This window comes from Pseudomonas sp. NPDC089569 (assembly GCF_050280625.1).
Lineage (GTDB): Bacteria > Pseudomonadota > Gammaproteobacteria > Pseudomonadales > Pseudomonadaceae > Aquipseudomonas.
In genome coordinates, this window is sequence record NZ_JBNNVQ010000023.1 from 1 (window position 1) to 57,671 (window position 57,671).

General features: G+C 60.5%; 50 protein-coding genes and 1 pseudogene (1 of these 51 running past the window's edge). 24 read left to right on the top strand and 27 right to left on the bottom strand.

The window, feature by feature from the left end; all coding sequences use genetic code 11:
* The 11 genes and pseudogenes from ACQKP2_RS12490 to ACQKP2_RS12540 all read right to left on the bottom strand — a co-directional run.
* Positions 1-374 (bottom strand): annotated as a pseudogene (locus tag ACQKP2_RS12490) (hypothetical protein); the annotation flags it as partial.
* Positions 355-1,395: a nucleoid-associated protein gene (locus ACQKP2_RS12495; protein WP_427576762.1), complete on the bottom strand. Its 1,041-nt coding sequence runs from the start codon at positions 1,393-1,395 to the stop codon at positions 355-357. The pseudogene ACQKP2_RS12490 and the gene ACQKP2_RS12495, both read right to left, overlap by 20 nt.
* Before the next feature lie 294 nt (positions 1,396-1,689).
* Positions 1,690-2,322: a LysE family translocator gene (locus tag ACQKP2_RS12500; protein WP_427576764.1), complete on the bottom strand. Its 633-nt coding sequence runs from the start codon at positions 2,320-2,322 to the stop codon at positions 1,690-1,692.
* 197 nt (positions 2,323-2,519) lie between these two features.
* Positions 2,520-3,806 (bottom strand): OprD family porin, encoded by a 1,287-nt coding sequence (locus ACQKP2_RS12505; RefSeq protein WP_427576766.1) that lies wholly within the window; start codon positions 3,804-3,806, stop codon positions 2,520-2,522.
* 192 nt (positions 3,807-3,998) lie between these two features.
* Positions 3,999-5,483 (bottom strand): amidohydrolase family protein, encoded by a 1,485-nt coding sequence (locus ACQKP2_RS12510; protein ID WP_427576768.1) that lies wholly within the window; start codon positions 5,481-5,483, stop codon positions 3,999-4,001.
* Between the two features lie 28 nt (positions 5,484-5,511).
* On the bottom strand, positions 5,512-6,705 hold the full coding sequence (locus ACQKP2_RS12515; RefSeq protein ID WP_427576770.1) for an amidohydrolase family protein: 1,194 nt from the start codon (positions 6,703-6,705) through the stop codon (positions 5,512-5,514).
* 67 nt (positions 6,706-6,772) lie between these two features.
* Positions 6,773-7,540, bottom strand: coding sequence for an ABC transporter ATP-binding protein (locus tag ACQKP2_RS12520; protein ID WP_427576772.1), 768 nt, complete (start codon positions 7,538-7,540; stop codon positions 6,773-6,775).
* 24 nt (positions 7,541-7,564) lie between these two features.
* Entirely contained in the window at positions 7,565-8,278 is a 714-nt protein-coding gene (locus ACQKP2_RS12525; RefSeq protein WP_427576774.1) for an ABC transporter permease, read from the bottom strand.
* Entirely contained in the window at positions 8,275-8,964 is a 690-nt protein-coding gene (locus ACQKP2_RS12530; RefSeq protein WP_427576776.1) for an ABC transporter permease, read from the bottom strand. The genes ACQKP2_RS12525 and ACQKP2_RS12530 overlap by 4 nt, the downstream gene beginning before the upstream one ends.
* Before the next feature lie 212 nt (positions 8,965-9,176).
* The gene (locus ACQKP2_RS12535; protein ID WP_427576777.1) at positions 9,177-9,947 is read right to left on the bottom strand and encodes an ABC transporter substrate-binding protein; all 771 of its coding nucleotides are present in this window, start codon (positions 9,945-9,947) and stop codon (positions 9,177-9,179) included.
* A 223-nt stretch (positions 9,948-10,170) separates the two neighbouring features.
* Positions 10,171-11,472 (bottom strand): cyanate transporter, encoded by a 1,302-nt coding sequence (locus ACQKP2_RS12540; protein WP_427576778.1) that lies wholly within the window; start codon positions 11,470-11,472, stop codon positions 10,171-10,173.
* 90 nt (positions 11,473-11,562) lie between these two features.
* On the opposite strand from ACQKP2_RS12540, the gene ACQKP2_RS12545 reads away from it, so the two are divergent.
* The 4 genes from ACQKP2_RS12545 (at position 11,563) to ACQKP2_RS12560 (ending at position 16,050) form a co-directional block, all read left to right on the top strand.
* Positions 11,563-12,435 (top strand): LysR family transcriptional regulator, encoded by an 873-nt coding sequence (locus ACQKP2_RS12545; RefSeq protein ID WP_427576780.1) that lies wholly within the window; start codon positions 11,563-11,565, stop codon positions 12,433-12,435.
* A gap of 275 nt (positions 12,436-12,710) precedes the next feature.
* Positions 12,711-13,475 carry an SDR family NAD(P)-dependent oxidoreductase gene (locus tag ACQKP2_RS12550; protein ID WP_427576782.1) on the top strand — a complete coding sequence of 255 codons (765 nt, stop codon included), beginning with the start codon at positions 12,711-12,713 and terminating at the stop codon, positions 13,473-13,475.
* Positions 13,476-13,579: 104 nt separating this feature from the next.
* Positions 13,580-14,986: a purine-cytosine permease family protein gene (locus tag ACQKP2_RS12555; RefSeq protein ID WP_427576783.1), complete on the top strand. Its 1,407-nt coding sequence runs from the start codon at positions 13,580-13,582 to the stop codon at positions 14,984-14,986.
* 266 nt (positions 14,987-15,252) lie between these two features.
* Complete coding sequence (locus tag ACQKP2_RS12560) at positions 15,253-16,050, top strand: LuxR C-terminal-related transcriptional regulator (protein WP_427576785.1); 798 nt, start codon at positions 15,253-15,255, stop codon at positions 16,048-16,050.
* Between the two features lie 46 nt (positions 16,051-16,096).
* Here the strand turns inward: ACQKP2_RS12560 and ACQKP2_RS12565 are convergent, their stop codons facing one another.
* The gene (locus ACQKP2_RS12565; protein ID WP_427576787.1) at positions 16,097-17,002 is read right to left on the bottom strand and encodes a LysR family transcriptional regulator; all 906 of its coding nucleotides are present in this window, start codon (positions 17,000-17,002) and stop codon (positions 16,097-16,099) included.
* Positions 17,003-17,143: 141 nt separating this feature from the next.
* On the opposite strand from ACQKP2_RS12565, the gene ACQKP2_RS12570 reads away from it, so the two are divergent.
* Together ACQKP2_RS12570 and ACQKP2_RS12575 are read left to right on the top strand one after the other, a co-directional pair.
* A complete protein-coding gene (locus tag ACQKP2_RS12570) occupies positions 17,144-17,812 on the top strand; it encodes a type 1 glutamine amidotransferase domain-containing protein (protein ID WP_427576789.1) in 669 nt (222 codons plus the stop codon).
* A gap of 149 nt (positions 17,813-17,961) precedes the next feature.
* Positions 17,962-18,261: a DUF1330 domain-containing protein gene (locus ACQKP2_RS12575; RefSeq protein ID WP_427576791.1), complete on the top strand. Its 300-nt coding sequence runs from the start codon at positions 17,962-17,964 to the stop codon at positions 18,259-18,261.
* Between the two features lie 380 nt (positions 18,262-18,641).
* On the opposite strand, the gene ACQKP2_RS12580 is transcribed toward ACQKP2_RS12575, so the two are convergent.
* Genes ACQKP2_RS12580 through ACQKP2_RS12595 form a run of 4 tightly spaced genes read right to left on the bottom strand, consistent with a single transcriptional unit; the run spans position 18,642 to position 22,637 of the window.
* The gene (locus ACQKP2_RS12580) at positions 18,642-19,730 is read right to left on the bottom strand and encodes an ABC transporter ATP-binding protein (RefSeq protein ID WP_427576793.1); all 1,089 of its coding nucleotides are present in this window, start codon (positions 19,728-19,730) and stop codon (positions 18,642-18,644) included.
* 41 nt (positions 19,731-19,771) lie between these two features.
* Complete coding sequence (locus tag ACQKP2_RS12585; RefSeq protein WP_427576794.1) at positions 19,772-20,569, bottom strand: ABC transporter permease; 798 nt, start codon at positions 20,567-20,569, stop codon at positions 19,772-19,774.
* Positions 20,566-21,486: an ABC transporter permease gene (locus ACQKP2_RS12590; protein ID WP_427576796.1), complete on the bottom strand. Its 921-nt coding sequence runs from the start codon at positions 21,484-21,486 to the stop codon at positions 20,566-20,568. The genes ACQKP2_RS12585 and ACQKP2_RS12590 overlap by 4 nt, the downstream gene beginning before the upstream one ends.
* Positions 21,487-21,509: 23 nt before the next feature.
* On the bottom strand, positions 21,510-22,637 hold the full coding sequence (locus ACQKP2_RS12595; RefSeq protein WP_427576798.1) for an extracellular solute-binding protein: 1,128 nt from the start codon (positions 22,635-22,637) through the stop codon (positions 21,510-21,512).
* A gap of 522 nt (positions 22,638-23,159) precedes the next feature.
* Between ACQKP2_RS12595 and ACQKP2_RS12600 the strand changes: the two genes are divergently transcribed.
* The 3 genes from ACQKP2_RS12600 to ACQKP2_RS12610 all read left to right on the top strand — a co-directional run bounded on the left by ACQKP2_RS12600 (position 23,160) and on the right by ACQKP2_RS12610 (position 26,687).
* Positions 23,160-23,942, top strand: a complete 783-nt coding sequence (locus ACQKP2_RS12600) for a creatininase (protein ID WP_427576800.1) — start codon at positions 23,160-23,162, stop codon at positions 23,940-23,942.
* A 78-nt stretch (positions 23,943-24,020) separates the two neighbouring features.
* Positions 24,021-25,415, top strand: coding sequence for a GABA permease (gene gabP, locus ACQKP2_RS12605; RefSeq protein ID WP_427576802.1), 1,395 nt, complete (start codon positions 24,021-24,023; stop codon positions 25,413-25,415).
* 255 nt (positions 25,416-25,670) lie between these two features.
* Entirely contained in the window at positions 25,671-26,687 is a 1,017-nt protein-coding gene (locus tag ACQKP2_RS12610) for a GlxA family transcriptional regulator (RefSeq protein WP_427576855.1), read from the top strand.
* A gap of 293 nt (positions 26,688-26,980) precedes the next feature.
* Here the strand turns inward: ACQKP2_RS12610 and ACQKP2_RS12615 are convergent, their stop codons facing one another.
* The 3 genes from ACQKP2_RS12615 to ACQKP2_RS12625 all read right to left on the bottom strand — a co-directional run bounded on the left by ACQKP2_RS12615 (position 26,981) and on the right by ACQKP2_RS12625 (position 30,983).
* Positions 26,981-28,321 (bottom strand): MFS transporter, encoded by a 1,341-nt coding sequence (locus ACQKP2_RS12615; RefSeq protein WP_427576803.1) that lies wholly within the window; start codon positions 28,319-28,321, stop codon positions 26,981-26,983.
* Positions 28,322-28,555: 234 nt separating this feature from the next.
* Positions 28,556-29,767, bottom strand: coding sequence for a M24 family metallopeptidase (locus ACQKP2_RS12620; RefSeq protein WP_427576805.1), 1,212 nt, complete (start codon positions 29,765-29,767; stop codon positions 28,556-28,558).
* Positions 29,768-30,002: 235 nt separating this feature from the next.
* The gene (locus ACQKP2_RS12625) at positions 30,003-30,983 is read right to left on the bottom strand and encodes a GlxA family transcriptional regulator (protein WP_427576807.1); all 981 of its coding nucleotides are present in this window, start codon (positions 30,981-30,983) and stop codon (positions 30,003-30,005) included.
* A gap of 430 nt (positions 30,984-31,413) precedes the next feature.
* On the opposite strand from ACQKP2_RS12625, the gene ACQKP2_RS12630 reads away from it, so the two are divergent.
* The gene (locus tag ACQKP2_RS12630; RefSeq protein ID WP_427576809.1) at positions 31,414-32,010 is read left to right on the top strand and encodes an eCIS core domain-containing protein; all 597 of its coding nucleotides are present in this window, start codon (positions 31,414-31,416) and stop codon (positions 32,008-32,010) included.
* 52 nt (positions 32,011-32,062) lie between these two features.
* Here the strand turns inward: ACQKP2_RS12630 and ACQKP2_RS12635 are convergent, their stop codons facing one another.
* From ACQKP2_RS12635 to ACQKP2_RS12655, 5 genes are all read right to left on the bottom strand, one after another.
* On the bottom strand, positions 32,063-33,094 hold the full coding sequence (locus tag ACQKP2_RS12635; protein ID WP_427576811.1) for a DUF1254 domain-containing protein: 1,032 nt from the start codon (positions 33,092-33,094) through the stop codon (positions 32,063-32,065).
* A 217-nt stretch (positions 33,095-33,311) separates the two neighbouring features.
* Positions 33,312-34,352 carry an AraC family transcriptional regulator ligand-binding domain-containing protein gene (locus tag ACQKP2_RS12640; protein WP_427576813.1) on the bottom strand — a complete coding sequence of 347 codons (1,041 nt, stop codon included), beginning with the start codon at positions 34,350-34,352 and terminating at the stop codon, positions 33,312-33,314.
* 145 nt (positions 34,353-34,497) lie between these two features.
* Complete coding sequence (locus tag ACQKP2_RS12645; protein WP_427576815.1) at positions 34,498-35,928, bottom strand: DUF1254 domain-containing protein; 1,431 nt, start codon at positions 35,926-35,928, stop codon at positions 34,498-34,500.
* A 67-nt stretch (positions 35,929-35,995) separates the two neighbouring features.
* Complete coding sequence (locus ACQKP2_RS12650) at positions 35,996-37,351, bottom strand: DUF1329 domain-containing protein (protein ID WP_427576817.1); 1,356 nt, start codon at positions 37,349-37,351, stop codon at positions 35,996-35,998.
* On the bottom strand, positions 37,351-39,171 hold the full coding sequence (locus ACQKP2_RS12655) for a DUF1302 domain-containing protein (protein WP_427576819.1): 1,821 nt from the start codon (positions 39,169-39,171) through the stop codon (positions 37,351-37,353). Before ACQKP2_RS12655 ends, ACQKP2_RS12650 begins: the two co-directional genes overlap by 1 nt.
* Positions 39,172-39,433: 262 nt before the next feature.
* Between ACQKP2_RS12655 and ACQKP2_RS12660 the strand changes: the two genes are divergently transcribed.
* Entirely contained in the window at positions 39,434-40,372 is a 939-nt protein-coding gene (locus ACQKP2_RS12660) for a helix-turn-helix domain-containing protein (RefSeq protein WP_427576821.1), read from the top strand.
* 44 nt (positions 40,373-40,416) lie between these two features.
* Here the strand turns inward: ACQKP2_RS12660 and ACQKP2_RS12665 are convergent, their stop codons facing one another.
* Together ACQKP2_RS12665 and ACQKP2_RS12670 are read right to left on the bottom strand one after the other, a co-directional pair.
* Positions 40,417-41,115 carry a potassium channel family protein gene (locus ACQKP2_RS12665; RefSeq protein WP_427576857.1) on the bottom strand — a complete coding sequence of 233 codons (699 nt, stop codon included), beginning with the start codon at positions 41,113-41,115 and terminating at the stop codon, positions 40,417-40,419.
* A gap of 170 nt (positions 41,116-41,285) precedes the next feature.
* Complete coding sequence (locus ACQKP2_RS12670) at positions 41,286-41,942, bottom strand: TetR/AcrR family transcriptional regulator (RefSeq protein WP_427576823.1); 657 nt, start codon at positions 41,940-41,942, stop codon at positions 41,286-41,288.
* Between the two features lie 171 nt (positions 41,943-42,113).
* On the opposite strand from ACQKP2_RS12670, the gene ACQKP2_RS12675 reads away from it, so the two are divergent.
* The 13 genes from ACQKP2_RS12675 (at position 42,114) to ACQKP2_RS12735 (ending at position 54,341) form a co-directional block, all read left to right on the top strand.
* Positions 42,114-42,539 (top strand): hypothetical protein, encoded by a 426-nt coding sequence (locus tag ACQKP2_RS12675; RefSeq protein ID WP_427576825.1) that lies wholly within the window; start codon positions 42,114-42,116, stop codon positions 42,537-42,539.
* Positions 42,540-42,629: 90 nt separating this feature from the next.
* The gene (locus tag ACQKP2_RS12680) at positions 42,630-43,250 is read left to right on the top strand and encodes a LysE family translocator (protein ID WP_427576827.1); all 621 of its coding nucleotides are present in this window, start codon (positions 42,630-42,632) and stop codon (positions 43,248-43,250) included.
* A 49-nt stretch (positions 43,251-43,299) separates the two neighbouring features.
* The gene (locus ACQKP2_RS12685) at positions 43,300-44,295 is read left to right on the top strand and encodes a GlxA family transcriptional regulator (protein WP_427576828.1); all 996 of its coding nucleotides are present in this window, start codon (positions 43,300-43,302) and stop codon (positions 44,293-44,295) included.
* Between the two features lie 519 nt (positions 44,296-44,814).
* Positions 44,815-45,957, top strand: a complete 1,143-nt coding sequence (locus ACQKP2_RS12690; protein WP_427576829.1) for an aromatic ring-hydroxylating oxygenase subunit alpha — start codon at positions 44,815-44,817, stop codon at positions 45,955-45,957.
* Positions 45,954-46,703: an SDR family NAD(P)-dependent oxidoreductase gene (locus tag ACQKP2_RS12695; protein ID WP_427576831.1), complete on the top strand. Its 750-nt coding sequence runs from the start codon at positions 45,954-45,956 to the stop codon at positions 46,701-46,703. The genes ACQKP2_RS12690 and ACQKP2_RS12695 overlap by 4 nt, the downstream gene beginning before the upstream one ends.
* Positions 46,704-46,712: 9 nt before the next feature.
* Positions 46,713-47,642 carry a 3-keto-5-aminohexanoate cleavage protein gene (locus ACQKP2_RS12700; RefSeq protein WP_427576833.1) on the top strand — a complete coding sequence of 310 codons (930 nt, stop codon included), beginning with the start codon at positions 46,713-46,715 and terminating at the stop codon, positions 47,640-47,642.
* A gap of 16 nt (positions 47,643-47,658) precedes the next feature.
* Positions 47,659-49,080 (top strand): aminobutyraldehyde dehydrogenase, encoded by a 1,422-nt coding sequence (locus ACQKP2_RS12705; protein ID WP_427576835.1) that lies wholly within the window; start codon positions 47,659-47,661, stop codon positions 49,078-49,080.
* A 5-nt stretch (positions 49,081-49,085) separates the two neighbouring features.
* Positions 49,086-49,835: an SDR family NAD(P)-dependent oxidoreductase gene (locus ACQKP2_RS12710; RefSeq protein WP_427576837.1), complete on the top strand. Its 750-nt coding sequence runs from the start codon at positions 49,086-49,088 to the stop codon at positions 49,833-49,835.
* Entirely contained in the window at positions 49,835-50,770 is a 936-nt protein-coding gene (locus ACQKP2_RS12715) for a 3-hydroxyacyl-CoA dehydrogenase NAD-binding domain-containing protein (protein ID WP_427576838.1), read from the top strand. Before ACQKP2_RS12710 ends, ACQKP2_RS12715 begins: the two co-directional genes overlap by 1 nt.
* 105 nt (positions 50,771-50,875) lie before the next feature.
* The gene (locus ACQKP2_RS12720; protein WP_427576839.1) at positions 50,876-51,829 is read left to right on the top strand and encodes a PDR/VanB family oxidoreductase; all 954 of its coding nucleotides are present in this window, start codon (positions 50,876-50,878) and stop codon (positions 51,827-51,829) included.
* Between the two features lie 47 nt (positions 51,830-51,876).
* Positions 51,877-52,350: a thioesterase family protein gene (locus tag ACQKP2_RS12725; protein ID WP_427576840.1), complete on the top strand. Its 474-nt coding sequence runs from the start codon at positions 51,877-51,879 to the stop codon at positions 52,348-52,350.
* Positions 52,351-52,421: 71 nt separating this feature from the next.
* Positions 52,422-53,369, top strand: a complete 948-nt coding sequence (gene choX, locus ACQKP2_RS12730) for a choline ABC transporter substrate-binding protein (protein ID WP_427576841.1) — start codon at positions 52,422-52,424, stop codon at positions 53,367-53,369.
* 810 nt (positions 53,370-54,179) lie between these two features.
* Positions 54,180-54,341: a DUF2986 domain-containing protein gene (locus ACQKP2_RS12735; RefSeq protein ID WP_427576842.1), complete on the top strand. Its 162-nt coding sequence runs from the start codon at positions 54,180-54,182 to the stop codon at positions 54,339-54,341.
* Between the two features lie 26 nt (positions 54,342-54,367).
* On the opposite strand, the gene ACQKP2_RS12740 is transcribed toward ACQKP2_RS12735, so the two are convergent.
* A protein-coding gene (locus tag ACQKP2_RS12740) for a trypsin-like serine protease (protein WP_427576844.1) crosses the window boundary here: on the bottom strand, positions 54,368-57,671 show its 3' portion. It continues 56 nt past the right edge of the window; only the last 3,304 of its 3,360 coding nucleotides appear in the window; its start codon lies beyond the right edge, outside the window — the gene reads right to left on this strand; it ends in the stop codon at positions 54,368-54,370.

Sequence of the window (57,671 nt, forward strand, 5' to 3'; positions counted from 1 at the left end):
CTTAAGGACTCTACAAGAAATACTGTATCCAAATAGGCTTGAATCGGTGGAGGTCGATCGACGTCTGTTGGGCTAAAAAGGTAATTTAGTTCCGCGATGTAGAACTCTTTTGGGCACTTCTTTTTTCTAGACGCACCGGCAAGGAGATCAGTCAGTGATTGTGCAAAATACTCATTACTCGCAGAGAGAGCCCTGAAAATTATCATGCCAGTTTCTGGGTTTGACGAAATCAGTAGTCCAGCTTGCTCTAGGTCTCCAGTGACTTTAGAGAAACTAGGGTCTATTGCTGTGCCACTTACTCGCCCGCGCGATACTTCTCTGCCGTTGAGAGCTCTAAATGATTCTACTGATATTTCAAGCTTGCTCTTCGGCATATTCTAATTCCCCAAGAGCTTTCTTCATATCCCTGACAAGCTCTGCTGGAGGGCGTTGAATTATAATGGAGTCGGTGTCCGAATCGTAGTAAACGGTTTCGGTACGTAGGTCGTTCACATCAAAACTCACGCTAATGGAGCCAAAGCGGCGACTTACGCGCATGAGCTTTTTATAAGTTGCAGGATTTGGAGAAAAAATCTCACTGACTTCGTAGTTGTTTTCTCTGACATACTGTACAAAGCTTTCAGGGTCTTGTTCGTTTATGTGCGCAGAGAGAGCCGTCAGATTTACCGGAGCTTCTTCTTGCTTTCGCTCATTGCAGAAATTGTAAAGCCTGTCTCGAGTTAACTGACAGCGATCTGCATCCCATCCTTGAGTAGCACAGTAATCCTCCATAGCTTTTACGGCAACTTCAGTATTGTGCTTTGCGTCAGTATATTCTGTACAAGATATGGCGGCCCTGAAATATTGAGTGATCTCAGACTCGCCGGCTCTACGTTTTATAAAAGACAAGTAAGGCTGCTGGTTATTCTGCCATTTTTCGATATCAACGCGTGCAGCTTCATGTAGGTGGCTAATATCGAATGAGAGAGAGTTATTGAGGTCGAGGGTTTCCTCATCAATGCCCACCCCCTCCTTTAGCTTAAGCATCGCAATTAAAAGCCAGTCTCTTCCTTGGTTAGTGTATCGGACAAACAGAGGCCAACTCGTAGTGGCCATGAACTGGTCTTTCATCCTGTCGGCAATGAGATCACAGGATGTATTGCTAAATTCGATGATGTCAGACTGTTCGTTGGAATAGTCCTGCATAATGTTTGGGAATGGGTGAGCAGCTCCCTGCCCAAAAGTACCATAGCCATTACTCAACTTTGTATAAAGAGCTAGGACGTCTGTACACAACGTAGTGAGTCGATCATCCAGGGGCAAAACAACAGGTCGGCGGCGCATAGCAATAGAATCCGCACCGTTTGTTTCTTTAGCCTTCAAAACCCCGTGAATTATTGACTCTCTGATTTCCATCGCTAGAAAAACTCCCTGCTGAATTTATTGGTTCTGTGGCGTCTGGCGAACTATGACCGCCTTGATCTGGAGACCAAGCCTACGATCAAGGTCTCCTACAGGCAAGCAAAACGCCACCACACACGTGACCGTTCGGAAGTCTCTTCCGCTCCTCGTTCGTATAGGTATCAACGTTTTGTCTGGTTTCGACTCAATCGTCCCTTATTTTGTAGACAGATGGACTGACCCCTTTTGGCCGATTCCAGCCCTTCCTGACAAGCAGAAATCGGCCAGAAGCGCACACACAACGTCGACTTACTTCCCGGAAAACAGCGCCAAACGAACAGCCAGCCCCATGAAAACCGCACCCAATAGCTGATTCAGTCGCTTGGCAATACTGGCATTGCCGGCCAGCTTGTTCCCGACCTTGCTCGCCAAGAGAATCACAGCCCCATTCACGACCAATCCGATGGCATTCAAAATGGTCGCAAATGTCAGCATTTGCACCACCAGGGAGCCTTTGGTGGGGTCCACGAATTGGGGAAACAGAGCCAGTACAAATAGCGCCATTTTCGGATTCAACAGATTGGTCACCAGACCTTGTCGAAAAATGCGCAATAGCGGCGTGGTGGGCAAGGCTTCATCCGGTGCCAAGGGTGACAAACTACTGGTGATCGCCTTCCACGCAAGAAATGCCAGGTACGCGGCACCGGCGAATCTGACGAGGTCGTAAGCAGCGGGCACAGCGGTCACCAACTGCGACAGTCCCAGTGCTGCGGCCAATGCGTGGCAATAAGTGCCTGCCTGAATGCCGGCAAGCGATACAAAGCCCGAAGCTCGACCTTGGCTAAGGCTGCGCGAAGCGATCAACAGCATGTCTGGGCCAGGCGTCAGTGTGAGCGCAATGCAAGCGCCTGCAAAAAGTAATGCTACAGAAACGTCGATCATGGATGCCTCAGGCTCAGATTGTTGAAGTCGCCTTGCAGGCGAACGAAGGCATTTTACAAAAGGTGACGGCAGCCATGAACTACCGGGCAACTCAGGGCCTGGAAAATCCACTCAATCAAGAAGGCGCCCAATGGGGATGGGCGCCTTCTCTGTTCTTTCCGGGATTTAAAGACGCCCCTGAAAAGGGCTTTGGTGATTTACAGAATGTTCAGCGGATAGTTGAAGATGAGCCGTATGTCGTCATTGCCAGGGCCGATATCGTTGTTGTTGGCGGCCTGGATGTAAGCATCGTTGGCGCGAAAGTAAGCGACACGCAGGCGCATGGAAAGATCTTTGGCCGCGCCATCCTGTACGACATACCTGAATTCGACGTTGAGCTCGCGCTCGCGGCCTTCGGGGCCTTCTGTCGTGCGGATATTGTCGCCGTACACATAACGGGTCATGAAACTCAGCCCTGGAACGCCGTATTCCGCCATGTTCAAGTCGTAGCGCCCCTGCCAGGAACGCTCTTGTGCACCGTCGAAGTCGGACATCTGGATGGAGTTGGCCACATAAACGGCATCACCGCCGTCTACCCCATAGGCATAGGGGGTGTCGCCGGAAGAGCGTTGATACGCAACAGTGAACTTGTGCGCCCCCAGCCTGTAGGCCGTTGCAAGACTCCACAGGTTGTTGTCCACCTTGCCGGATAGTTCTTGTCCCTGGCTATGGGTGTTGTAGGCATTGAGGTCGAAGTTCAACGCCTGCCCCTCTGCGAGAGGCAGGTTGTAATTGATGTTGAGGTACTTCTTCTTGAAATTGTTTTCAACATTGGAAGCGGCGACACCAGCCACAAGATCCGGGCTGAACTGATAGGACGCACTAGCGAAATCGGCAGCGTCCAGACCCGCACTGTCATTGAACTGCCCTGTCTGGGTACGCAGCGCGGTGAAGTGGCCGGCGTTTAATTCCAGCCCCTTGATTTCTTTACTGGTCACCAGGGTGCCGGTCGAGACTTCGGGAATCAGGCGGCTATCGCTCATGCTGAACACCGGGTTGACCACCACTTGATTGCCGTATTTGGCGACGGTGTCAGAAACGCGAAATTTGACTGCGCCCCCCGCGGCCGACTGGGTTTTAGCTTCGGAGCCATCATTGTTGACCTGAAACATGGCATTGCCTGCACGGCCCTTGCCGCCGTCGAGCTTGACGGTACCTATGGCATAAGTATCGACACCCACTCCGATGGTGCCTTGAGTGAAACCGGAGGTGTAATTGATTCGCTCGGCCAGGCCGGTGTCCTGACGATAACCGCTTCTGCCACCGTTGGTGGGGTTGCTGTAACCGTGCTTGAAGTCGCGGTTCATGTATTGCAGGCGAGTCAGGATCGAGAGAGTGCTGTCGTCAACGAAACCCTTGCTGTCGTCCTGGGACGCGGCCATCGCCAGTGGCGAGAGGCTGGCGGCAACCGACAGGGCAAGAATGTTCCACTTCATCATATGCATGGTGCTTTGCTCTTTTTTTATTATTGAACGTACGGTCACGCCCATCTTTCTGATCGGGGTGACTGTTTATTTTTGGGGTTTCCGTGGGAGCGAGCCTGCTCGCGAAAGCCGTTTTCCAGGCACACAGGCACGGCCGCTTCGCGAGCCGGCTCGCTCATACAGGGTTTGTACGGGAGTGGTTGAAGCCGCTTTTCAACCAGTCGAGTGATAGCGCGCGAACCGCCAGAGGCTTTGCGACTCTTTTGTCAGATGGCGCAAGCCGCTGCGGTCGAGCATGCGTTCCGACTCCGCTTGCACCTCGGCCAACACTGCCGCCTCGTCGACGGCGCGCACGACGTAGTCCTCCATCAAAATCTTGCCGTCGACGATGGTGGTGCACACGTCCGCGCCGTTGGCGAAGCAGGTGACACGGTGGACCGGCATGTTCATCGGCATCAGGTGCGGCTTGAACAGGTCGATCAGGATGATGTCGGCTTTCTTGCCGACTTCCAGCGAGCCAATCTCGTGCTCCATCGAGAGTGCCCTGGCGGCATCGATCGTGACCATTTCCAGGACTTTGCCCTGGGGCAGGATGTCCGGGTCGCGGAAATGGCGGCGGTGGTAGTGCATGCACTGGAACATATGGCGGAACATGTCGTAACCGCGGTCCGGGGCGGCACCGTCAGAGCCCAGGGCGACCGTGACATTGGCCTCGATCAGCTCCGGCACCGGGCAGCGCCCCAGGATCGACATGATGGCGCTCGGGTTGTGCACGATGCTGGTCTGGGTCTCGCGGCACAGGGCGATATCTTCCTCGGTCAGGTCGATGCAGTGCGACATGAAAGCGTTCGGGCCGAGCAGGCCCAGCTCACGATGGGCCAGCGCCAGCGTGCCGGCGCGATGGCCATCCTGGGTGAACGTCAGGCCATAGCGATGGGCCAGCGCCCGGTAATCCCGAGCTTGTTGGCGGAACAAAGGTGCCAGCGCCAGATGCTCGAGCTCGTACTGTGGCGCGTACACCGGCAAGGTGATGGCAATGCGTACCCGGCCGTCGCCCATACCGTCGCAGGTCCGGGCGACTTCTTCGCAGACCTCGAACATGGTCTGGAAACTGACCACGCGCCGGGTGGGCGGTTTTGTCGACCAATCCAGATAGGTGCGCGGCGCTGGCGGACGCGACGGTCCGACGGCGACCACCGAACGGGTACCGATTTCGGCGACTGCGCGGGCGTGGCGTTGCGCATAAATCGGATCGTCGACCCGCATGATCGAGTCGCCTCCGCCCAACATCGACACGCCGGTGGTAGTGCCGCATTTGAGTCGTTCCAGGGCCGACAACCGGGCCTCGACTTCCCAGAACTCCACGCCGGAGGCCGAGGTGTAGATGGTCTGGCAAGCCTCCATCCAGGCATCGCCCTCCCCGCCGCCGATGGTTTTGAGCATGGCGTGGCCGGCGTGGGCGTGGCTGTCGATCAAGCCCGGCAACACGGCCTTGTTGCGGGCATCGATGATCTTTGGCGCGGTATAGCGAGCGCGCAGTTCATCCGTGCTGCCCACTGCCACAATGCGGTCGCCGAGCACGGCCACCGCGCCGTCCTCAATGACGCGCCGTTGATCGTCCACTGTAATGACCACGCCGTGCTCGATCAGCAGGTCGACTTTGTTGAAGGGCGCATTGGCGTCGTAGTGATGTGTCATACAAGGAATCCGGTGAAAGTGTTTGGAATCACAAACGGCTGTGCAACAGGCTGCCATTTTTCGCCACGACGTTGCCGCGGCTGATCACCGTGCGGGCCAGCGGTCGAGACACAACGGCCTCGCTCAGGGTCTCTGTCGGCAGCAACAACAGGTTGGCGGTTTGCCCGGTTGCCAATCCGTGATCACTGCGCCCAAGCGCCCGCGCCCCATTGCCGGAAGCGGCGTCAAATGCTGCGCAGATGTCCACGTCCGTCCTCATGCCGCAGCGCAACGCCAGCAGCATCGCGCGTTCGAGCATGTCGCCATTGCCCATGGGGGTCCATGCGTCGCGAATGCCATCCGAACCCAGGCACACGTTGACGCCCGTCGAGCGCAGTTCGTTGAAGGGCGGGATGGCAATATCCGATGGCGCCGTGGTCATGAGCGAAACCCGATTGGCCGCCAGACGTTCAGCCAATGGCTGTACCTGAGACCAGTCTTTCATGCCCAGGCAAAAGGCATGGCTGATCATGACTCGCCCCTGAAGCTGATAACGCTCGGTGAAATCAACGATGCGAGCGATCTGCCAAAGCCCCAGCTCGCCACCGTCATGCAGGTGGATATCGATGCCGCGATCAAACTTGCTCGCCAGCTCGAACAGGATCGTCAGGTGCGCGATGGGATCGTTGTCGATGCCGCAGGGGTCCAGCCCCCCGACGACCTCGACCCCAAGCGCCAAGGCTTCGCGCATCAACGCTTCAACCCCGGGGCGGTTGACCAGGCCCACCTGCGGGAAGGTGACGAACTCGATATCCACCAGATCGGCATAGCGTTCGCGCAGCGCAAGCATGGCTTGCACATGCTCAATCCCCAACTCGGGATCGGCATCCACATGACAGCGCACCGTCAGCGAGCCGCGAGCGATGCATTGCTCAAGCAGGGCACCCGCTCGTTCGGCAATGGGTGATTGCAGCTCGCGCAGGATCTGCCGCTCGTTGGCGATGCGTGCCTTGAGCGTCGGGCCTGCGCTGTGCGGGCGCCAGGGTTGGCCCCACAGGGTCTTGTCCAGATGGATGTGGCTTTCCACCAGCGACGGAACGAGTAATTGACCCTGCCCGTCAAGGTCAGCGCCGGCAACCGGATGGCCGCTGGCTGGCCGACGATCGCCGATGCGACCGTCAACAATCAGCAGGTCTTCATTTTCACCGCCGTAAGGGCGGACATTACGCAACCAGAACGTCATTGGAACCTCATCACTGTTGGAATGCGCCCCGCTGCCAGATGGACAACAGGGCCCTTTACCCAAAGGGCTACTTCAAGTTGCCGGCCAGGAACTGCTTGAGGCGTTCGCTGCGGGTGTGCTTGAACAGTTGCTCCGGGTTGCCTTCTTCCTCGATCTTGCCCTGGTGCAGGAAAATCACGTGGTTGGAGACCTCGCGGGCAAAGGCCATTTCGTGCGTCACCACCACCATGGTTCGCCCCTCTTCCGCCAGGGCCTGCATCACCTTCAGCACCTCGCCCACCAGCTCCGGATCGAGGGCCGAGGTCGGCTCGTCGAACAACATCACTTCCGGTTCCATCGCCAGGGCCCGGGCAATCGCCACGCGCTGCTGCTGGCCGCCGGACAGGTGCGACGGGTACTTGGCCTCCATGCTCGCCGGCAGGCCGACCTTGGCCAGGTACTTGCGCGCCCGGGCCACGGCCTCATCGCGGCTCAGGCCCAGCGCATGCATCGGCGCCTCGATCACGTTTTCCAGCACCGACATATGCGCCCACAGGTTGAAGTGCTGGAACACCATCGACAGCTTGGTGCGCATGCTTTGCAACTGCTTCTGGTTGGCCACGCGCAACCCGCCGTGCTTGTCCTTCTCGGTGCGGATTTCCTCGGCGTTCACCGTGATGCGCCCGGCGCACGGCTGTTCGAGGAAGTTGATGCAACGCAGGAAGGTGCTCTTGCCCGAGCCAGAGGAGCCGATGATGCTGATCACATCGCCAGCCTTGGCCTTGATCGACACGCCCTTGAGCACTTCGTGATTGCCATATTTCTTGTACAGATCGTCTACGGTCAGTTTGTACATGGTGTTGCCCTGTGTATGCGGCCTTCAGGCGGCCTGGGGTTTCAGGAAGGCCAGCCAGCGGGATTCACCGCGACGAAATAGCCAGACAAGCGACAGCGCAATCACCGCGTACAACAGTGCGGCGATGAAGAAGGCTTCGAATGAAGCATAGGTGGCCGAGTTGACGTCACGGGCGACCTTCAGGATGTCGGGCACCGTGGCGGTGAACGCCACCGAGGTCGAATGCAACATCATGATCACCTCGTTGCTGTAGTACGGCAGTGCGCGACGCAAGGCCGAAGGCAAGATGATGCGGCGGTACAGATTGAACCGGGACATGCCGAAGGCGCGGGCCGCCTCGACCTCGCCATAGGGCACCGACCTGATCGCACCGGCAAAGACTTCCGTGGTGTAGGCGCAGGTATTGAGCGCGAACGCCAGCACCGTGCAGTTGAAGCCTTCACGAAAGAACATGTCGAGGAACTCGTGCTCGCGCACCACGCTCAAGCTGTAGATGCCGGTGTAGATGATCAACAGTTGGATATAGAGCGGCGTGCCGCGAAACACATAGGTGTAGAACCAGACCGGAAGCCGCACGAACCTGTTTTTCGACACCCGTGCCACGGCCAGCGGCACCGACAGCACGAAACCGATGGCAATCGACAGCACCAGCAGCCACAGGGTGATTGCCAGGCCGGAAAAGTTGACGCCGTCCGACCACAGGTACGCTTGCCAGTATTCCTGGATAATCGCGATCACAGTTCTGCCTCCCGAATGCCGACGGAGTAATGATGTTTAAGCCAGGTCAGGACGCCATTTGAGAGAGTGGTAATGGCGAGGTAAATCAGCGCGCCGATCACCGTGAAGTAAAACAGCTGCATGGAACTCTTGCCGGCGTCCTGGGTGGCCCGGACGATATCGGACAGGCCGATGATCGACACCAGTGCAGTCGCCTTGATCATCACCTGCCAGTTATTGGCGATACCGGGCAAGGCAAAACGCATCATTTGCGGGAACAGGATGCGAGAGAACCCCTGCCATGGGCTCAGGCCATAGGCCATGGCCGCCTCCAGCTGGCCACGCGGGACCGCCTGGAAAGCACCGCGGAAGGTCTCGGTAAAATAGGCACCGTAGATGAACGCGAGGGTCGCGACACCGGCGAGAAAGGGATCAATGTCGATCTGATCCATTCCCAGCCCTTCGGTAATCTGGTTCAGGACTATTTGAATGCTGTAGAACAACAGCAGCATGGTCACCAGATCAGGAACACTGCGTATCATCGTGGTGTAAAGGGTGGCGATATTGCGCAACCAACGATTACCCGACAACTTGGAACTGGCGCCAGCCAAACCAATGATGACTGAGCCCAGCAGCGATAATGTCGCCAGCTTCAGTGTCATCCAGGTGCCGCTCGCAATCAGCGGCCCATACTCTACCAAGGACATTACATTCTCCTTGAACCCGACACTGCGACCGTTGCCGCCTGACGTGTCCAATCGTGCTTTTCTTGTTTTTGAATGCGGCAAAGTCTGGATTCGTAAATCAGTCGAGTAGATTCAGGGCGAACGACTCCACCGCGAACAGACTTTGCATTGCCTGTCTAACTGTTGTTTTTCCTGCTTTCCAACTTTGCAACTACACGGAAAGTTGCAACCCGTCAGTTGTACACATCAAAGGAAAAGTACTTGTCGGATATCGCCTTGTAAGTGCCATCACTGATAATCGCGGCAAGCGCCCCGTTGATCTTTTCGCGAAGTTCAGTGTCTTCCTTGCGCAAACCGATCCCCGCGCCTTCACCCAGGGTTTTCGGGTCTTTGAGCAACGGGCCGGCAAAGGCAAAATCACGACCGGCCTCGGTTTTCAAAAAGCCCAGATCGGCCTGGACCGAGGATTGCAGCGCAGCATCGAGGCGGCCGGCGATCAGGTCTTGATACACCAGGTCCTGGTTCTGGTAGGTCGTCACGGTGACACCCTTCGGCGCCCAGTAAGCCCTGGCGTAGGTTTCCTGGGTGGAGCCCTGCTCGATCCCGACACGCTTGCCTTGCAGGGATTCGGGGGTTGGCAGCAGAGGCGAGCCTTTTTTCGCAATCAGACGGGGCAGGACATTGCTGATCTTGTCGGAGAAAGCGATCTGCGCCAGACGCTTCTCGGTCATGCTCATGGAAGAAAGAATGCCGTCGAACTTCTTGGCCTTGAGTGCCGGGATGATGCCGTCGAAAGAGTTTTCAACCCATACACATTTGACCTTCAGCTGTTCGCAGATGGCGTTGCCAAGATCGATATCGAAACCCACGAGCTGGCCATCGGGTGCCTTCGACTCGAACGGGGCGTAAGTGGGGTCGACGCCGAAACGAATGACTTGCAAGTCTTTTGCGTACACGCCGCTCGCGGCCAGGGCCAGAACAACCGAAACTGCAAACTTCTTCATTTTATTCTCCGTATGCATATTGGTGCTGAGGTTTAAGGTGCTGAGGTTTAAGGTGCTGAGGTTTAAGGTGCTGCGGTTTAACAATGGCCGGCCCTTTCAATAAAAAGGCCCGCCGGGCATTGCACCTTGATGTCGCGACAACAGGATGCAAAAAACTCCAATCGCAAACTGCCTTGTATTCAATGTCCTCAATAACCGGTCATGCCGTGCCGGCAGGCTGGGGTCACAGCCCTTGCATGCTGCGTCGGTAGCTCGCCGGAGCGAATTTGACTGTCAGCACCGCCATCGCGCCGAGCACCCCGACATGCAACCACCAGCCGGTGATGAAGCTTGCGCCGCAGTCGCGCAGCCAGCCGATCAGCCAGGGCGCGCTGGACGCGAGCAAAAACCCGACCCCCTGGACAAACGCCGCCAAGGTGCCGGCCGCTTGCGCCCCGGACAAATGGTCGAGGCTGAGGATCAGGCTCAACGAGAAGAACCCGCCGAGGCCGAAACCGGCCATTGCGACCCACAACCAGGGCGCGGCGTTGGGGGCCAGCGCGAAGCCGGTGAAACCCGCGGCCTGTAGCGAAATCGTCAGCCATAACGCCGCGCGGCGATCAATGCTGCGACGGGCGAGCATCGGCAATGCGAACGCCGCCGTCGCCTGGAACATCGCCAGCCAGGCAAGCAAGTTGCCCGACGCTTGCAGGCTCATGTTCTGCTGCTGGTAGAAGGACGGCAGCCATGCCACCAGACTCGAGTAGCCGCTGTTGGTGAGCCCGAAATAGGCGGCCAACTGCCAGGCACGCCGATTCCTGAAGAAACTGCGGGTCGACACCGGCGCAGGTCCGTCAGCGGCTAGCGGCGCAGTGCGTGGCGCGCACACCCACCACAGCAAGAACACGACAAATGCTGGCAACGCCCAGATGGACAGCCCCAACCTCCAGCCGCCATAGGCATTCAGCCAGGTACTGGCCAATGAGCCCAACGCCCCGCCGCCCACCAATGCAGCCGAGTAAAGTCCCATCGCCATGGCGATGCGATCGGCGAACCAACGCTTGGCGACACCCGGCATCAAGGCCTGGATCATCGCCACGCCGGCACCGGCCAGACCGGCGCTGGCAATCAACTGCGCGCCGTCCTGGACCACGGCGCGATACCCGCATCCGAGCATCAACAGCAACAATGCGCCCGCCAGCGCCCGACGCTCGCCGAGGCGACGAGCGACACCAATGCCCATGAAGGCAATCAGGCCCATCAGCACAAAAGGCAAAGTGGTCAACATCGCGGCGGCGCGAAAATCGAGGCCGATGTCGACGCGCATCAAATCAAGTACCGGCCCTACCGACGTCAGGAATGGCCGCAGATTCAAGCCCAGCAGCACCAGCAGTACCAGGGCCGCCAACGACACCTTGTCCGCGCACGACACGTTCGGCGCGATGCCCTGCTCCGTCGCCACCGCTGCGGGTGCCGGCTCGGCAGCATTTGGCTGCAATAGCGTCGCGTCACTGGTCATCACGTTGTCCTTGGCCATTGGGGTCATCGGGCCGCTTCAGCGGCTGTTCGATGAGAGTAAAAGCAGGTGCTATTATTCGGAAATGAAATGTTCGAATGCCTATTAGTGGGAAATCAAATGACTGCGACACTGATCGATCCGCTGCTGCTCAAGAGCTTCGTCGCAGTGGTAGAAAGCGGCAGCTTCACCCGCGCCGGGGAGCGCGTGCACCTGAGCCAATCAACCATCAGTCAACAGTTGAAGCGCCTCGAAGAGCAGCTTGGCTGCGAGCTGCTCAACCGCAGCGGGCGCTACGTCGTCGCCACCGAGGACGGCGAACGTTTGCTCGGCTATGCGCGCCGGCTCCTGGGGCTGATGGAAGAGATGGTGGAAGAGTTGCGCAAGGGCCACGCACAGGGCGAGGTGCACATCGGTGTTCCGGAAGACTTCGCCTCGGACTTGCTGACACCGACGCTGGGCGCCTTCGCGCGGGCGCATCCGTCGATACGGCTGGAGATCAGCAGCGGGCTGAGCAACACGCTATGGAAACAATTTTGCGCAGGCGACTATGACCTGGTGCTGATCAAACAACGTCCGGGCCAGGCTGTGGGCCACGCCGCCTGGCCCGAACCGTTGGCCTGGTTCGACAGCCTCAGCGAACCCACGTATGAACGCGACCCGCTGCCGCTGGTGGTGTTTCCAGTCGGCGGCCTGTATCGCGATGAAATGATCCACGCCCTGGAGAGCGCCGGCCGACGCTGGAGCATCGGCTACAGCAGCGCAAGCCTGGCCGGCATCCGTTCGGCCGTGGCTAACGGTCTGGGCGTCAGCGTGCTGCCCTCACGACTGGCACTGCCTGGCCACCGACGGTTGGGCGCAGCCGAGTCCTTCGCCGAACTGGCGCCTCTGGAAATTGCACTCCACCTGCGCCCCGATGCCCCTCGCCGCGTGATCGACCTGGCCGAACAACTGGCAACCCTCTGCACCGAGGTGACCGGCCACGCCGGCTGACCTGGCTGGAAAGGCCTGCGTGGAATCATTGTTGAAATCGCAAGAGCGAGCCTGCTCGATTGCAGCAAGAGCCGGTGAAGCCGATCGGCGGCCTGCACCGCAACGCCTTTGCCGGCTATCCGTCCACAGCCCCTTCCCCACGCCCGATCTATCGATTTATTTCCTTATAAATCAATCATATAGCCACGCATATATCTCCCGACATATGGACGCCGCTGGTGACTGCCCTTAGGTTCTGGTCCATCGGTTTCCATCAAAACAATCAGGAGAAAATCATGGGACGACTCACCGGTAAAGTGGCGCTGATCACCGGCGGCGCGGGTGGCTGTGGCCTCGCGGCGTCCGAACTGTTCGCCCGTGAAGGCGCCAGGGTCGCCATCTTCGACCTGCCGCACAGCGACGGCGTGGCGGTGGCCGAGCGCATCAACGCCAGCGGCGGCAGTGCCTGCTTCATTGCCACCGACGTCTCCAGCGCCGCCCAGGTGCAGGCCGCCGTGGCGCAGGTCGAGCAGCGCTTTGGCGCGATCACGGTGTTGATGAACCACGCCGGCACCATCCACGTCGGTCCGTTCCTGGAAACCAGTGAGGGCGACTGGGACCGGCTGATGGCGATCAACGTCAAAAGCATGTTCCTGGTAACCCGCGCGGTGCTGCCGGGAATGATCGCTGCCGGCGGCGGCAGCGTGATCTGCACCTCGTCGATCTCCGGCGTAGTCGGCACGCCGATGGAGGTGCTGTATTGCACCACCAAGGGCGCCTGTCACATGTTCGCCCGCGCCATCTCGGTGGAGTTTCGCGATCGCAACATCCGCAGCAACGCCATCTGCCCCGGCTTCATCGGCACCGCCCACGGCCGTCGCGAGCTGGACCTGCTGCGCGAGCACGGCACCGAGATTTCCGACGCCATGTTGCAAGGGATGCAGGGCCGCCTGTGCGACCCGGCGGAAGTGGCGGCGGCGGCGCTGTTCCTGGCCAGTGACGACTCAAGCTTCGTCAACGGGACGCACCTGTTTGTCGATAACGCCTACACCGCGGCCTAACCACCTCGAGCCCGCACCAACAGACCAAAACAACAGCGGCTCTCGAACACCTGACACTGCCAATGACAAAAACCTACAACACCCTTGGCGAGACGGAGTAATACATGGAAATCGAAAACAGAAGCGTCGAGTTCATTCCAGAGAATGAACGTTATGGTTCGGCTAAACGGCTTTTCACCATCTGGTGCAGCGCCAACATGCAAGTCACCACCATGGTGATCGGCGCGTTGGGCGTGGTGGCGGGGCTGAATCTTGGCTGGACCTTCATCGGGCTGATCCTGGGCAACCTGATCGGCTCCATCTTCATGGCGGCGCACTCCGCGCAAGGCCCGCATCTGGGCATTCCGCAAATGATCCAGAGCCGAGCGCAGTTCGGCGTGATCGGTGCCGGCCTGCCGCTGTCCATCGTGGTGCTGGCCTACATCCTGTTCACGGCGGCCAATGGCGTAGTGATGCGAGACTCGATCAAGGCGGTGGTGCCGGTTTCGGACAACAACGCAATCATCCTGTTCGGCGTACTCACACTGATCGTCGGTTTCGTGGGATATGAGCTGATCCACAGGATAGGTGTCTGGATGAGCGCCCTCTCGGGTGCCATTTTCGCCCTGGCTGCCTATATCGTCCTGCAGCACGGCTTGCCGGACGGCGTGTGGCAGCTATCGGAAGGCACGTTCAAGTTCGCCACCTTTTGCCTGGTGGTGACGCAGGCCGCTTCCTGGACACTGGGAGCCGGTCCCTACGTGGCTGACTACTCGCGCTACCTGCCGACCAGCACATCCACCCGCTCGACATTCTGGTACAGCTACCTGGGCATCGTGGTGGGCTCCTCCGTCGTCATGCTGCTGGGCGCCATCATGGCCACCGCGGCGATGGACGTCATTACCGATCCCGGTAGCGCCATTGCCAAGCTGTTCCCCGGATACGGGCAGTTGGCGTACTACGTGATCATCATCGGCGTGCTGGAGTGGAACGTGATGAACCTGTACAGCTCGTACATGTCCACCACGACGATCTTCACCGGCTTCAATGGCACCGTGCGGATTGGCAAGCTGACCAAGTTCATCATCATGGCCATCGTTGCGGTCATCGTGACCTGGATCGCCATTGCCGCCCAATACAACTTCAGTGCCTACTTCAGCGATATCCTGATCGGCCAGGTGTATGTATTGGTGCCATGGAGCGCGATCAACCTGGCCGACTATTACCTGATCCGCAAGGGCCGCTACAGCGTGGCGGCGATGTATGACGTCAATGGCATCTACGGCAAAGTGAACTGGACGACCCTTTCCATCTACGCCGTTGCCGTGGTGGTGCAGATTCCGTTCATGGAATTGTCCTTCTACAAAGGGCCGATCGATCAGATCGTCGGCACGGACATCTCGTGGTTGCCCGCGCTGGTCATTCCTGCCGCCCTGTATTACCTCGTCAATCGCAACAAGCGACTGCATTTGACGCCGTTTGAAGAGTCCCACTCGCCTGCCGCTCCCATCGCCAATCTGAAAGGCGCATAAGCAAGGCCAATCCATCAGGGCGTCTGGCAGGCAAAGCGGCCGGCACTGCACTGCTTCAGGCGTCCTGACGAAACCCGCTCCATCAGGAGCACTGATTGTCGGCAAAATCTCCCGCGGCCTGGTCTGTCGCTTCTGGTATTCTCCGTGGCCGCACCCAGGGCCCGCGAGCAGGCTGCACAACAGATCTCGCACAACCCGACCGCGTACCGCCAGTGAGCAGGCCTGAAAGCTCTTCTGTCCTGGCCCCCTTGTAAAGGAGCGCCGAGATGAATAGCCAAGACGCCCAAGCCGTAGCGCAACTGATTGCAGCCGTCGGCAGTGCCAATCTGGGGCGCTGTCTCTGCGCGCTGCTCGATGGCGTGGTCGCCTACGACATGAGCTGCCTCTACCTGTTTCGTTTCGACCGCCCCGCCGAACTGCTGCACAACGGATACAACGGTCAGGTCGCTGCCCGCACCCTGGACGCCTACAGCCGTGGCGGCTACCTGCTCGACCCCTACTACGTCGCCAGCATGAACCGCCATCCCGGCGGTCTGTGGCGGATGAGCGAGCTTGCGCCGGACAGCTTCTTTTCCTCCGGCTTCGCCATTTCCCCCGACCTGCACCCCTGCGTGTCGTCCACACACGGTACGCAGATCGACGAGATCGGCTACATCGTCCATCTGCAGGCACGCACCGCCCTGGTGTTCAGCCTGATGAAGGCGCAGTACCACGGCCCTTTCGACAGTGCCGAAGTCGCCCATCTGCAGCTTTTGACTCCGCTGATCAGCGCAGCACTGGAACTGCATGGCCGCCAGCTGCCACGAGAGGCGGAGTCAGCCGATGGGGACAGCCAGCTCGAAAGCGCCTTCGTCGGTGCCCTCGGCCAGCTCACCGAGGCCCAGCGCTACATCGCCAAGCTTCTGCTGCAAGGCCACAGCAACGTCTCCATCGCCCGTCAGTTAGGCATTTCCGAAGGCACGGTGAAGGTGCACAAGCACAACCTCTACCAGCGCCTGGAGATTTCCAGCCATGCGGAGCTGTTCCGCCTGTTCATCGGCTATATCGCCCAAGCGGCGCGCTAGGCGACACTGCTGATCGTGCTCCATTACCTGATAAAAAAAGCGCCTGTCATTGCCCCGCCACTTGCGCCGCAACCTCCCCCAGCATCTGCCGGAACCACTGGTGTGCCGGATCATTGCGATAACGCACGTGCCAGGCGAATTCCACCGGAAAGGTGCCCAGGTCCACGGGCGCCGGCAGCACTTTGAGCCGAGGGTCCCTGGCGATCCGGTTACAGATGAGCCGGGGCAGCGTGGCGCAGTAGTCGGTGACCGCGATGATTTCCGGCACGGCAAGAAAATGGGTGACCGAGATCGCCAGCTCGCGGCGCAGTCCCTGTCGTTCCAGCGCTTGAAACAGCCCGGCCCGGAGCCGGCCCGGTGGCTGGACGTTGACGTGCCGCAGCCCCTCGTACTGCTGCCGCGAAATGCTGTCTGCAATCAGCGGATGGTCGACTCGCACGACGCACGCCAAGCCATCGTCCATCAAATGCTGAATGATCAGGTTGTCGGGCGGATCGACGATGCGGCCCAGCACCATGTCGGTCGTTCCGGAAACCACGCCCGTTTCCGCCAGGTCGTTGCCGAATGGCGACAGGGACATTTTTACCCCCGGCGCCAGTTGCCGCAGCCGGGCGATAACGCTCGGCATGAGGACAATCTCGACATAGCTGTTGGCTGCGATGTTGAACTGGCGGGTGGCGATGGCGGGATCGAAGTGCTGACGCCCGACCAGGACTTCGTCGAGCCTGGCCAGGGTCTGGACAATGACGGGCGCGATTTCTTCGGCAAACGGGGTCGGCTTGATGCCGTAGCGCTCGCGGATGAAGAGCGGGTCGCGCAATGTTTCGCGCAGCCGGTTCAGTGAGTTCGACAGCGCAGGCTGTGTGATGCCCAGGCGCAGGGCGGCACGCGTGACGCTGCGTTCCTCCATCAGCGCGATGAAAACCGGCAGGAGATTGAGGTCGTAGCGCATGGGTGCCCGCCGCTGAGGTTGGATGATGTGCCAGTAATAATCACCTATGAATATCTAAAATAGAACAAGTAAATTTCTTGAATATCTCGACTTGAAAGATAGTGAGGGCAACCCGAAACGCTATGTCCAAGAGGTGTTGCCATGACCATCAAACACGTACTGTTCATTTTGACCAACGCCGCCGAAATCGGCCCCAATCACCGTCGCACCGGGTATTTCTTTCCGGAAGTCGCCCACCCTTACGAAGTGTTCGCCGAAGCCGGCGTGGCGGTCGAATACGCCTCGGTGCTGGGCGGCACACCGCCGGAAGACGGCTACGACGAAAGCGATCCTGCACAACACGCCTTCCGTCACAGCGCCGCGTTCCGCCGCATGGCCAACAGCCGCAAGCTGTCGCAGGTGGATGTGCTCGACTACGACGCGATCTTCTTTCCCGGCGGCCTCGGCCCGATGGTGGATGTCGCCCGCGACCCTGACGTCAAGCGCGCCGTCGAGCGCGCCTGGAACGGCGGCAAGATCGTGGCGGCGGTCTGCCATGGTCCGGCGGCTTTCCTGGGGGCCAAGCTTGAAGACGGCACTCCATTGGTCCGGGGACGCAAGTTGACGTCATTCTCCAACGATGAGGAATCCGGCTACGCGCAGGCCGATGTGCCGTTCAACCTGGAGGATGCGCTGCGCGCCGAAGGTGCCGAGTATTCATCGGCCGATGTCTGGCAGGAAAAGGTCGTGGTCGACGGTCGCCTGCTGACCGGCCAGAACCCGGCGTCCGGTGGCCCGCTGGCCAAAGCGATGGTCGAAGCGCTGCGCTGAACCACTCCATGCGCCTGCCCATAGGACAGGCGCCCCCCCCAGTTTGTAGGAGCCAGGCTTGCCGGCGAAGGCGCATTCAATACCACTGCATGACGCACGACCGCCTTCACTCGCAAGCAAACTCCTACAGTGATTCCGAGGATTCCATCATGTCCGCCTACGTCATCTTCATCCGCGAAAAAACCACCGATGCCGCACACCTGCAGCATTATGCCCAAACAGCCCCTGCCGCCCGTGTCGGCCACGACATCACCCGACTCGCTTTCTATGGCCAGCTCGACGCACTGGAAGGCCCCTCGGCCGAAGGCGTTGCGATCCTGCGCTTTACCGACATGAATGCCGCCCATGCGTGGTACAACAGCGCGGCTTATCAGGAGGCACGCGAGCATCGTTTCAAGGGGGCGGAGTATCGGGTATTGCTGGTTGAAGGAAGCGATTCCGCTCTGTAGGAGCCAGGCTTGCCGGCGAAGGCGTTTTCATTTACGCCGCACGACGTCAGGCCGCCTTCGCCGGCAAGCCTGGCTCCTACAGGCGAAAGCATTTTCATGGACATCGCACGACGTCAGGCCGCTTTCGCTGGCAAGCCAGCTCCCACAGGCTCGCGACATACCCTATTTTGTGGCACCCCCAAACCCGTAGGAGCCAGGCTTGCCGGCGAAGGCGTTTTCATGGACGCCGCACGACATCAGGGCGCCATCGCCGGCAAGCCTGGCTCCTACAGGCGAGGGCATTTTCATGGACGCCGCACGACGTCAGGCCGCCTTCGCCGGTAAGCCTGGCTCCTACAAGCGAAAGCATTTTCATGGACGCCGCAGGACGCCAGGCCCTATCAATCCCCGCGCAAAATCAGTGCATGCGCACCGTCCCACTCTGCGGATATTTTCTGCCCGCGGTGCACGCCCAGCAGGTTGTAATCGGCATGCGGCTTCTGCACCTGCAACTCCAGCCCGGCGTCGGTTTCGAGGTAGATGTTGACCATCGAACCAATGAATTCTTCACCCACGACGGTGCAGCTCAACCGATTGCGTCGGGTGGGTGCTGCGCTCAGGTGGATATGTTCGGCGCTGACGCAAACGGCAACGCGTTCAGCGGGCTTGACGGTTTTCCCCTTCGACAACCGGGCGACGAATCCGCCATGCGGCGAATCGAGGCGAACCAGCCCACCCGCTTCGAAACCAACGACAGTGCAGTCAAGAATGTTTTTACCACCCACGAACTCGGCGACGAATCGGTTGTGCGGCTCAAGGAAAACCTCCTGCGGCGAGCCAATCTGCTCGACCCGGCCGCGGCTCATGATCACCACACGGTCAGCCATCGCAAAGGCTTCCGATTGACTGTGGGTGACGTAGACAAAGGTGATGCCCAGGTCCTTTTGCAGCCCGGTCAGCACGCCTTGCATGCGCACGCTCAGGTGAGCGTCGAGCGCGCTCAACGGCTCGTCCAGCAACAGGATCGGCGGCTCGGTGACCAACGAGCGGGCCAGTGCCACGCGCTGACGCTGGCCGCCGGAGAGCAGGCTGATATCCCGTGTGGCGAACTCCGCCAGGCCCAGCCGTTCAAGCCAAACAAGCGCCTTCTGGCGACGCAGGGACTTGCTCATCCCTTTCATGCGCAGACCGAACTCGACGTTCTCCACGACATTGAGAAACGGAAACAGCGCCAGGTTCTGCCAGACCATCGGCGTCTCGCGTTCCCAGGAATAGAGATCATTGATGCGCTCACCGTTCAGCCGAATCTCGCCTTCACTGGGTTTATCCAGCCCGGCGAGCATACGCAGGGTCGTCGTCTTGCCGCATCCGCTCGACCCCATGATGGCGATGAACTCGCCCTTGTGGATTTCCAGGTTCATGCGCTCGACGGCCTGGTAGCTGCCGAAATGCTTGACCACGTTATCGAAGACCACCAGCGGTTGAGTCATGGCTGAATCCTTGGCGTACGGAAAATGATCGGGGTGAGGCATCAGGCACTGGCGGGTCTACGCCGCCTCATCAACAGCAACTGCGCGAGGATCACCAGGGTCATGGTCATGATGAACACGATCGTGCCGATGGCGTTGATGGTGGGGCTCACCTGCCCTTGCAAGGTGTTGAGGATGCGCACGGGGACCGTTTCATTGAGTCCCGACACGAACCAGGCCACCGCGAACTCATCGAAGGAAACGGCCATGGTCATGAACAGCGCAGCGAAAATGCTCGGTGCGGCGAATGGCAAAATCACATGGCGCATGGCCTTCCACTGGCTGGCCCCCAGGTTCCAGGCCGCGGCCTCGATGTTGGGGTCCATCTGCGCCAGGCGCATTCTGATGACCGCCATGGCAAAGGGTGCACAGATCACGATATGGCTGATCATCACCGCATGGATTTCGCCGGAAAGTCCCACCCGCGACAGGAACGCCAGCATCGCCAGCCCCAGGATCACCACCGGAATGGTCGGCGGCAGGAACGCCAGAGCCATGTAGATCGACTTGCCGAAGAACCGGTAACGCCTATCGGTATAAGCCGCGGTAAACCCCAGCAGAGTCGATACCAGCGACACCACCACACCCACCGTGAAACTGTTTCTGAACGTCTGCCAGACCGCCGGGTCGCCGGCGATGGTCTGGTACCACACCAGGCTGAAGCCGCCCAGCGGCAATGAAGGGAAGCGGTCGATGTTGAACGAAAACACGAAGCTGCCGGCAATCGGCATGAAGATGAAGAGGAACACCAGCACGACAAAGCTGCGCAGCAGGAAGTTGACCAATCGATGCTCGTTCATGTGCGTCTCCGGTAAGCGAAACGAACCGCGCCAAACGCCGAGATGAGCAACGTCACGATCATCACCGTTGCGATCACCGCCGCGCGTGGCCATTGCTGGCCCGACTTGGTGGTATCGGTGATCAGCGTGCTCAAGGTCGGCGGCTGCCCACCGCCCAGGTAGAGCGGGCTGACAAAGTCACCAAAGGTCAGGATGAAGCAGAACAGTGCGGCGACGACGATGCCGATCCGTGCCGAGGGCACGACCACCAGGCACAGGGTGCGCAATCGTCCGCAGCCCAGATTGTGCGCAGCCTCGATCAACGAGCGGTCGATGTACATCAGGCTGAACAGTTGCAGCAACACCACCAGCGGCAGGCACAGCGTGAAGTAGCCGACATAGGTGCCGAACGTTGTGTTGAGCATGGCAAACGGCTCAAGCCCCAGCCGCCCCAGCGCGGCATTGAAGATGCCGTTGTCGCTGAGGAACACCTGCCACGAATAGGTGCGCACCAGGTAACTGGTGAAGAACGGTGTGACCAGCAGCAACACCAATAGCTGCTTTGCCGACTCGCGGAACTTGAAGGCGATCGCATAGGCGCAGGGAAAGGCCACCAGACTGACCAGCAGCGTAGCGCCCGCCGCCATGGCCAAGGTATGGACGTAGGCATCCCAAAAGAAACCGCGGCTGAACATGTAGCTCCAGTTCTGCCACTCGAACGCCGGCACCATCCGGAAATTGCGCACCTGCCAAAAGCTGATGGCCACCAGAAACACCAATGGCAACACGAAGAACATCAATTGCCAGATCAGGATCGGCATCGAGAAAAACAGGCCAAACCCGGGCAGGCGCCACGCCTTTTTTCTGCTGCGCTGCGTTTCGGCAGCTGCGTCATCGGCGAGCGCCGACGCAGCCGTTTTCAACTTGTCCGAGAACATGACGACCACCTCCACGCGTCGGGTCAGGCACCCTTGTATTGCGACCAGAAGTCGTTCCACTCATCCAGGCCCTGCCGGACCGGAAGTTCGCGGTACTTGATGCGGCCGTCGCGGATGTCGTCCATGACGTTACGCTGCCCGAGCACCATGCCCTGGCGCCGTGCTTCGGCGGGGTCGGTCCGGTTCAGCAGTTCCCAGCCCTTCTGGCTCGGGATGAGCGCTGGATAGGCGGCCATCTTCGCCGACTTGACCTGGCCTTCCGGTGAGGTGATGTACTGGATGAACTTCTTCGCCAGGTCCGGGCTGTGCGCATGCCTGGCGATGCAGTAGGACTCAGTCCATTGCAGGCCACCCTCTTTCGGCAGCACGGTCCTGACCGGCGCTCCGGCGCGTTGCAGGACACCGGTGATCCAGTCGCCGATACCGCACATGGCATGGATCTGGCCGTTCTTGAGCGAAGAAAAGGTGCCGCCATAATCGAAGAACCCACCGATTTGCGGACGCAGGCTCATCATCTTCTGTTGCACCGCTTGCCAGTGCGCGGCGTCGATGTCGTAGGGGCGTGCATTGCCGTTCATCAGGCTGATCTGCCCGAGATTGGGCAGGTGCCAGTCGAAGTGCCCGACCTTGCCCTTGAGGCTTTCGTCCCAGAACACGTCATAACTGTGCACTTTGGATTCGGCAACGAGCTGGGTGTTGTAGGCGATGCCGAGGAAGCCGAAACGGATCAGCACCGAGTAGAGCTTGTCGCCTTGCCAGTGGCCGGGAAAATGCTGGAACTCGGGGTAGAAGTCATCGAAGGGATAGTCCGCGGGGTCGAGCTGTTCGATGTATTCGGCGGCGTTGAGTTGCTGGACGTATTCGGCGTCGGACAGAATCAGGTCGAAGGTGCCGGGCGGCGATTGCGAGAGCAGCCCCAGCATATTGTCCCCGCCGGTGTAGTACTTGGCCCGGACCTTGACCCCATGCATGCGCTCGAAATCGGCGACGATGTCCGGCTCTGCGTGGCCGGCCCATGCGAGGATCACCAGTTCTTTTTCCGCTGCCGCAAAGCTTCGCAACGGCAGCAATCCGCCAAGTGCTGCCGTGCCTGCCAGGATGCTGCCGGTCTTGAGGAATGTACGGCGTGAGAGGTCGATACGATTTTTCATTATTGTCTCGCCTGGGTGATGGAAAGGGCTTTTGTCGCGCTTGTTTCCAACCTGCTGCCGCTATCAGCCACATTCATTCATGGCTGCGTGACTGCATTGCAGCAGATAGCCATCAGCGTTTTTTGTGCGCTCCCGACCCGGACTTTGTCAGATTCGACTCGGCGCGCCTTTCCACCAAGGCTCCCCTCAAAAGCGTAATGCGGTCGTCAACGAAAACGCGTGCTTACCGATTCAACCCTGTGCTCTTGAGTTCATTGTGGGCAAGTCGGGTCGCCGCATCGCTCGCTCCTACAGAATCCGGCAGGCTCGATCCGATAACCGGACAGAAACGTCAAACCAGAGGACATTTTGTCAATTACGGGTCGGATTTGGACAACTCGCCCCCCCTCTCCCTCTGATCGAATGGCTCCATGCGCCACCTGTAGCTCCCGCCACGGGAACGGCCAGCCAGACAACAGGCAAACGCCCCCAACCACCGGTTAACCATCAACAAGCGGTCCATCTTTTTCAGAGGGTGTGTCAATGAACAACAGTGTCGTTATTGGAGAACTCACCTGGCCGGAGTATGCAGAGAAGGTCGCCACCGGCTGCCCTATATTTCTGCCCGTCGGTGCTCTGGAGCAGCACGGGCATCACATGTGCATGGAGGTCGACGTTCTGCTGCCGACCGCCGTGTGCAAGGCCGTGGCGCGCAATGTCAGCGGCCTGGTCCTGCCTGCCCTCGCCTATGGCTACAAGTCCCAGCAGAAATCGGGAGGCGGCAACCACTTTCCCGGAACGACCAGCCTCGACGGCGCCACGCTGACCCACACCGTGCAGGACATCATCCGCGAACTTGCCCGCCATGGCGCGCGCAAACTGGTGTTGATGAACGGGCACTATGAAAACTCGATGTTCATCGTCGAGGGCATCGACCTGGCCCTGCGGGAACTTCGCTACGGCGGCATCCATGACTTCAAGGTCGTGGTGCTGTCCTACTGGGACTTCGTCAACGATCCGGCCGTGATCCAAAAGCTGTACCCCGACGGATTCCTCGGCTGGGACATCGAACATGGCGGCATTTTCGAGACCTCGCTGATGCTGGCCCTGCACCCCGACAAGGTCGATCTGCAACGTGCCGTCGACCACCCGCCCGCCACATTCCCGCCCTATGACGTGTTCCCCATCATTGCCGAGCGCACACCGGCCTGCGGGACGCTGTCGTCACCCAAGGGTTCGAGCCGCGAGAAAGGCGAGCTGATTCTCGAAGTGTGTGTCTCGGGCATCAGTGCCGCCGTGCGAGAGGCATTCGATCTCAATACATAAAGCGCACAGGGACGTGCCGGAACAAGCGCTCCACGGTTAATGCTTCACCCTCCCATTAGAATAAAAAGGGTAAGTCTCATGTCCAGCAGCTCAAACCTGGCCCCAGGCCTCAAGCAGCGTCACGTCACCATGTTGTCCATTGCCGGTGCCATTGGCGCCGGCCTGTTCATCGGTTCAGGGCACGCCATCGCCGCCGCGGGGCCTGCCGCCATCCTGGCGTACATTTTTTCCGGCACCCTGGTGGTGCTGGTCATGCGCATGCTGGGAGAAATGGCCGTCGCATCGCCCGATACAGGATCATTTTCGACCTACGCCGAGCGGGCGCTGGGGCGCAGCGCCGGCTTCACCATCGGCTGGCTGTACTGGTGGTTCTGGGTGCTGGTGATTCCCATCGAAGCCATCGCCGCAGCCGCCATCCTGCACGCCTGGTTTCCCGCCATTCAAACCTGGGAGTTCGCGATAGCCGTCACCGGCCTGCTGACCTTGACCAACCTGTTCAGTGTGGCTCGTTACGGGGAGTTCGAATTCTGGTTCGCCATGCTCAAGGTCATCGCCGTTCTGGGCTTTATCGCCCTGGGCGCCCTTGCCCTGGCGGGCGCATTGCCGAATACGACGGTCAGCGGTGTCGTTCAATTGAGCCATGCGTTCGGCGGTTTCATGCCCAACGGCATGACCGCGGTCGTCGGGGCGATGCTCACCACGGTGTTCAGCTTCATGGGCACGGAGATCGTCACCATTGCCGCCGCCGAATCCCGCGACCCTTCCCGGCAGATCACTCGCGCGACCAACTCCGTGGTCTGGCGTATGGGGATTTTCTACATCGTATCGGTGTTCCTGATCATCTCCATCGTGCCCTGGAACGATCCCATGCTCATGGAAGTCGGCTCGTATCAGCGCGCCCTTGAGCTGATGAACATTCCCCATGCGAAGCTGATCGTGGATATCGTCGTGCTGATTGCCGTCGCCAGTTGCCTCAACTCGGCCATTTATACGGCGTCACGCATGGTCTACTCGCTGAGCAAGCGCGGCGATGGCCCGCAGGTGCTGCAGAAGACTTCGTCTTCAGGAGTGCCCTACATTGCAGTGCTGGCCAGCACGGCGGTCGGCTTCCTGACCACGGCACTCAATTACTTTGCACCCGACGATGTGTTCGCCTTCCTGCTGGCGACCTCCGGTGCCGTTGCACTGCTGGTCTATCTGGTAATTGCCGTTTCCCAGTTGAAACTGCGCAAAAAGATGATCGCGTCGGGGCAGCCGATCGTTTTCAAAATGTGGTTCTACCCCTGGCTCAGCTACCTGGTGATTGTCTGCATCCTGGGCATTCTGACGGTCATGCTGATTTTGCCGCAGCATCGCATGGAAGTTGTCGCCACGGGCGCGCTCGCACTGTCCATCGTCTGCATGGGTGGGATTTTCAACTCGAGGAAGAAGAACGTGCCAGGCATTGAAACGGTTCAGACGGAACACGCCTAACACCATCGAACCGCCCAACTGTTCACCTCTTTCCGGCCGCTCGCCACCACGGAGCTGGCCGGCTTTTTTTTGGGTTGATTGTCCAGCACGCATGATCGGGTTCGCACCCCTTCGTATTCATCACCTGGTGGCCTGCGGGTCAGGCACTCGGTGTAACATCCGCAAATCCAACCATCACGAAAAACACGATGACGTAGCCCCCTGTCGGCAGCTTGCCGCAGAGCACGTCACGGTTGCAGTCGAGGAGCAGTAATGATGGCGAAACTCCAGATGGCGAAGCCCGCTGCAGGGCGTTCGGCAAATGAACAAGCGCCGGTGAAAACCGTAGGCTTTCTGGTCATTCCCAACTTCACCACCATCGGTTTCGCCTCGGCCGTGGAAACATTGCGCATGGCCAACCTGGCGGCGCGTCGCTCGATGTTCCGCACGGTCATCATCGCCGCCAGCCTGGACCCGGTGACGGCCAGCAATGGCATGCGCATCCTGCCCGACCACACCATCGCCGATGCCCCCAGGCTCGACATGCTGTTCGTGGTCGGGTCAAACCCGATCGTCTCAAATCCCGACAGCCGACCGCTGCTCAATTGGCTGCGCAAGCTGGCGCATGACCAGGTGCCGCTGGGCGGGATTTGCACCGGCAGCCACTTGCTGGCCCGCGCCGATCTGCTCAAGGGCTATCGCTGCACGATTCACTGGGAAGACATCGAAGCGCTGAAGGAGCGCTTTCCGGGGATCATTATTTCCAACCAGTTGTTCGAGCTGGATCGCGATCGCTACACCTGCTCCGGTGGCGTGGCCTCCATGGACATGACCCTGCAATTGATCGCGCGCGAACCGGGCGGTCGGGACATCGCAGCCCACGCCGCCGAGTTGCTGTTGTGTGATCGCGTTCGCGGGGCGCAGGAACGGCAGCGCGTGCCATTGCGGCAAAAGCTCGGCACTTCGCAGCCCAAGCTCAGCCAGATGGTGGCGATCATGGAAGCCAATCTTGAAGAGCCGGTGGCCCTCGAGGAGCTGGCGCGGTTGAACGAGGTGTCGGTGCGGCAACTGGAGCGCCTGTTCCACAAGCACCTGCAACGCACGCCGAGTCAGTACTACCTGGAGTTGCGCCTTTCCCGTGCGCGGCAATTGCTGCTGCGCAGTGAATCGCAGGTCCGCGATATCGCCCTTGCCTGCGGTTTCGTTTCCCCGGCGCACTTCTCCAAATGCTACAGCCGCTACTTCGGCGTATCGCCCATCGGCGAGCGCAAACAGGTGGCGGCGGTGCATTGATTTGGCGTCGCTGCCACATTCGATCCACTGACGCCCCCCCCGTAGGAGCCAGGCTTGCCGGCGAAGGCGTTTTCATTGATGCCGCACAACGTCAGACCGCTTTCGCCGGCAAGCCTGGCTCCTACAGGCGAAGGCGTTTTCATGGCCGCCGCATGACGTCAGGTCGCCTTCGCCGGCAAGCCTGGCTCCTACAGGCGAAGGCGTTTTCAGGGCCGCCGCACGACGTCAGGTCGCCTTCGCCGGCAAGCCTGGCTCCTACAGAGGGTACGTCCGTCAGATCGGCGCTGTGCAACTCAGTCCTGCAACGCCCCATGCGCCGTTTCCCGGCTCGCCAGCATGGCGATCAATGCCGCCGCCGCTGCCGCCAACAGGTACCAGGCCGGGGCCATTTTGTTGTCGGTCTGTTGTATCAGCCAGGTGGCGATAAACGGCGCGGTGCCGCCGAACACCGCATTGGCGATGTTGAAGCTGAAGGCAAACCCGCTGAAGCGCACGCGGGTGGGGAAAATCTCGGCGAGGAAACACGGCAAGGTGCCGTCGTTCATCGCCAGGATCGCGCCGAAGGCAATCTGGATCAGCAGAATGACCATCAGCGGCTGCCCCTCCAGCATCCCGAACAGCGGGAATGTCAGCACCAGGAACAATACCGATGCGGCCAACAGCATGGTCTTGCGTCCGAACCGGTCCGACAGCTTGCCCATCAGGAAAATCAGCCCGATATAGGTGGCCAGCGACACGGTCGAGGCCAGGAACGAGTCGCTCTCGCTCATGCCCATTTCGGTGGACAGGTAGGTCGGCATGTAGCTGAGCAACAGGTAGAACGCCACGGCATTCAGGCAGGTCGCGCCGATCCCGATGATCACGCTGCGACGGTGCACGGTCAGCAGTTCACGCACCGGCGCGTGGGTCGCGCATTCCTTGGCTTCAAGGCGCTTTTCCATCTCCAGGAACTTGGGCGTGTCTTGCAGACTCATGCGGATATAGCGCCCCACCAGCCCGAACGGCGCCGCCAGCAAAAACGGCAGGCGCCAGCCCCACTCGTGCAGGTCCTCGACACTCAACCAGGCGTGCAGGCCGGCGACAAACACGGCGCCAAACAGCAAACCGGTCGCCGTGCTCGCCGGCACGATGCTGGTGTACAAACCGCGCTTGCCCTCGGGCGCATATTCGGCGAGAAAAGCCGAGGCCCCGGCGTACTCACCCGAAGCGGAAAAGCCCTGGAACAGGCGAATCAGTAACAACAAGGCCGGCGCCCACAAACCGATATGGTTGTAGGTGGGCAGGATGCCAATGCAAAAGGTCGAGATCGACATGATCAGAATCGACCAGGACAGCGCGCTGCGCCGCCCGTATTTATCACCGAAATGCCCCCACACCAGTCCCCCCAGCGGGCGGACGATAAAGGACAACGCGAACACGGCGAATGTCGCCAGCAGCGCGGTGGTCTTGTCGGTTTGCGGGAAAAACGTCAGGGCGATGACGGTGGCCAGATAGCCGTAGGCCGCATAGTCGAACCATTCGACGAAATTGCCCATGAAGCTGGCGCTGGCGGCGCGGCGCAGTGCCTTGCGCTCGGCCGTCTGTTCAAGCTGCTGCTCCAGGGTTAATGAAAGGCTTGTGCTTTGGGTGCTCATTGGCCACCTCCGGCATTGGAGGTGCGGTGATCGAAATGAACGGTCGGGACGTGGAACATGACAAAACCCTCTGTTGTTGTACTTGGCAGGGTTAAGGCTCAGTAGATGCTGCGCGCATTTAGGCGTGCATGCATCGTTTTTTCGGTAGAACCGGGGCGTCGCAGCGACCGTTTCTACGCAGTTGTCACAGGTCCAAAAGAAACGCCGCACAGGTTCACTGTGCGGCGTGGGGTTTTACTTCTTGATGATGTTGTGTTCCGGGCCATACGGGAACCTGGTGATGTTCTCACCGCCCTGCTCGTTGACGATCAGGATGTCGTGCTCACGATAACCACCGGCCCCCGGCAGGCCTTCGGGCAGCATGATCATGGGTTCGATGGACACCACCATCCCCGGTTCCAGCACGGTGTCGATGTCTTCGCGCAACTCCAGCCCGGCCTCGCGGCCGTAGTAATGGCTCAGCGTACCGAAGGAGTGGCCGTAGCCGAAGGTGCGGTATTGCAGCAGGTCATGCTCCAGGAAGATCTCGTTCAATTGCTGCGCGATGTCGCAGCAACGCATGCCCGGTTTGATCAGCTTCAGGCCGGCCTCGTGCACCTTGACGTTGACTTCCCACAGGCGCAGATGCTCGTCGGAACAGTGGTCGAGGAACAGGGTACGTTCCAGCGCCGTGTAGTAGCCGGCGATCATCGGGAAGCAGTTGAGGCTCAGGATGTCGCCCTTGTTGACCTTGCGCGAGGTCACCGGGTTGTGTGCGCCGTCGGTATTGATGCCGGACTGGAACCAGGTCCAGGTGTCCATGATTTCGGAGTCCGGGAAGGTGCGTGCAATTTCACGCACCATCGCCTGGGTGGCGTGCAGGGCGACTTCGTATTCCGGCACCTGATCACGCAGGGCTTCGACGACGGCGGCACCGCCGATGTCCGCGATGCGTGCACCGTGACGGATGATCGCGTGCTCTTCAGCCGACTTGATCATGCGCATGCGCATGCACGGCGCGGCGATATCCACCAGCTCGGCCTGCGGATAGCGGCTGGCGAGCTTGTCGCGATTGAGCAGGTTCAGATGGTCGAACTCGATGCCAATGCGCCCGGCCTTGGGCAAGGCCTGCTGAATGGCGACGAAGTAGTTATCGCGCTGCCAGTCGGTGTAGATGATGTTGTCCGTGCCCACGGTACGGCGCCATGGCTGGCCACCGTCGATGTTGGCGCTGATGGTCACGGCGCTGTCCTGGGTCACGACCAGCGCGTACGGGCGGCCGAACGAGCAGTAGAGGAAATCGCTGTAGTAGTTGACGTTGTGGTAGGAGGTGAAGACGGCCGCATCGATATTGTTCTGGGCCAGATAAGCCCGCAACTTGGCCTGGCGATTGGCGTATTCCTGAACCGAGAAGGTCGGATTCGTCTTTTCACCGTTCTTGATCTGGATGGTTTTCGGCATTTGCATGTCATTTATCCTTGTCATTGATTGAGCGACAGAAGGCGCCAATCTGGCGGGCCGCTGAGGATCATTCGAACAGATGCAATGCGAGTTTTTTTGCGCGAATCCGACCTGTAGTTGGTCATATCCGCTGTAGCCGAAACTGCTGCTCCGGCGCCCGACGGCACAACGCAAAATGCCCCCGGCAAGCGCGGTAAAAGCCGCTTGGCGGGGGCATCGGTAAGGGGCGGTACATGCAAGATCAGGCGATCGCGGTCTCCTGCATGTTGCTGATCCCCCGTGCGTCCAGATGATCGCGAGGGTGCGCACCGAAGTACTGGCGATAACAGCGAAAGAAATGCTGCACCGAGACGAACCCGCACTCACGGGCGACCCCCGGCAGCGACTGCTCACCGGCCCTCAGCAACTGGCGTGCCCGTTGCAGGCGCAAGTCGAGGTAGTGCCGCGAGGGCGAACACCCCAGATTGTGCTTGAACAACCGTTCCAGATGGCGCCTGGAAATCCCCATGGCGTCGGCCAGTTCGTCGATACCCAGCATGTGCCGCAGGTGGCCGTTCATCAGTGCCAGCGTGGCTTGCAGTTTTTCCGGGGCGTTTTGCACAGGGAGCAACGGTCGGGCCTGACGCGCGACGTGTTTTTCCATGCGCAGGATCAAGCCACGACCGTGCGTGCGCGCGAGCAGTTCGTGCATCAACCCCTGAACGGCTTGAGGGCCGACGCAGGTCAGGCGCTGGCGATCGACACAGAACGGCGCAGCCACCGGCGTCAACTCGCCCAACGCGGCAAACGCCAGCGGCGCGGCAGGTTCCGGCAAGCTGCAGCGGTAACCATCCAGGGCGCCGATCTGCGCCAGCAACCAGCCTGCCTTGCCCAACGCCCCCAGGCTGACCGGTTGCGCCGCCCAGTGGATCAGTTGCGCGCGCAGGTCCGGATGTTCCGCTGGCAGGTTCGCGTCGTCGCCCCCGCAGAGAATCAACACATCGAGCCTGTGTGCCTGGTCCATGGGTGCCGTGGCGGTGGCAATGCCGTTGCTGGCCTGCACAGTCTGTCCGCCCAGGCTCAGCATCTGCCACTGGCAAACGCTGCGCTCGGCCAGCTGGTTGGCCAGGCGCAAGGGCTCCAGTGCATTGGCCAGGGCATAAAAATCGAACGCGTCCGTCAGCCAGAAACCCAGACGCAGCACCGGTGGTTGTGACCGGTCAGGTGCGAGCGATTGCAGCATGTTCCACGCTCCGTTGGTCAAGATGACTCAGCACTCGATGGCGCTGAGCGCAATCCCGCCCTGGGGGGGTAATGCTGTTCACTGTAGGAGCGAGCATGCTCCGGGCGGCGTTCCGACGATGGTCGTTAACGATGACGCGGGATGTCTGAACTCCCGTGTCGTCTGGGCCTTCATCGTCGGAACGCCGCCCGGAGCATGCTCGCTCCTACAGTTTCCTTAGCTGAACAGCATTACGCCCTGGGGGGCGGCATGTCACCCGATTGTCGAGGGTCGGGATCGTCGACAGATGTCCAAAATCGACCCGCAAGTGCTCACCGCTACCGATGGCAGGACGCCTGCCGTGAAGCGACCGACAGGAACTACGCTATGTCTTGCAGGTCGTTGTTCGATGCAGACCACTTTCGCGCTGCATCTGCCTCTGGAGCCCCCCATGCCGTCTATCGCCACACGCCTGTTGGCGCTGTTTGTTCTTTGCCTGACGCTGGCAATGCCGGCCTGGGCCGACACCTGCCCTGCCGGCGAGAAACAAGTGTGCCTGGACAGCTGCATCTGCTTGCCCGACCTGGGGCCGATACTTGGTCCCTTTCCTGACGGCGTCTATCAGATTGCCGCCCCTGCCCTCGCCCTGTGGCTGACCCAGGCCCGCGCGCAAGCGGCCTTGTCCGGCCTCCAGCCCATTCCGGCGAACATCCGTGAACAACTGCTGCGCTGGTACGACCCGGGCGTCCTCGATGCGGCACGCTACAAGATCAGCGACAACGGCCAGTTCAGCGATGCCTCGCTCATGCTGCAAAGCCCCGATATCAACGCCGTGACGCTGATCGACATCATCCTCTTCAAGGACGCTCAAACCGCAGAACAGAACGTCGCGCTCTGGGCCCACGAGCTCAAGCACGTGCAGCAGTATCAGGAATGGGGCGTCGAAGGATTCGCCCAGCGCTACACCCAGGACTTCAATGCCGTGGAGGCGCCGGCCTATGCCATACAGGCCGAGGTCAGACGCGCGGTGCGCAAGGATTCCGAATGAAACGCTGCGCCTCAAGGGTTTGAAACGCAGCGCAGGGGCCAATGGCTTGGAGTCAGTTCACCGGCGCGGCGTCGACCGGCTTCCAGGAACCGTCCAGAATCGGCTGCTGCGGACGATACATCCGGAACAGATAGTTCCACCCCGGGGTGATCGGAATGTAGTTCGACGCGTTCACATCCTGGCCACCAAAGTGGATCGTCACCGAGTTGTCGGCATTGCGCTTGGCGGTGACGTTGTTGACGGTGTAGGCATTCTTCGCGTTCTTCTGGAAAAAACCCTGCTTGTTGTAGACGCTCACCGACCAGAAACCGTCCACCGGCACGTCTTTGACGGTGAGCTGGTAGGCCGTTTTACCATCGTTCCTGGCAGGCGTGACACCGGTGTACATGGCGGCGGTACGCGGGTTGCCGCCCCATCCGGCAGCAGTGCCCAACAGGTGCTGGACAGGGTCCACTTCCTGCCGGCTGCCAAACATGCGCGTTGAATCGATGCCGCCACTGGCCGCGACGACACCCAGCAGGGCCTCGCGGATTTTCTTCAGTGAAACCGCGTCCCATTGTGGAAGTTCGAGCTTGCCCGTGGCGGTTTGCTCGACCTTGATGGCGTCCTGAAGCCCATGAACGGCCTTGATGTCGGCCGGGTCATCGGGATTGACGAACGTTCGAATCGCCAAGGTAACGTAGCGCGTTCCCACGCTTTCCTTGGTCAGGGTATGCGTGCCGGGTGCGTAGAACACATCCGGGGCGTAATGATCCTCGTCGATCACCTGCAAGGCCATGTAGCGCTTGCCGGAGTCAGGCAATGTCACCGTCACGGGCGACGCATCCAGGTCGAACACACCGAACGAATACAAGGTATCGCGGTTCATCCGGATGACGCTTTGTTTATCTATCGGGGCAAGTTGACGTTCGTGACTGAACTTGCCGAAGCCACCTTCCTTCGCAAATTTGGCGAAGTAGGTGTCGGACTCGGCCCGGATGAAGTTATCGACGGTCACCGTATTCTGTTCAGCCGCGACAGAAACGTTTTGCCAGGCCAGGGCGGCCGTGGTCAGTAACACAAGTGGAATGACGCGAACCTGCATGAGCTTCCCCTTCAAATGAGCGCACCACGACCGCTTCCTGCGATGCTGTTTGGTTGTTTCACACGTTTTTGTACAGCCTGCGTTCCTGCCGATGTCGCGCTGCAATCCTGAATACCCCCGTCGAACATCAAAGGATAGCAGCGCAACACACTTGCATTGTTCGGTTGACTGAACACCCGGCGGACCGCGCCAGAGCAGTCACCCGATCGCCACTGCGTCAGCCCAGCAGTTGCCGCCGATAGTTCACGGGGGTGTTGTTCTGCCATCGACGAAAGGCGCGAACCAGACTGCTGGAACTGCTGAAGCCCAGCCGATTGGCCACCTGAACCAGACTCAAGGCCGGGTCGCCCAGCAGCACAAGGGCCTGGGCCTCGCGTGCCTGATCGAGCAACCGGCTGAAGGTCAGGCCTTGTTCGCTCAGGTTTCGCCGTACCAGTGGCGCACTGATGTCGAGCGCAGCCGCCAGTTGCTCGACGGTGGGATCGTCGGCCAGCATCCCGGCCAGTCGCGCCCGCAACGCGCTGGGTGGCAGCGGCAATCCCAGTTGGGCCAGGTATTGCAGGATGGGCAGCTCCAGTTGCGCCAGCAGGTAGGGGTTCGCTCCGGGCAAAGGCAATGTCCGGTATTGAGCCTTGAACACCATGGCGCTGCCGGGGCATCCGAAATGCACGTCAAGCCCCGGCAGTTGCCAGGGTGTCGGGTCTGCGGGCATTGGCCGGGACAGTTCCAGGCGGCGCAGCAATTGCCGGGCCTGAAGACCCGTCTGGCGTTCGAACAGGCGGATGTAGACGCCATAGTAGAAACAGTCGAGCGCCGCGTGCGTATGGCGGATCGGACCGTGTTGATGGAACTCCAGGCGAATATCGCCGTCGGCACCCGTGGTCAGCTGGGGCAACGCGCTGGTGGTCATGATGCGAATGATTTGTACATGACGCTGCAAGGCTTCGCCGAAAGTGGCGCTGGTACTCAAGGCCAGGTCGATGCCATAAAACTGCGCCGGCAGCAGATAGCGAGCCACGCGCAGGCCGAACGCCTCGTCGCCGGTCAACTCGACGCAGCGCAGCCACAGCGGACTGAGGACCGTGACCTTCAGGCGCAGCTCGGGGTCCTGCATCACCGCCGGATCGATACCGACACTGGACAGCACCGGGTCCGCAGCGATCCCGTACTCGCCCCGCAAGGTATTGGCAATGGCGCTCACGACCGTGGCCAGGGTGCTTTGGGCCAGCACTGCGCGGGAGGATGCGACAGGATTCATGGCAAGGCATCGATTCCAAAGGTATGGCAAAGAATGGTCGTCCGCCCGGGGTTGCGCAACAAGGAAAAAAACGCCCCGACACTGGCGTCCGGGGCGATTGGAGGGCAATGGCCCCAAGCGTCGATAAAGCAGCGCAGCAACCGCGTCAGATGCGGCTGACGGTCGGCCCCGGCCAAGTCAGGGCGGCGAACGCCCCGGTCGGTTCATAACCGCGCAGAATCATCAAAAACGGCTTGCCGGCCTCGGTTGGCAACCAGTTGGCGGTTTTCTCGGCGCCCGGATCGCTGGCTTGCAGGTACAGGGTGATCGAACCATCGGCATCGGCCTGCAAGTGCGTACGGTTGCCCACCGAGTAACGGTTCAGGGCGTTGGGAATCACCGAGTAGCCTTCATAGCGGTACAAATGCAATGACCAGAACGCGTCGGCCTCGGGCAGCTTCCCGGCCGGGAACGTCACGCGGTACTGCGCGCTGCCGTCGAGCAAATGGCCAGTCGTGTCCTTCTGGTAAATCAGGTAGATCGTTTCGCTGATCGGCAATGCGACGGTGCCCAGCAGCGCCATGCTGGCCCGGTAGGCGTAGTCGTCGCCGTAGGTACCGATGTGCTTGAGCGGGTACAGCCAGCCATTGCTGGACAGATTGCCGGGCAAATTCCGGGTCGACGCAGCCACCCTTGCACGCCCATCGATTTCGGCCCGCTTCAACCCGCGACGCGCCGACTCGTCCAGTGCCGAGAAATCCGACGGCTGATTGCTCCCAAGGCCTATGGTCGCGAAGCTGGCGAGCAAACCGGCATCGCTCCTGGGTGGCGGGCACTCTCGCAGCATCAAATGCAGGGCCTTGAAGTCGGCCAACGGATCGGCCTTTATGTCCGCCGGCTCAAAGACATTCGCCGGCGGTGCCTGCCAACCGGGCTTGCCGTAGGTACTCAAGGGAAACAGCTCAAAGCGTTCTTGCAGGGCAATCACCTGCTGCCGATCGGCTTCATCGGAGAAATACACACGCAGCAAACCGAGCAGCAAGGGTGAAGGCGCGCGATAGACCTTGCGCACCTCGTCCGGCAGCGAGCCTTGCCAGTCAGGCCCGACCAGGGCAATCAATGCACCGTCGCTGAAAGTGCGGTGATTCGGTACGCCGAAACCCACGCCGAACAGATCGCAGAGCTGGATGCTCCAGTAGCGCGAAGCGATCGGCGGAATGCGCAGCAACAGCGGTTCTTCGCGCAGATCCCCCCAGAAGTTGGAGTACAGGGTATCGGTCTGCGGCATGCCCGGCACCGACGGCGTGATGGTCTGGCGGCGGTGGACGAATGCGCCGTAACGGTGCTTGACGCCGCTCATCGGATCGCCCTGCATCATCCGCGCAAAACGCAACCTGGCGAAGTAAATCAGCGGGTAGCCGTAGACGTAAGCGGCCAACCCGGTTTGATAAGCCTGTTCCTCCAGGCTGTCGGCGGCCAGCACCCGGCCTGTCGGCAGGATGGCACCCAGCGCGCCGGCCAGGCCGGCAACCGCGAAGCCCTTGAGCAGCCGGCGACGCTGCTCGAACAGATCGTTCACATCATTCAAATCGTGCATGAAAGTGTCCTTGAAGACAAAAGCGTGAGCAGACGCCGGAGCCCGACAGGCAGACCCCGGCAGATCCTTACTTGCCCAGTCGCTTGAGTTGCGCCGGGGTGAACTCGGCTTTCGGGGTCGAGAAGCCGATGTCCATTTTTTTCTGCACTTCGTTGGTCATGTAGTTGGTCGCATAGCCCCCGGAGATCAGGTCGTAAGTCGCTTCCATGGCCGTGAACGGCAATTCGAGATCGTGCTGCTGGGTCATGTACGACTCATAGTTGCGCCATAGCTCGCCGCGACTGTCATAGATGTCCGACGCCATGATTTGCCAGGTGTCCTCATCGATGTAGAAGCGGCGCTTGGCATAGACATGCCTGGCCGAGGGCTTGAGTGTTCCCTCGATCACCCACACGCGATGTTTTTCATAGCGCACCTTGTCCGGGTTGAGGTAACCGGGGGTGAGCAGATCGGTGTACTTGAGATCTTTGCTGGCGAGCTGGAAGGCGTTGTAGCCGACCAGCATTTCCTGCTTGCCGATCAGCGTCCAGTCGTAACGGTCCGGAGCGCCGTTGTAGCCATCGACACTGTCCGACACCACCTGGCCGAAGCTGTAGCGCGCACTGTTGTCGTAGGCCACCGTCGGCGCACGACGGACGCGGCGCTGCCCCGGAATGTACTGCCAGGCTGCACGCGGCTCGGTGATCTGGTTCAACGGTTCCTGGACCAGCGTCACCTCGCCCGAATAGCGCGAAGGACTCAAGGTCAACACACGCGTGTAGTAGAGAAGATTGGCGTCCGGCTCGATGTCCGCAACGTTTTCGCGAAAGGCACTTAGGGCATCATAAGTGACCACCGTGTTGTCGCCACGGGCCTGGACCACGGCAGAGGCGAACTCGCGATGCAGGGCGCCGCCACGGAATCGCGTCAGGTGGTTCCACAGCACTTCCAGCGCCTGGGTCGGCTCCGGGAACGGCACGCCGAACGTGTAGCCCTTGAGGCCATAACCGCCCTCCTCCAGCGTCACGCCTGTGAGGTTGGCACGGCTTTGGTCCTGGTACTTCTGCGGCAACCGCGCGGTGCGATGGGTCGGGAACACACGCATGCGGTAGTCGGGATAGCGGGCGAACATGGCTTGCTGCCCCGAACTGAGTTGCGACTTGTATTGCGCCAGATTGCTCTTGTCGACGGTGTACAGCGGCTTCTCACCAGCAAACGGGTCGGCGTAGTTACCGATCGGGCTGACGGCAGCGGCGCCGGGTTTCATGCCACCGCTCCAGGCCGGAATACTGCCATCGGCATTGCCTCCTCGCTCGGCACCGACGGCCGTCAGGGCCGTGTCCAGGCGTGTGGCGTCGGTCTGTTTGGCCAGCGCCGGGTTAAAGCAGCAGGCGGCCAGCAGGGAAAGCACAAATGGCAGTCGGGTCATCGTTGTCGTCATCATCAGAAACTGGCCTTGAGGGTGACCGAGGCGAAATCACGGTCATCGATGGTTGAGAATTTGTTGCTGCCAAAGAAATCGTTGTAAGCCAGCTCCAGCGAGTAGTTGTTGCGGTAGTCGAACGTCAGCGCCGCGCTGGCGGCCATCTGGCCTTCCTGGAAGTTCGGACCATAGCCTTCGACGTCATGTCGGAAATTCAGCGACGGGGTGACCACTGTGGCCGGGATCAGGCTTTCGTAGGCCAGCGCTGCGCGCAGTCGATAGCCCCAGGAAAACCCGGTGGTGAAGCCATGGGTGTTGCAGAAGTCGGCGTTTTTGTCAGCCGCCTGGGCTGCGCTCAAACCACCGGCCGAAGGCGTGAAACAGGCTGCCCCGTTGTTCTGCACACGGCCGAACACGCTGGCGCGACCGAAACGCTCTTCGTCGACATCGATGTTGTCGATCCAGTTGGCCCCCGCTTCGGCGGCCCACGTCAGCTTCTGTGCGCCCAGCACGTTGCTGAAGTTGTCCGTGGCGCCCAGGCTGTACTGCCAGACTTTCTTGCGCTTATAGCCCTGCAATTCGCTGCCCAGCGGCGGTGCTACGCCATCGAAGATCGGCGTGCTGGCACCGGCACCGGCGATGACGGCCACCACGTCCGAAGCGTTGTAGGCTAGTGGCTGGTTGGGGCGATAACTCAGCTCACTGAACACGGCCGTGGTGCCCACCACGGCGCTCAGGCTGATGCCGAACAGGCGGATGTCTTCCGGGTAGACGGTGTTGTAGGTCCCGGTCGGCAGCGTTCCGGCAGCCAGACCGGTGCGCACGGTGCCGTTAATGAACGGTGTGCGACTGTGGTAATTGGCGTAGTACAGGCCCAGTTCGGCATCGTTGAGCGACTCGAGGGTCTTGCGCAACGCCAGGCCATATTGGCCGCCGTCCCTGGCCCAGTCCGTGCTGCCGCGCGTCTCGTAGGCCCGGGCGGCGATCGCCTGCGCGGTGGTCAGGTTGCCGTTCGGATTCACAATGACCTTGTTGAACTGGCAGCCTTCCTGGGTGTTGTCGCTGACCGAGAAGAACGTGCCGCAACCATCCAGCACCGAGGGGCGGAAGTTGTACTGGTAGAAGCCTTCCAGGCTCAGGGTGTCGGCCAGGTCGTAGCTGAAGCTCAGCATCTCGACCGGCAATTGACCTTCCTTGAGTTCCACGCCGGGACGGTTGAAGGCCGAGGCATCCAGGGGGTTGATGGCGTTGATGTCGTTCTGCAGAAACAGCGCCTCGCCCCACGACAGCACCTGTTTGCCCAACTTCACATTGAGCTGATGATCGTTGAGCTGGAAATTCTTCCACGCATACAGGTCCAGGACTTCGAAGCCCTTGAACCTGGCCAGGTCCTGCCAGCCATCGTCGTCGAACCGGGTGAAGTCGCCATTGCCGGTTTCGTAGGCATGGTCGTACCAGTACTTGAATCGCACGAAGACACCCTGCCCGCCGTCGTTCAAGTCGAACTCGGTGAGTCCCTTGAAGACTTGCGAGATGGTGTCGCCCTTGTCGAAGTTGAGCTTGCCGTCGTCGGCGCTATAGTTAATGCCTTCGCCGCGCTTGCCGATTGAACGGGCATCGGCGACGGTCAGTTGATCGGGGTCCGCGTTGCGCAAGGCCCAACTGCTGCCCAGGCTCAGCGTGGTGTTGGTGGTCAGGCTCCAGTCATCATTGACTTGCCAACTGGTGGCATAGGCCATTGGACAGGCCAGCGTCGCCAGGGCGATACCGGCGACCGAAAAACCCGGATGCAGGCGTTTGATGCGTGTTGCGCAGGTACGCGATGGTGCAAGTTGCTTCATGCTCGGATTCACCTGTTTTTGTTGTAGTGGTGAGTGCGTAACGACGCGCATCGTGCTGGCGGTAGGCAATTTCAGCCTTAATATGTCGCGTCGCCGGTGGCGCGAAAGGGTTGCGCCGCCGGTAGAGCAAGATGGGAGGGATTGCTTGGAAATCGTTAATCATTGGCCGACAAATCGTTTTCCCGCGCAGCGAAATAGACCGTCGTTATGTGTCTGCATCATCAACTCGGGGGTGCAGGAGCTGGAGGCGCGTGGCGTGGACATGCAGCGCCTGCAGAGCGATTGGGGGGTGAACCTGGCCAGCCTGCGCCAGCCCCATTTGCGTCTGCCGGCGTTTCTGGCGCGGCGGTTCTGGGAGGTGGCACGCACCCTCAGCGACGATCCGGCCATCGGCCTGGCGGCGGCGCGCCAGAACGATCCGGGGCAGATGCTGGGGTTGGCCTATCTCATGCAGTTGATGCCCAGCCGCATGCAGTCGCTGGAAATGCTCGCGCGTTACTGGCCGCTTTGGGCCGGGCACCTGTCACTGCACGCGCAGGAAAGGGACGGACGGCTGCACGTCGCCCTGCTGCCCTGCCATGCCCTGCAGCCGGCGGAGGAAGAACTGGATTTCTGGGGCGCCCTGCAAATCCAGCACCTCAAGGGCTTGCCGGGCACGACCAATGCGGTACGCGAAATCCGCTTTCGCCGTGCCCGGCCAGCCGATCCGCAACCCTGGCTGAAGCTCGCCGCCGGCGAAGTGCAGTTCGCCGCGGCGCGCGATGAGGTGGTGCTCGACATGGCGGCCCTGCGCGAGAAGCGGCCTTTCGGCAGCCCGGCCATTTGCAAGGCGCTGGAAGCCGCCTTGAAGGATTACGCGGTGCAAACTCGCCGCGAGTCTGTGCTTGAAGCCGTGGCCAATGCCGTACTGGCCGACCTTGCGCACCCACCGGGCCTGGAACAGATGGCCGAGCAGTTGCACCTGACCTCGCGCACCTTGCATCGCACCCTGCAACGCGAAGGCTGGACATTCAATGCCATCGTGGAAACACAACGCCGATACGTGGCGCACGATCTGCTTCAAACCGGTGAGCTGTCGATCAGCGAGGTGGCCGAGCAACTGGGGTATCGCGAAGTCTCGAACTTCAGTCGCGCCTTTCGCCGCTGGTACGCGATCAGTCCGAGCGAGTTGCACGAGCAGTGGCGTTGCGCAACAACCTGAGTGATCTGGCTTTCAGGCGGGCAGAGGGTTCGGTCAATCGACGGTCACTGGGTCTGGCTGGAGGGATAGAGGCCTGCCAGCCGCGCGATCACGACGCCGACGTAGAAGACACCTGAAAACTCTTCGACCATCACCAGTGAGCGGGCGTGGTTGGTCAATGGGATGAGATCACCGTACCCGGTGGTCGTGAGCGTCGTGAAGCTGAAATAGATCAGTTTGAAAAACGTGCCCGGTTGCACGAAGTCGAGTGGGCCGGGGCCGAATGAGCCGGCGCTGGATTCCTCGACCAGGGCATAGATGAAGGCCCAGACGAAGGCCAGCATGATGTAGCCCGCAAGCGCGCCATGCAGCTTGTCGGTCGTAATGGGCCCGCGCTTGAGAATATAGCGAAGCACGCCGCTGAACGAGACGGCCAGGGACGCCGCGTAAAAGATCCCGGCAAGGTCGAGTATCGCGACGCTTGCCGTCCACAATGCCGCCCATTGAAAGCCGACTCCCAGCAATGCCAGGCCCAGTCTGAAAATGAACCCCCGCCGGGTCTGCCGGGTGGCGAAAGCGCCCACCAGCAGTACCGTTGAAAACAGAACGCCGAGCAACGTGCGAGCGAACACGCCCTCTTCAAGAACGGGAAACAGCAGGATCAAGCCCAACAGGAGCAGCAACAGCCAGGTGCAGGGCCCTTGCCCTATCACCATTTGCGATAGATCCTCGCTGGATTCGGCTTTTTCTTGCGGGTCTTTCATACCGGTTTCCCATCGGCTGATACAACGTCCGGGAACCGGCGTTGCACGGTGCAAACCTGACCTGGATTCAGGATAGTCGGCAATGAATCGCTCCACTCACGATCCCGGAATCAATATGACTGCCTGTTTGCCGATCCGGACGAAAGGACCGGGACCGGCCCCCTCCCCCTTTAAGTACCGCGCTTTCGCCGCGCCTGCCCAGCCTCCGCCAGCGCCTGGCGAACCAGTGCCTGGGCGGCCCAGGCAGTGGCATCGAGTGATTCTTCGACACTCGCGCCGCTGATATCGCGCACGGCGATCAGCGCCTCGGTGCCGATGACGACCGACAGTGCCTGCTTCAGGCGCTTGCGCGCCCGTGGCGTGAGCTGGTCCTTGAGCGAGTCGACTATCGGTTCGATGTAACTCATGCGCCGGCCCGGTCGCAGGGGCGCCTCGTGCGACTCGCTGTCGAGCCACACCGTCATGAACGAGCGCTCCATCATGTGCAGGCCGATCTCGTCATCGATCAGCAGCCTGTTCAATGTCCTGGCCGCCAACCCGATGCCCTTGACCGGATCGTCTCCCGACCGCCAGATCTGCTCCAGCGGTTGCATGTCACGCTCGGTCGCGGTCTCGCTGATCAACGCTTCAGGTGAGGGGAAATAGCGATACGCCGTAGCGCGCGACACCATGGCGCGCTCGGCCACCTGCGCAACCGTCGGATTGAGGCCCTCTTCGCGCAACGCAGCGGCGGCCTCGATCAGGGCCTGGCGCGTGCGCAGCCGCTGGTTGATGCGGCCTTGTGATTCGCCGTCGCCGACCGACGGGCTTGACTTCGGACTGGACATGAAACAACGATACTCTGTCTTGTAATGAGACATGAGTCTCACAATAGACACTGAAACACCAACCAGCAAGTGACTGCCGCTGATGAACACGGCACAACCGGCTCCGTGTACGTCAGGACTTCGATTGATATCTGCAACTGAGCGCGCCCCAGGGCGCATGAGGTGAATGCCATGAATCACAATTCCCGTTCGCGGACCTGGTTTCGGCTCGCTGCCGTCTACTTTGCCATTGGCGTATGGCTGGGCGTGGCGATGGGCGCCTCGGGCGATCACTCGCTCTTCGCCGTCCATGCCCACCTGAACCTGTTGGGCTGGGTCTCGATGGCACTGTTCGGACTCATAGGCACACTGCACCCCGCCATAAACGAAGGACGTGTCGCCACGGCACAGTTCTGGACATACAACGCCGGTGTCCCGCTGCTGCTTGGCGCACTGACACTGCGCCTCAAGGGCTACCCGTCGGTCGAGCCGCTGATCGCTGTCGCCTCCCTCCTCGTTGGCGGCAGCGTGGTGCTTTTTGCCGGGCTGGCGTTTTCGCGCATTGGAGCTGCGACCCGGCACCTGGGCAGCGTGACACCCGAATCGCGCCTGTCATAGCGGCGATGGAAAGGGGCGGCTCCCGGCGTTTCGGCAACCGCCCCGGCATGTTAACGTGCGCGAACCTTCACTTCGCAGCCGCCACAGACTATGTCCATCGCCGACAATCTGCTCGCCTTCACCCTCGCCGCCACCTTGCTGACCCTCACGCCGGGGCTCGACACCGCCCTGGTCCTGCGAACCGCGACGGTGGAAGGTCGGCAACAGGCGTTTCGCGCTGCGCTGGGCATCAATGCCGGCTGCCTGCTGTGGGGCGCCGCCGTGGCCTTCGGCCTGGGCGCCCTGATTGCCGTATCGGAGCTGGCATACGATCTCCTGAAATACTGCGGTGCCGCCTACCTGGCCTGGCTTGGCCTGAACATGTTGTTGCGTCCACGCAGCGCGCTATCGGCCCCGGAACCGGATGCCAGGCCGGCGGCAAACTGGTTCCTGAAGGGCATGACGGGTAATGTCCTCAATCCCAAGGTCGGCATTTTCTATGTCTCCTTTCTCCCTCAGTTCATTCCCCAGGGCCAGCCGTTGATCGCCTGGACATTCGGTCTGGTCAGCATTCATGTACTGCTCGGTTTGATCTGGTCTTCGCTGCTGATCGGCGCGACCCGACCACTGGCCGGCTTTTTGCGCCGCGAAAGCGTCATCCGCTGGCTGGACCGGACAACCGGAATGATCTTTGTGCTGTTCGCCGCCCGACTGGCGTTCAGCAAGCGCTGAGAACAGTGCTTGCCCTTATCCGCAGCAAACCAGGCGAATACCTTCAGACATGCCCTTCACACTGCTGATCATCGTTTGCCCGCACTACAACCTGGCCGCGACCACCGCGTTCATCGACCCTTTTCGCGTGGCGAATTACCTCAGCGGGCATGCTCGCTTCCAGTGGGACATTGTATCCACCAGCGGTGGCGCCATTGTCGCCAGCAATGGCATGAGCGTTCAGACGAAGGCATTGGCGGATTATCAAAACACGCCGAGGGACCTTGTCGTGGTTTCGTCGAGCTGGGCGCCTGAATCGCAGAACAGCCCTGCCCTTCATGCGGCGCTGCGCAGTTGGGCAAGAGCGGGCAGCACCCTGGGCGCGCTGGACACCGGCACGTTCATCCTCGCGGAAGCGGGTTTGCTCAAAGGCAAGCGCGCCACCGGTCACTACGAACACATCGATGCCTTGCGCGAGCTGTACCCGGACACTGATATCCGTGAGGACATGTTCGTGTTCGACGACAAGCGAATCACCTGCTGCGGCGGTGGCGCATCGGCGGATTTTGCCTTGCACATCATTCGCAACCTGCATGGCGACACCTTGACCAACGAGACGGCCCGCTATCTGTTCCATCAAAGCTTGCGGCCCCATGGGACCCAGCAGAATCCCGATGCCCCCCAGCCACTGGGCAGCACGGTGCCCGACGTGGTCAAGCAAGCGATCAAGATCATGGAAGAACATCTTGAGGAAGCGGTGAACATTCCCGACATCTGCCAGCGGATCGGCATTTCGCAGCGCCAGCTCGACCGGCTCTTCAGCCAGATCGTCCATAAAAGCCCGGCCACTTACTACCGCGATATCCGCCTGGATCGCGCTCGGGGCCTGGTGACCCAGACCGGGCTGTCACTCACGGAAATCGCCATCGCCTCCGGCTTTGCCAATCAGTCGCATTTCAGCCGGGCCTATCGCCTGCGCTTCGGCCTGACACCCCGCCGCGACCGCCTCGAAGGACGCATCCCCTTCGACTTCCGCGCCTGGCCCATGCACCAGGTCACGCCCTGATCCAACGCCCGCTCCCGATCTTTTGTAGGAGCCAGGCTTGCCGGCGAAAGCGTCCTTGAATACGCCTTCGCTGTAGGAGCCAGGCTTGCCGACGAAGGCGTCCCCGAATATGTCTTCGTTGTAGGAGCCAGGCTTGCCGGCGAAGGCGTCCCCGAATATGTCTTCGTTGTAGGAGCCAGGTTTGCCGGCGAAGGCGTCCCCGAATATGTCTTCTCTGTAGGAGCCAGGCTTGCCGGCGAAGGCGTCCTTGAATATGTCTTCGCTGTAGGAGCCAGGCTTGCCGGCGAAGGCGTCCTTGAATATGTCTTCCCTGTAGGAGCCAGGCTTGCCGGCCCCTACGGATGTGGATATGGATCGCGGCATGTCGATTTTCGATCTTCCATGTCCAATAACGACAGCGGCCAGAAAAGGCTAATCCGCGTCCATTTTTGAACATTTCACGACCCGTCCAGGCACCAATATCGAATCACGAAATGAAGGACACCCCTTCAACACCGCTGATTATCGAGGGCCGCTGACATGTCTGAAGCAATAACAAAACAACAGCTTGAGCAAATCTCCAGAGGCTATCACCCCGACCCGCTGGTCTCTCAGTCGCTGCGCGCAGAGGCCTATGTCGACCCTCAATGGTTCAAGCTCGATGAGCAGCAAATCATCGCCAAATCCTGGCAATGGGTTTGCCATGTGGAAAAAGTCCGCGAGCCCGGCACCTACACCACCACCGAGATCGCCGGCAATCCGGTGGCGGTGGTTCGCGACCATGACGGCGTGCTCAGGGCGTTCTACAACGTTTGCAAACACCGCGCCCACCCTGTGCTGAGCGGCGAAGGCAAGGTCAATCGCATCATCTGCCCGTATCACTCCTGGTGCTACGGCTTGAACGGCCAGCTTGCCGCCGCGCCTCACGTGGGTGGGTTGAAGGACTTCGACAAAAGTGAAATCCACCTGAGCCCCATCCAGGTCGAAGAATTCTGCGGCTTCATTTATGTGAACCTGGACCCGGCAGCCCGCCCCCTGAGCGAACAATCGGGTGAGCTGAAAAAGGAAATCCTCCAGTGGGCGCCGGACATCGACGGCCTGACGTTCGGTCACCGCCTGACCTATGAAATCAAGTCCAACTGGAAGAACGTCGTCGACAACTTCCTGGAGTGCTACCACTGCCCGACCGCGCACAAGGACTTCTGCACGCTGGTGGACATGAACACCTACAAGGTCGATACCCACGGCATTTACTCCAGCCACATGGCCGAAGCCGGGAACGGCCACAACACCGCCTACGACACCTCGAAGGCCAAGGTGCGCACCCATGCCGTCTGGTGGCTGTGGCCCAACACCTGCCTGATGCGCTACCCCGGTCGCAGTTCGATGATCGTGCTGCACATCATCCCTGTCGGCCCCGACCTGACGTTGGAAACCTACGACTTTTTCCTCGAAACACCCGAGCCCGACGAGATGGAACGCGAGGCCATCCGCTACCTCGATGAAGTGCTGCAAGTCGAAGACATTTCGCTGGTCGAGAACGTTCAGCGCGGCATGAAGACGCCTGCGTTCGAGCAAGGTCGCATCGTCACCGACCCCAAGGGCTCCGGTAAGTCCGAGCATGCCCTGCATCACTTCCACGGCCTTGTGCTCGACGCTTATGGACAAGGAGTGAAGCCATGAAGCTGGCCGGCAAAACCGCACTGGTCACCGGCGGTCTCGGTGGCATCGGCCGGGCCATCTGCGCCCGATTCCTGAAAGAGGGGGCGAGCGTATTCGCCGCTGACCTGAGTGACGCCAATGCGTTGCCCGATGCGACGTTCATCAAACTGGACGTCACTTCCGAGCACGCCGCACAGGCGGCCATGGAGACCGTCAGGGCGCAATGCGGACAGCTCGATATCCTGGTGAACGCGGCCGGCATCGAGATCGAAAAGACCATCGAGCAAACCACGCTGGAGCAATGGAACCGCGTCTTCGCCGTCAATGTCACGGGCACGTTCCTGGTGTCGAAATACGCCCTGCCCCTCCTGCGCCAGAGCGGGTCGGCCAGCATCATCAACTTCGGCTCCTACGACGGGTTTATCGCCGACCCGGGCCTGGCGGCGTACTGCGCCAGCAAAGGCGCGGTGCACGCACTGACCCGCGCCATGGCCTGTGACCATGGCCCCGAAGGCATCCGTGTCAACGCGGTCTGCCCCGGCTACATCGACACGCCCATGCTGCGCGGCTTCTTTCGCGACCATGGCGATATCGACAGCCTCGAGGCCGCCGTGCGCGATGTGCACCCGACGCGCCGTTACGGCACCCCGGACGACGTGGCCAACCTGGTCAATTGGCTCGCCTCGGATGAAGCCCGATATGCCAGTGGGCAGCTCTGGGTCCTCGACGGCGGCCTGACCGCTCAAGTCCAACAAATGAAACTGTGAGAATTCGTCATGCCTAAATCCGTCATCATCACTTGCGCGACCACCGGCGGCGTCCACACCCCGACCATGTCGCAGTACCTGCCGATCACGCCGGACGAGATCGCCCAGTCGTCGATTGAAGCCGCCGAAGCCGGTGCCTCGATCATTCACCTGCACGCCCGTCATCCGGAAACCGGCAAGCCCGATCCGCGGCCGGAACTGTTCCGCGAGTTCATGCCGCAAATCAAACAGCGCACCGATGCGGTGCTCAACGTGTCGACGGGCGGCGGCCTGGGCATGACCCGCGAGGAGCGGCTGCGCGCGGCGGTGAGTGTCAGCCCGGAAATGGCGTCGTTGAACGTCGGTTCGATGAACTTCGGCATCTTCCCGATGAAGGGCAAGCACACCCAATGGCTTCACGACTGGGAGCCGGCCTTTCTCGACAGTACCCGCGACTTCATCTTCCGCAACACCTTTACCGACATCGAATATGTCGTCAAAGAACTGGGCGAAGGCCACGGCACGAAATTCGAGTTCGAGTGCTACGACCTGGGGCACCTCTACAACCTGGCGTGGGTGATCGATCAGGGCTGGATCAAACCACCCTTCTTCGTGCAGATGGTGTTCGGCGTCCTCGGCGGTGTCGGCGCGGATCTGGACAACATGATGCACATGCACACCATTGCCCAGAAGCTCTTCGGCCATGACTACGAGTGGTCGGTCCTCGCCGCCGGCAAGAACCAGATGCAATTCGCCACGCAGGCGGCCCTGCTCGGCGGGAACCTGCGCGTGGGACTCGAAGACAGCCTCTATATCGGCCCGGGCGAGAAGGCGAAAAGCAACGCCGAACAGGTTCGCAAGATCCGTTCGATCGTCGAGAACCTGGGCCTGACGGTGGCGACGCCCGCCGAAGCCCGAGCCCGCCTGGGCCTCAAGGGTGGCGACAACGTCGCGTTCTGACCTGCCGGAGAACACCATGCAAACAAAATTGCTGATCAATGGCGAACTCGCCGTGGGCGAAGGTGACGCCCTGAACATTGTCGACCCGGCTACGGGCGCGCAAATCACCCAGGTTCGCCAGGCAAGCGACGAGCAAGTCGATGCCGCCGTGAGGGCTGCGCAGGAAGCCTTCGCCACTTACTCCAGAACCACACCGGCCAGTCGCTCGGCGTTGCTGCTGGATATCGCACAGGTCGTCGAATCGAATGCCGAGGAACTGGCGGCACTGGAAAGCGCGAACGTCGGCAAACCCTGGCCATCGGCATTGCATGACGAAATGCCGCTGACCATCGACACCTTGCGTTTCTTCGCCGGCGCCGCGCGGACCCTGACAGGCTCGGCGGCGGGTGAGTATGTCGAGCATCACACCAGCCTCATTCGCCGCGACCCGCTCGGACCGGTGGCCGCCATTGCCCCGTGGAACTACCCGTTGATGATGGCCGCCTGGAAGCTGGCCGCGCCCTTGGCCGCAGGCTGCACCGTGGTGCTCAAGCCCTCCGAAATCACCCCCCTGTCGACCTTGCGCCTGGCGCAGTTGCTGCAGGACGTGGTGCCCAAAGGCGTCATCAATGTCATCCATGGTCGCGGGAGCAACGTCGGTGATCGTCTTATCAATGCTGCGGGGATTGAAGGCATCAGCATCACCGGTTCGCCCGCCACCGGCAAAGCCGCGATGCAGGCTGCTTCTGTCGAGCTGCGTCAGGTTCATCTGGAACTGGGTGGCAAGGCGCCGGTGATCGTTCATGAAGACGCCGATATCGACAAACTGATCGCGACCGTGCGCAGCGTCGCGTTTTTCAATGCCGGCCAGGATTGCGCACAGCCGTGCCGGCTCATCGTTGCCGACAGGATCTATGACCGTGTCGTCGCGGAACTGGCACTTGCGGTATCGGAAATTCGCACCGGCGCCCCCCGAGCCGCCGGCACGGAAATGGGCCCGTTGGTCACGGCCGAACACCGCCTGCGGGTGGCCGGTTTCGTCGAACGTGCACGCGGTGCCTGCGAAGTCGTCACCGGTGGAACCATGGGCGCCGGGCCGGGCTTTTTCTACTCGCCCACCGTGGTGGCGGACGTCGATAACCATGCCGAAATCGCCACCAGCGAGATGTTCGGTCCGGTCATCAGCGTGTCGCGCTTCAGGCACGACGAAGATCCGGTCGCCATCGCCAACGTCGGCCGATACGGCCTGGCCTCTTCGGTATGGACACGCGACAACGGCCGGGCGATGGCCGATACCAGCCGCCTGCGCTACGGCTTCACCTGGGTCAACACCCACGGCGTGGCCACGCCGGAGATGCCCTGGGCGGCGATGAAGGGCTCGGGCCACGGTTGCGACATGTCGGTGTATGCACTCGATGCCTACACCTCGATCCGTCACGTCATGTTCGCTCACGGGTGATGGTCATGAATCAGGACATTGTCATTGTCACAGGGGGCAGCCGGGGCATCGGTCGCGCCATCGTCGAGCGGTTTGTCGCGCAAGGCGCCCGGGTGCTGACCTGCGGCCGTGGTGCTCGCCCCGATGATCTGGATGCGCAGGTTGCCTGGGTCCAGGCGGACGTCTCCAAAGCCTGCGACGCACAGCGGATTGTCGCGCAGGCCCATGAACTGTTTGGCGCACCGACGGTACTGGTCAACAACGCCGGTGTGCAGGTAGAGAAAACCGTCATCGACACTGGCGATGACGACTGGGACCTCGTCATGGGGATCAATGCCCGGGGCACCTTCAACCTGTGCCGGGCGGTGCTGCCGGGCATGCAAGACAGCGGCGGCGTCATCGTCAACATCGGCTCGATTTCCGGCCTCAACGCCGATCCTTCGATGGCCGTCTACAACGCCTCGAAAGCCTTCGTGCATGGCCTGACACGCTCCATTGCCGTCGATCACGGGCCACGGGTGCGCTGCAACGCCGTGTGCCCCGGCTGGATCATGACGGCCATGGCCGAAGACGGCTTCGCACTGGCGAAAGACCCTTCGCGGGCCAAGGCCGACGCCCTGGCCCGTCACGCGGCGGGCCGATTCGGCCAGCCGGAGGATGTTGCAAACATGGTGGCCTGGCTCGCATCCGCGCAGGCCGGATTCGTCACGGGCCAATGCTTCGTGGTCGATGGTGGCCTGACCACCGCTTCTCCACTTCAACCGAGGTTTTTCTGATGAGCGATTTCCAAAACGTTGCCGTGCTGGGTGCCGGCGTAATCGGGGCGAGCTGGGCGGCACTGTTCCTGGCCTCCGGTCGAGATGTCGCGGTGTTCGACCCTGCCGAGGGCATGGAAACCTTCGTGCGCGACTATGTGAAAAACGCCTGGCCGACCCTGACCGAACTGGGTCTGGTGAAGGCCGGTGCGCCGGGCGAACTCAGCTTTCATGCCACCGCGGCGCAGGCGGTGAAGTCTGCCGACTTCATCCAGGAAAGCGTCCCCGAGCGCCTGCACCTCAAGCATGCCTTGTATGCAGAGATAGAGCCGCAGCTCAAGGCCGGCGCCATCGTCGCCTCCTCCGCCTCGGGCCTGCCCCTGAGCGAAATGCAGGCCGGCTGGAAAGACCCTTCGCGGTTCATTCTGGGGCACCCGTTCAATCCGCCGCACCTCATCCCGCTGGTGGAATTGATGGTCAACGACAAAACCGCCGACGGCGTCATCGAACGGGCGGAACAGTTCTACGACCTGGTGGGCAAAGTGACCATCCGCGTCAACCGCGAAGTGCCGGGGCACGTCGCCAACCGGCTGCAGGCGGCGTTGTGGCGTGAAGCCATTCACCTGGTGAAGATCGGCGCCGCCAGCGTCAAGGACGTCGATACCGCCGTCTGGGCCGGCCCCGGACTGCGTTGGGCGGCCATGGGGCCGACGATGCTGTTCAACCTCGGCGGCGGCCCCGGTGGGCTGGAATCGTTCTGCGAGAAATACACCGAAAGCTTCCACCGCTGGTGGGATGACCTGGGCAACCCGCGACTCGATGCCCAGACCGCCGCCCTGCTCGTCGATGGCGTGAACGAGGCCGCGCAAGGGGGAACTCAAGCTGAACTGTCGAACACTCGCGACGCGCTGATTACCGCGATGCTCAAGACGACCGCGAACTTGCGTCGGGCCTGACCATCACGCATCGCCATGGAGAAAGGACGCGCAGGTCCATGCGTCCTTGACTCCCCTTGGGCAGCACGCCCGTCTTTTGTCGACCCCGGGTCAAACGAGGTATTTATGTCAGCCGATCATCTCACTCTGCGTGTCGTCGACCTCGCGGCTGAAGCCAAAGGCGCGATGGTCGTCGAACTGCGCGCACCTTGCGGTGGCGAACTGCCGGTCTTCACGCCCGGCGCACACATAGAACTGCACCTGGGCGAAGGCATTGTTCGCCAGTACTCCCTGTGCAACGACGCTCGGGATCGGGACTGCTATCGCGTGGGTGTCGGTCTATCGCCCACCAGCAGGGGCGGCTCGCGCCACGTCCATCAATCGCTGCGGGTTGGCGACCTGATCACCGTCACGGCACCGCGCAACAACTTTGCGCTCGCCGAGGATGCCGCACGCCATGTGTTCTTTGCCGGTGGCATCGGCATCACGCCGATCCTGTCGATGATCAAGTGGTGCGAAGCCAACCGGCGTCCCTGGCATCTGTTTTACCTGGTGCGCAATCGTCAGCGCGCCGCGTTTCTTGAAGAGCTGGCCGCCTATGGCGACAAGGTGACCTTGCACGCCGACGACGAAGCCGGCGGCTTGTTCGATGTGGCCAGTGCCGTTGACCGGCAATCGCCGGACAGTCACTTCTACACCTGCGGCCCAACGCCGTTGATGCTCGCCGTGGAAGCCGCCGCACGATCGTTTGCATCGGAGCAGGTGCATTTCGAGTGGTTTACCCCCAAGGCACCTGCCACGCCGGCCAGTACGCAAACCTTCTCGATCAAACTGGCCAGGAGCGGAAAAACCTTCGACGTGCCCGCCGATCGATCAATCCTCGAGGTGTTGGAGCTTCAGGGTATCCAGGTCGAAAACTCCTGCCGCGAAGGCACCTGTGCATCCTGCGAAACCCGTGTGCTGGCGGGTACGCCCGATCACCGGGACAGTGTGCTTTCAGACGCGGAAAGAAAGAAAAACTGCTCAATGATGATCTGCGTTTCCCGTGCCATCTCGCCAACACTCGAACTGGATCTCTGACGCTGTATTGCTGGCGCCGGATTGCGCTTATCCCGAGGGTGAAAACCGTGAACAACTTATTGATGACGTTTGAAACACCGATTATTGAAGACTGGATCGATTACAACGGCCATTTGCGGGACGCGTTTTATTTCCTGTTATTCAGCTATGCCACCGATGCGTTGATGGACAAGATCGGTCTGGATGAAAAAAACCGGGGTATTACCGGACATACGCTTTACACACTTGAAGCGCATATCAATTACTTGCTTGAAGCCAAACTCAATGATGTCGTTCAGGTGCATACCCAGTTAGTCGACAGCGACTACAAACGCCTGCACATCGTGCACCACCTCTACCGCCCCGGCACTTCGCAGCTGCTGGCGGCCAGCGAACAGCTGTTGATGAACATTGACCAGAACACGGGACGGTCTGCGCCCTTTGCGGCGCAGACAGAACAACAGGTGAGTGATTTGTACAACCTGCACCAGGGATTGGCGCGTCCGCAGTGGTGTAGCCGAAAGATAGAAATCCGTAAGTAAGAAAACAGTGCCGTCGATGTAAAAACAATAACTGCCGATTCAATTGTCGACATTCCCGAGGAACTCGCGCCATGAAAGCTTCGCTTCCCATGTCAATGTTGTTTTGCCTCGCAACATCACTCTCCACTTATGCAGCCGAGCCAGAACAGTGTCGGCTGGTCAAACTTTCCGACCCCGGCTGGACCGATATTCAAAGCACCACGGCACTGGCTACAACCATTTTGAAGAGCCTGGATTACCAGACCAAAGTGACCTTGCTCGGTGTTCCCCTCACCTACAAGGCACTGGCCGAAGGCAAGAACCTGGATGTGTTCCTCGGCACCTGGATTCCCACCATGGAGCCGGACCTGAAGTCCTATCGGGAAGCGGGAACCATCGATACGGTGCGCGTCAATCTGGAAAACGCCAAGTACACGCTGGCCGTGCCGCAGGAGCTATGGGATCGCGGCCTGAAGGATTTCTCCGATATCGTGAAGTTCAAGGATGAGCTGGGCGGCAAAATCTATGGCCTGGAAGCCGGCGATGGTGGCAACAACGCGGTGATCAAGGCCATCGACGAAAATGCGTTCGGTTTGAAGGACGCCGGTTTCAGCGTGGTGGCCTCCAGCGAATCGGGCATGCTGTCCCAGGTGGAACGGGCACAGCGGCGCAAATCCGCCATCGTGTTCCTGGGCTGGGAACCGCACCCGATGAATACCCGGATCAAGATGCAATACCTGACAGGGGGCGATGCCTTCTTCGGCCCCAATTTCGGACGGGCCACGGTCTATACGAGTACGCGCAAGGGTTACGTCAATGAATGTGAGAATGTGGGTCAACTGCTGAAAAACATGAGCTTCTCCCTGCCGATGGAGAACCACATCATGGGCTCGATCCTCGACGACAAGATGGAACCCGAAGCGGCCGCCAGAGCCTGGATCAAACAAAACCCCAAGGTGCTCGAAGGCTGGCTGGCCGGCGTGACCACCTGGGACGGCAAGCCGGGCCTGGACACCGTGAAAGCCCGGCTGCTGCCATAGCGACTGCGTCCCACCACCTGTAGGAGCCAGCGGTGCGGCGACCCGACTTGCCGGCGAAGGCGATCTTCAGGCCGCCTCCCTTGTAGGAGCCAGGCTTGCCAGCGAAGGCGATCTTCAGGCCGCCTTCGTTGTAGGAGCCAGGCTTGCCGGCGAACGCGATCTTCAGGCCGCCTTCATTGTAGGAGCCAGGCTTGCCGGCGAAGGCGATCTTCAGGCCGTCTCCCTTGTAGGAGCCAGGCTTGCCGGCGAACGCGATCTCCAGGCCGCCTTCATTGTAGGAGCCAGGCTTGCCGGCGAACGCGATCTCCAGGCCGTCTTCGCCGGCAAGCCTGGCTCCTACAGACGTACGCGATCTTCAGGACGCCTTCGCCGGCAAGCCTGGCTCCTACAGACGTACGCGATCTTCAGGACGCTTTCGCCGGCAAGCCTGGCTCCTACAGACGTTCGCGATCTTCAGGCCGTCTTCGCCGGCAAGCCTGGCTCCTACAGACGTTCGCGATCTTCAGGCCGTCTTCGCCGGCAAGAGTGGCTCCTACAGACGTACGCGATCTTCAGCCGCCTTCGTCGGCAAGCGTGGCTCCTACAGACGTTCGCGATCTTTGGGCCGTCTTCGCCGGCAAGCCTGGCTCCTACAGGCGAAGGCGATCTTTGGGCCGTGTTCGCCGGCAAGTCGGATCGCCGCACCGCTGGCTCCGACCGGTTCTGCTCACCGGGAAAGTGTCGTACCCTTGAGCATGCTGTACGCACAACAGCGAGCGGTCCCAATACGGGCTGAAATCGTTCAGGAACTTGAAAGTCGAGTGGAAGCACATGAATCGTCGTAAAAAGATAAAGCAGCTACTCACTGCGCACGCGAAAAAGGCCAGTGCCAAACTGGCACCGAAGAACAAGCCCAAGTACATCAGCAAGGCTGACCGGTTGAAGCTGGCTGCTGAAACCAGTGAAGACTCAAGCAACTCTCCAGAGAACTGATCCACTCCCTGCATCGAGAGAACAGGTTACCGGGTCAATGCCTGGCCCTCCTTCCCCTGCACCCAGTCCAACGGTAGCCCCAACAGGGCCCAGGTGTTGAGTCCACCACGGAACCAACGCACATTGGAGTAGCCGAGTTTTATGGCTCTGAGCGCGCTGTTGTAAGACAGCCAGCATTTGGCGTGATGACAGTAAAACACCAGCTCACGGGTCTTGTCGTTTCCGGTCAGTTTGCTCAGATCCTGCTCGAAGCGTTGCTGGATCGCGTCGCTGTAGCTTCCCCCCCTGGATGAGTAGGACAGATCCGTCGAGCCGGGCAACCCCAACGGGCCGCCAATCGAAGCAACGACAAAGGGGGGACGCGTGGACGCCAATTCACGCATCAGGTCGTCAGCCTTGATGACGGCCCCTCCCGGAATCTGCTCTGGCGTGTCATCGCCAAAATTCTCACTGCGCAACTCCGTGGTTGGCACGACTTTGGAGCCGGCCTCCTCGTTCCACACAAAGCCGTCGCTGTATTCGTCGAGCAGGTGTTTGTAGCGCTGCCACAGTTCGAATTGCCGGTTGAAGGCACTGCCATATTCCTTCAAGTTCAGGAAACGGCGCACGACACCCGTAACCGTCCAGCTGTCCTTGTCGATGTAGAACAGATCGCCGCCCACGACCAGCCAGCCTGCCGCTTTGTTGGCCAGCGTGTCGTCGCGTCCGGCCAGCTCATCCCAATTGATTTTCTGCCCAAGCTGCAGGGTCCAGCCATGGGGCTTGATGATCGTTTCATCACATTGTTGGGCGCAGTTCGCGCGGGCCATGGTGGTTGGCAGTGTGCTGTTCCATTCATGCTCATTCGACAACCAGAAGCCAAGCCGCTTCGGATCGTCCAGAAAAGGACTGGGTGCAGGTTTGAGCCCGGCTTCGGCGCGCGCCACCTCGATCATCTTCGTACTCAAGGTGCCCTTTGCACTGACCAGGCTGGTCGTCCAGTTCTGATAGGCACCGAACACGCTGGCCAGTCCGGGGACCGTTTCGAAGTCCTGTTTCTTCTCATCGAACAAGGCGGGCGTATTTTTCATGTCGAACTGTCGCAGTACGAGGGCGGCCTGGTTTTTGAAGACACTCTCGTTGAAGAGTTGCTTGAATTCGGACTCGTAGCCACTGAACCCCTGCGCCAGAAAGGTGTTCAAGGCCAGGATTTCAAACTGCCTGGATTCGGGGTTCCACACCAGGAAGGGACCGCCGGATGCGCCAAACCACTGGTTGCACGTATGTTCGATCTGAAACGCGTCCCCATTGATGTCATGGCGGGCCACGTCAACCACACACTGGCTGATGGATGGCGCCTCGAATCCGAGTGTTTTCTTTGAAACGCTTTGCATCAGATCACCGGGATAGCCTGCCACCACGCCGTCAAAGCGGGTGGTGCGTGACCAGTCGACGCTGTCCGCGAATTTGAGCGGTGTGACCGGTGATTGTGGCGCGTGTTCAAGCCGCAGCACCGCCCAGTCCTGGTAGCTGCGCTCATTCTGGACGCGCCGCACGATCCGCGCCGGGACCTTCTCGATCTGGCTCGGGCCGCGTTCGATAATCACCAGCACTTCATCCTTGTCCGTCTTGAAGCAATGCCCTGATGTCACCACCACAGTGGGCTGCAACACGATCGCGCCGGAGCAACTGCCCTTGCGGGAAGCCACACGCACCAGTGCGTCATAGGGATGCCGACTGAAGTCCGTGACAAAGCGCCGGTCTTCGTCGATGCCGATCGGGGCCCAATAGGCCGGTACGGGTACCAGCCCTTGGGTGGGCAATGGCATGGGCGTGAGCGCCTCATCCAGACTGCCCAACAGTTGCGCCGGTACATACCCGACATAAGGGTCGAAGGATTGTCTGTTCATGCTCCTGCGCGGTACGAATCGGCCGTTCTCGACCGTACTTGGGCTCAGGTACTGGAAAGTATCGGGGTATTGTCCCCGGCTGGCAGCGATGATGGCCAACCATCCCGGCGTGTCCGAAGGTCTTGCGTAAACCTGGTGGAACCTGCCGATTTCGGCGCCTACCGGGGAGGCAGAGTCAGGTTTGGCGTGGACACTGACGGGATGCAAGGTGAGATAAGCCGTTCCGGGCGCATGCCGCAGCTGCCATGGAATATCGCGACGCGGCAGGTTTTCAAACAGTTTGTCACCACCGTAGTCAGTGCTGATCGGCTTGCCATCCACCGTGGTGATGCCGGCGGCAATTTGTGCCCAGTGCTTTTCTTCCTCGGGAGTCGACGCAAATTGGTAAAGGTCCCAGGCTTTGGCCGTGTCACCCTGCACAACGGCTTTTTCATACCAGACCCTGGCTTGTGCCGTTGCCTTGTCGAACGTTTCCTGCGAGTCCTTCAGGCAGGTCGTGGCGTAGATATCGCCCAGTTTCACCATGGCCTCGCGATCACCGGACTCGGCGGCGGTTATCAATGCCGCGGCGTCGTTGCCGATTTCCACCCAGTGCCTGGCTTTTTCGTAATCCTTGGGCACACCGCCATTGCCGTAGATAAACAGGCAGCCATAGTCCTGGGCCGCCTTGCCATTCAAAACGCCTCCGGCAACGGCCTTTTCATACCACTTCATGATTTCACTTTGCAGTTTGACGTCATGCGGGCTCCAGCCATGTTCCGACAGGACGTAGGCCAGCTTCATCGCCGCCTTGGCGTCGCCCGCCTGCGCGGCTTTGCGCGTGTCCGCCAGTTCGAACTCGACTTCCAGCCAGCCCAGTGCCTTGTCGAAGTCATACATGCCTTTTTGACTGGCGTCCGAATAGAGGACCCGCAGAAGCGAGGCGGCCTTCACGTGATAATCCGGATCGGCCGACAGGGCCGACTGACCGAGAAGTTCCAGGCCACGCGTTTTGTCCAGCGCAGCGATGCTGGTGTCCTTCGTTTCGCCCAGGTAAATCAAACCCAGGGCGTACTGAGCCTTTGCATCGCCGGCTTGCGCGGCTTTGCCCAGCCACTTCACGCCTTGTTTCTTGTCCAGCAACGGCGTGCTGGTGTCGGAAGACAACCCTGTCTGTAGCAGGCCAAGGTCGGTCTGGGCCTGTGCATTACCCTGCTGCGCGGCCTTGCCCAGCCATTTCAGCGCCTCCTGAATGTTCGCCGGGGTGCCCGAGCCGTAGCGGTACATGTCGCCGATGTAGCGCTGCGCCGTCGCATTCCCCTGCCCGGCCAGGGGCAACAATTGCTCGAATGCTTCTGGGTAGTGGTCGGTGTTGTAAGCCTCTATGCCTTCCTTGAGGCCTGCATGGGCCGGGGCGAAGGGGAAGCAAAGCCACACTGTCAGCAGGAAAATGCCGCCAGCC

Coding starts and splice junctions, on each gene's coding strand:
- ACQKP2_RS12645 (WP_427576815.1), bottom strand. CDS start 35,928: ATGCACGATTTGAATGATGTGAACGATCTGTTCGAGCAGCGTCGCCGG.
- ACQKP2_RS12580 (WP_427576793.1), bottom strand. CDS start 19,730: ATGACTCAACCGCTGGTGGTCTTCGATAACGTGGTCAAGCATTTCGGC.
- ACQKP2_RS12600 (WP_427576800.1), top strand. CDS start 23,160: ATGAACAACAGTGTCGTTATTGGAGAACTCACCTGGCCGGAGTATGCA.
- ACQKP2_RS12590 (WP_427576796.1), bottom strand. CDS start 21,486: ATGTTCTCGGACAAGTTGAAAACGGCTGCGTCGGCGCTCGCCGATGAC.
- ACQKP2_RS12670 (WP_427576823.1), bottom strand. CDS start 41,942: ATGTCCAGTCCGAAGTCAAGCCCGTCGGTCGGCGACGGCGAATCACAA.
- ACQKP2_RS12500 (WP_427576764.1), bottom strand. CDS start 2,322: ATGATCGACGTTTCTGTAGCATTACTTTTTGCAGGCGCTTGCATTGCG.
- ACQKP2_RS12595 (WP_427576798.1), bottom strand. CDS start 22,637: ATGAAAAATCGTATCGACCTCTCACGCCGTACATTCCTCAAGACCGGC.
- ACQKP2_RS12675 (WP_427576825.1), top strand. CDS start 42,114: ATGAATCACAATTCCCGTTCGCGGACCTGGTTTCGGCTCGCTGCCGTC.
- ACQKP2_RS12495 (WP_427576762.1), bottom strand. CDS start 1,395: ATGGAAATCAGAGAGTCAATAATTCACGGGGTTTTGAAGGCTAAAGAA.
- ACQKP2_RS12615 (WP_427576803.1), bottom strand. CDS start 28,321: ATGAGCACCCAAAGCACAAGCCTTTCATTAACCCTGGAGCAGCAGCTT.
- ACQKP2_RS12700 (WP_427576833.1), top strand. CDS start 46,713: ATGCCTAAATCCGTCATCATCACTTGCGCGACCACCGGCGGCGTCCAC.
- ACQKP2_RS12680 (WP_427576827.1), top strand. CDS start 42,630: ATGTCCATCGCCGACAATCTGCTCGCCTTCACCCTCGCCGCCACCTTG.
- ACQKP2_RS12625 (WP_427576807.1), bottom strand. CDS start 30,983: ATGCTGCAATCGCTCGCACCTGACCGGTCACAACCACCGGTGCTGCGT.
- ACQKP2_RS12575 (WP_427576791.1), top strand. CDS start 17,962: ATGTCCGCCTACGTCATCTTCATCCGCGAAAAAACCACCGATGCCGCA.
- ACQKP2_RS12660 (WP_427576821.1), top strand. CDS start 39,434: ATGCAGCGCCTGCAGAGCGATTGGGGGGTGAACCTGGCCAGCCTGCGC.
- ACQKP2_RS12685 (WP_427576828.1), top strand. CDS start 43,300: ATGCCCTTCACACTGCTGATCATCGTTTGCCCGCACTACAACCTGGCC.
- ACQKP2_RS12540 (WP_427576778.1), bottom strand. CDS start 11,472: ATGACCCCAATGGCCAAGGACAACGTGATGACCAGTGACGCGACGCTA.
- ACQKP2_RS12565 (WP_427576787.1), bottom strand. CDS start 17,002: ATGCGCTACGACCTCAATCTCCTGCCGGTTTTCATCGCGCTGATGGAG.
- choX (WP_427576841.1), top strand. CDS start 52,422: ATGAAAGCTTCGCTTCCCATGTCAATGTTGTTTTGCCTCGCAACATCA.
- ACQKP2_RS12505 (WP_427576766.1), bottom strand. CDS start 3,806: ATGCATATGATGAAGTGGAACATTCTTGCCCTGTCGGTTGCCGCCAGC.
- ACQKP2_RS12585 (WP_427576794.1), bottom strand. CDS start 20,569: ATGAACGAGCATCGATTGGTCAACTTCCTGCTGCGCAGCTTTGTCGTG.
- ACQKP2_RS12515 (WP_427576770.1), bottom strand. CDS start 6,705: ATGACGTTCTGGTTGCGTAATGTCCGCCCTTACGGCGGTGAAAATGAA.
- ACQKP2_RS12620 (WP_427576805.1), bottom strand. CDS start 29,767: ATGCAAATGCCGAAAACCATCCAGATCAAGAACGGTGAAAAGACGAAT.
- ACQKP2_RS12640 (WP_427576813.1), bottom strand. CDS start 34,352: ATGAATCCTGTCGCATCCTCCCGCGCAGTGCTGGCCCAAAGCACCCTG.
- ACQKP2_RS12735 (WP_427576842.1), top strand. CDS start 54,180: ATGAATCGTCGTAAAAAGATAAAGCAGCTACTCACTGCGCACGCGAAA.
- ACQKP2_RS12535 (WP_427576777.1), bottom strand. CDS start 9,947: ATGAAGAAGTTTGCAGTTTCGGTTGTTCTGGCCCTGGCCGCGAGCGGC.
- ACQKP2_RS12545 (WP_427576780.1), top strand. CDS start 11,563: ATGACTGCGACACTGATCGATCCGCTGCTGCTCAAGAGCTTCGTCGCA.
- ACQKP2_RS12530 (WP_427576776.1), bottom strand. CDS start 8,964: ATGTCCTTGGTAGAGTATGGGCCGCTGATTGCGAGCGGCACCTGGATG.
- ACQKP2_RS12650 (WP_427576817.1), bottom strand. CDS start 37,351: ATGATGACGACAACGATGACCCGACTGCCATTTGTGCTTTCCCTGCTG.
- ACQKP2_RS12720 (WP_427576839.1), top strand. CDS start 50,876: ATGTCAGCCGATCATCTCACTCTGCGTGTCGTCGACCTCGCGGCTGAA.
- ACQKP2_RS12570 (WP_427576789.1), top strand. CDS start 17,144: ATGACCATCAAACACGTACTGTTCATTTTGACCAACGCCGCCGAAATC.
- ACQKP2_RS12665 (WP_427576857.1), bottom strand. CDS start 41,115: ATGAAAGACCCGCAAGAAAAAGCCGAATCCAGCGAGGATCTATCGCAA.
- ACQKP2_RS12705 (WP_427576835.1), top strand. CDS start 47,659: ATGCAAACAAAATTGCTGATCAATGGCGAACTCGCCGTGGGCGAAGGT.
- ACQKP2_RS12560 (WP_427576785.1), top strand. CDS start 15,253: ATGAATAGCCAAGACGCCCAAGCCGTAGCGCAACTGATTGCAGCCGTC.
- ACQKP2_RS12635 (WP_427576811.1), bottom strand. CDS start 33,094: ATGCAGGTTCGCGTCATTCCACTTGTGTTACTGACCACGGCCGCCCTG.
- ACQKP2_RS12655 (WP_427576819.1), bottom strand. CDS start 39,171: ATGAAGCAACTTGCACCATCGCGTACCTGCGCAACACGCATCAAACGC.
- gabP (WP_427576802.1), top strand. CDS start 24,021: ATGTCCAGCAGCTCAAACCTGGCCCCAGGCCTCAAGCAGCGTCACGTC.
- ACQKP2_RS12690 (WP_427576829.1), top strand. CDS start 44,815: ATGTCTGAAGCAATAACAAAACAACAGCTTGAGCAAATCTCCAGAGGC.
- ACQKP2_RS12550 (WP_427576782.1), top strand. CDS start 12,711: ATGGGACGACTCACCGGTAAAGTGGCGCTGATCACCGGCGGCGCGGGT.
- ACQKP2_RS12510 (WP_427576768.1), bottom strand. CDS start 5,483: ATGACACATCACTACGACGCCAATGCGCCCTTCAACAAAGTCGACCTG.
- ACQKP2_RS12555 (WP_427576783.1), top strand. CDS start 13,580: ATGGAAATCGAAAACAGAAGCGTCGAGTTCATTCCAGAGAATGAACGT.
- ACQKP2_RS12520 (WP_427576772.1), bottom strand. CDS start 7,540: ATGTACAAACTGACCGTAGACGATCTGTACAAGAAATATGGCAATCAC.
- ACQKP2_RS12610 (WP_427576855.1), top strand. CDS start 25,671: ATGGCGAAACTCCAGATGGCGAAGCCCGCTGCAGGGCGTTCGGCAAAT.
- ACQKP2_RS12715 (WP_427576838.1), top strand. CDS start 49,835: ATGAGCGATTTCCAAAACGTTGCCGTGCTGGGTGCCGGCGTAATCGGG.
- ACQKP2_RS12695 (WP_427576831.1), top strand. CDS start 45,954: ATGAAGCTGGCCGGCAAAACCGCACTGGTCACCGGCGGTCTCGGTGGC.
- ACQKP2_RS12630 (WP_427576809.1), top strand. CDS start 31,414: ATGCCGTCTATCGCCACACGCCTGTTGGCGCTGTTTGTTCTTTGCCTG.
- ACQKP2_RS12710 (WP_427576837.1), top strand. CDS start 49,086: ATGAATCAGGACATTGTCATTGTCACAGGGGGCAGCCGGGGCATCGGT.